The sequence below is a fragment of the Pectobacterium artocarpous genome, assembly GCF_046159765.1.
In the GTDB taxonomy this organism is placed as follows: Bacteria; Pseudomonadota; Gammaproteobacteria; order Enterobacterales; family Enterobacteriaceae; genus Pectobacterium.
Genome location: NZ_JBJXVK010000020.1, coordinates 57,672 through 102,987 on the forward strand (window position 1 = coordinate 57,672; position 45,316 = coordinate 102,987).

Here is a 45,316-nt window from a genome sequence, read left to right on the forward strand (position 1 = left end):
GTCTGGTGGCAGACGTGTCTGAATAAAGAAAATACCAGCGACGATGGCAAGGAGGCTGTGCGTAAACCCACGATGGCCAAAGAGGTGAGCAATAGGCGCGGAAAGCCACTTCAGGCGCTGCCCGAGGACGGATTTAGGGTGATCGATATCGGGCAGCAGTGCGGTAAGGAGTGCACCGGGAATAATGTGCCACCAGTCTCCAGAAGCCAGCGCTGGCGATAACTCAACTTTTTTAGCCAGAATTGCGCAGGCAACAGAAAACAGCAGGTGTCCTTCCGCAGTCATGAAATGTCTCAAATAAAACTGTTATTTTATACAGTGTAAAAGATTATTCCTGCCTGCGGAAGCGGTGACGTTGTAACGATTTATTTTGGCTGGGCTGTCGCGCCGCCTTCTATGGCGCGGTTTTCGACTGTTCGTTGCTTGCTTACCGGTAACACACGCAGCCAGTTATCCAGCAGTTGAGGCCAGGCTGCGGCAGGTAATCCTTTGGTGCCGCGTAGACCGAAACCATGTTTACCTTTCTCAAAGAGATGCATTTCGACCGGAATCTGTTTTGCTCGCAGTGCGCTAAACATCACCAGAGTGTTATCAATTGACACTGACGGATCGTCGACGGCATGCACCAAAAACGTGGGTGGTGTCTGCGCGGTAACCTGTTTCTCTGGGGAGTAACGTATCACCTGCGCTTCCGTCGGTTGCTCGCCGATTAGTTGTTTGCGCGAGCCTGCATGCGCAATATCCGCCTGCATCGAAATAACCGGGTACATCAGCACCATAAAATCAGGACGTGCGCTTACGCTATCAATGGCATCCGTCGCGGGATAAACGGACTGCGCAAATCGGGTTCCGAGACTGGCAGCAACGTGACCACCGGCGGAGAATCCCATAATACCGATGCGTTGTGGATTAATGTGCCATTTCTCAGCGTTGGCTCTCAACGTTCTGATGGCTCGCTGGGCATCGGCCAACGGGGCGTCAGCACCTTCTTTATGGCCTTCACCAGGCATACGGTAGGTCATCACGAAAAGCGTGTATCCCTGCTGATTAAAGAAAGGTGCCAGATCGCTGCCCTCCTTATCCAACACGACGCGTTGATAAGAACCGCCGGGCGTAATAAGCAATGCCATGCCATTGGGTTTCTCTGCCGGATAAACGGTAATTTCGGGGCTGCGAATACCGGTTACAGCCCGATCGGGAAGGGAAGGATCTTTACTCCGTTCGACCACTTGCGGCTGTGCTGTTGACGAAGAAGCTCCCGGCGCTTCACCGTGTGGCCAGACAGAAAAAACAGGTTGGGCGTAACTGAATTCATTTACAAACATCATCATAGCCCCGACAAACAGAGAACGAACAATCATGATAGATCACCTGACAAAGGGACAGAGGGGGAAATCGTTGGGTGGTGGTAAAAATAGGGTAGCCATCACATCGGAGAAAAAATGACCACCCTGAACCGAAAATTTTAATAAAGAAGTAACATTCATACACGAAGAGGGTAAATCAGAAACAGCAATTCCAACAGCTAAATCGCATTTAACGACACTACATGTAACAACGAAATGTAACTCACCAGCTAAGCCTACGATGGACATTATAATAAAGGGAATGTTAATGATAAAATTAAAACTGGGTGAATCAATTAACAATAACATCCCTTTTTCTAACTGATTACGCTTAGTTAAATAATAAAGTCGTTATTAGAAGCTGTATTGCACACCAACACGGAAACGAGTTTGACGATGGTCTGTTTTTCCATCTTGAGCCACGTTACCAACAGCAGTATATGGCTTCCAGTTTTTATCCCACTTATAGGAAAGTTTTACATCATGATCGAAGTTGTCATTGTCATTATCGTAAAGTGTTCTTCCTGCTTTGGTGGCTTTTTTATAATCTAACTCATAATCAACCTGGAAGTCTTTAAGGAATTTATAGCTGAATACTGTTGTTAAGTTGTAGCCTTTTTCAACAGAAGGGTCGCTGTTTGCTTTGCCAATATTAAGACCGCTGTTTCTTAAATAGTATGGACGATAGCGGAAAGAAACAGAAAGATCGTCGGTAACGGTTGCACGTCCGCGCAGATAAGGACGATAGTTGTTAGACGTAGAGCTTGAATCTAAAGAGAATCCCGGTTCAATCTGGAAAGTTTTATTAATTTTATATACATAGCTAGCAACGACTTCGGTGCCATTACTAACCGTTTCATGATAAGGTTTATTAGGCGTATTGTCGTTGCTTGCCTGACGCCATTTAGCTTCAGCTGAAATACCAAATCCATTATCAAAACGGTGAGATATTGATAAGCGATCTCGGTGATCATTATTAGGCGTATCTTTCATTTCATGTCGGTAATCAATTGTCACAGCCATTGCATTCACACAAAGTAATGACGTAACAGCCAGAGCTATTAATTTAAATTTCATTGTTATATTCCCTATTGGTTAGGATATTGCTTAATAAAAACGCATATTATGTTTTTTGGGACAAGTTCTATTCTATTTATTATAGAACTGCGTTCTGTGATCGAGATCGTCTTGGGTAACAAAAAGTAATATTGTATTTTAAATTGTGAGGAGTGTCGAGTTGGATATAGAGGTTGTTTTAATTTAAATGAAAAATCCCTGCCGTCAGTACGGCAGGGATGAATTACAGGGTAAATCGTGTACTACATTATTTCATCGCGCGTTTCAGAATACGCTCAGATTGACGCTGAAAGTATTTCGCCGCGTCTTCCACAGATTTCTGACCGTAATCGATAGACTGAATGGTATCACCAAACAGAGAGACGATTTGTGGATCGTCGAAATAAGGAGAAACGGCAACGTCATGTGGCAGAGACAGCGCCAGTTTTAACCCGGCAACCGCTGGAGCATCGTCTTTGATGACGCCATCAGCAGTCAGCTGAGTAACAGCCGCTTTACTCAACGGAACACCCCGTTCCAGGCCCAGAGCCTGAGCACCTTCTTTGCTGTTCAGCAGGAAGTTGATCAACTGAGCAGACTCTTTAGGATGCTTCGTCGATTTACCGATAGACAGCATCTGTGCAGGTTTGAAGAACAAGCCGGCATCTTTCGCATCTGGCAGCATTGGGTAGCTACCCAATTCCAGTTTCGCTGGTGGTTGCAGGTTGTCAGAGTATTTGGTAATGGTGGAGTTCCACATGTAAGTACCAGACCATTCGCCATTGATCCATGGCTTCATCTCATACATGTTGCTCTTGCCAAAAGAGGCATAGTATTTCGCATCAGGCATAACATGGCTGTCGATCAATTTCTTATACATACCAAAGAATTCAGCCCATTGCGCATCGCTGTAGGCGAATTTCTGACCTTTTACATCAATCGCTGGAATGTTGTATTTCTGAACCATATAAGAGTTCAGCAGTGCAAGAGAATCCTGGTGTTCCAACACGATAGGGTAGTATTGGTCGCCCAGCTTTTCTTTGAACACTTTACCGGCGTTCAGCAGTTCGTCCCATGTTTTAGGATATTCCAAACCGGCTTTTTTCCAGCTTTCGGTGTTGAAATAGAACACGCGAGCCGTAACGGAAATTGGAATACCATTCAGTTTGCCGTTAACTGTGGTGTTTTGCAGCTCTTTAGTTTCGAACTGGGTCAGATCCAGAGAATCTTTCACTTTATTTAGATCGTAAAAACCATCGCCGTTTTTAGAGAAAATCGGCAGCCAGTTCCAGTTGGTCTGCATCACATCTGGCTCGGTATTACCGGCGATCTGTGTTGTCAGACGAGACAGATGACCATCCCAGCCAGTGTATTCCGCTTTCACGGTGATGTTCGGGTGCTGTTTATGGAACTCTTCAATGGCCTTGAGCGTCTGTTGGTGACGGCTGTTGCCGCCCCACCAGGACATTCTCAATTCCACATTATCAGCGGCTAAAGAAGGCATTGCCACTAATGCCAGAGATGAAGCGATTAACGTGTGTAGGATCGTTTTTTTCATCGGTTACTACTCCTGTTAAAGAGAGATATTTTTTTCTGTTTTTGCATCAAAAATATGGCATTTTTCCATGTCGAAATGGAAATATATCGGACGATGCAGTCCCTTCTCGATAATCAGCCGAGCTTCGTCAGAAGGAATACGGCTGGTTAATTCAAAGCCATCAACTTTAATGTACATAAAGAATTCATGGCCCATGTTTTCTACGCGAACCAATTCACCCTGTGAATGGTTGCCTTCAAATGGCGTGTCTGACACGGAAACATATTCCGGGCGAACGCCGAAGAATACGTCTTGTCCTACATAGTTGCGGACTTTGTCTTGCTTCTCGCTGTTTAATACCAGCGCATCATTTCCCACGACAACACCAATCTGACCGTCTTTTTCGACCAGTTTGCACGGCTTGATGTTCATTTCTGGTGAACCAATGAAGCCAGCAACGAACATGTTGACGGGGAAGTGGTACAGATTGTCTGGCGTATCGACCTGCATGATGTGACCGAGTTTCATCACGCAGATACGGTCGCCCATGGTCATGGCTTCCGTCTGGTCGTGGGTAACATATACCGTCGTTGCCGCTTTACCGCTTTTCTTCAACTGTTTGTGCAGGTCGGAAATACGGATACGCATGGAAGCACGCAGTTTGGCATCAAGGTTTGACAACGGTTCGTCAAACAGGAACACATCCGGTTTTTTAACGATGGCGCGGCCTACGGCTACACGTTGTGCCTGACCACCAGACAGCTGGCGCGGCAGACGATCCATCAGTTCTTCCAGTTCCAGAATTTTGGAAGCTTCAGCTACCTGCGCTTCAATTTGCTCTTTAGGCATTTTGCTCAGCTTCAGACCAAACGCTAGGTTCTCTTTTACCGTCATATGAGGGTAGAGGGCATAGTTCTGGAACACCATCGCAATCCCACGCTCTTTTGGCGCCAGATTGTTAACCACGCGTTCACCGATGCGAACTTCACCGCCGCTGATGGTTTCCAGACCGGCCAGCATGCGCAGTGTGGTGGATTTCGCACAGCCTGACGGGCCGACGATAACCATGAACTCACCGTCTTTAATCGTCAGGTCGATGCCGTGAACGGCTTTGAAACCGTTGGTGTATACTTTTTCCAGTTTATTGAAAATAACTTCAGCCATGATAAATCCTCTATTAACCTTTAATTCCGCTGCTGGTCACGCCTTGTACGAAGTAACGCTGTGCCAGGAAGAAAACAATAATGGATGGCAGAATGGAGATGCTGGACATGGCCAGAATTTCATTCCACGGAGCGCCTTCAGTCACGTCGATAGACATTTTCAGCGCCAGCGCAATCGGATATTTATCTACGCTATACACATAAATCAGCGGACCGATGAAGTCGTTCATTGACCACATGAACTGGAACAGCGCAACAGAGATGATGGCTGGTTTCAAAATCGGAACGACCACATACCACAGAACCTGGAAGGAGTTACAGCCATCGATCTGCGCTGCTTCTTCCATATCACGTGGTACACCACGCAGGAACTGGATCAGCATGAACACAAAGAACCCTTGTGTCGCAAACGCCACCGGCAAGTACAGCGGCAGGTAGCTGTTCAGCATGCCCATTTCACGGAACATGAGGTACTGTGGAATCAACAGCACGGTGCTTGGCAACAGCATGGTGGCAATCAGCGTGGCAAACCAAAAATTCTTCCACGGAATGTCAAAGCGAGCGAAGCCATAAGCCACAATCACCGAGGAGATGACGGTCAGGACCACTTTCGGAATGACATACTGGAACGTGTTGATCATGTAGTGACCGAAATTGTATTCCGTACCAGTTTTCCAACCGTTAACGAAACCGTCCCAGGTGGCGTGAGCCGGCCACAGACCCAACGTAGTGAAAATCTCGTGGTTTGGTTTGAACGACGCCGAGAACATCCATGCCAGTGGATAAAGCATCAATAAACCGACGAACAGCAGTATCACGTAACGGATAGCGGCACTGAGTTTTTCTTTACGCAGTGTGCGGCGTACTTCTGCAGCAGCAACTTCTTGTGCTGTAGTCAGGTTTGAATGCATGTCAGCCATTTTTTCCTCCTTTATCCGCGGAGTAGAACACCCAGTATTTCGACGACTTAAAGGAAATAGACGCAAATACCGCAACAACCAGGAACAGAACCCATGCCAGTGCAGCACCGTAGCCCATATCGAAATACTTGAACGCCGTATCGTAGATGTAGAGCGAGAACAGGTAGGTGTAGTGTGTTGGACCGCCGCCAGTGATGACGTAAGGTGCCGTAAACTCCTGGAATGCCTGAGTGGTCTGCATGATAAAGTTAAAGAAAATAACCGGTGTAATCAGCGGTACCGTTACTTTCAGGAACATTTGCCATTTGGATGCACCATCGATCATTGCCGCTTCATACTGTGATTGCGGAACGTTCTGCAATGCAGCCAGGAAGATAACCATCGCGGAACCAAACTGCCATACGCGCAGCAGGGTTACCGACATCAGTGCCAGCGACGGTTCGCCCAGCCAGTTGATAGCGTCAAAGCCAAACACGCCGAGGAAGCTGTTTAACAAGCCATCAATTGCGAACAGTGCACGCCACAGAACGGCGATTGCCACGCTGCTGCCCAGAATAGAAGGCACATAGTAAGCAGTACGGAAGAAGCCGATACCACGTAATTTGAAATTAAGTACAAACGCAATTAATAGTGCGAAGATTAATTTCAATGGAATGGTCAGAAATACATAGGCAAAGGTAACGCCCATTGATTTCCAAAAAAGGTCATCCTCCATGAACATGCGGTGATAGTTTTCTAACCCCGTAAATTCAGGTGAATTTATCAAATCATACTCAGTAAAACTGAGGATAAATGACGAAACAAAGGGGAAAGCGGTAAAAACTATCAGCCCTATAATATAGGGGGAGATATAGGCTAACCCCAGCATTCTGTTTTCATTCATAATGCTTACCTATTGATTAATTGTGAACCATTAAAAAATATAAAATTAAGCTGTTAATAACTCTGGGTAAATTAATTCCACGTCATAAACAATTCTATTTTCCCCATTAACGAGAAAATCACCGTGAACATATCCACCTTGTGTCAGATACGGCGGGATATCGTTTAATTTGTTGCGACAGGCGGCAACGAAAGTCAGTAAAGCCAGCGGATAGTTATCATCCAGACGAACATAACGATGCTGTGAAGAGCGAACAAACAAACCACGGTGGAAATGTTGTTCAAACAGAACGCCAGCCAGTTGCGCGGCATAATCTGCCCAGGATTTTGATTGCTCGTGATCGGCCAGTTCGATGACGGTCAACAGTAATAGCGGGCTGGCGATGGATTGAATATCTTCTTTATTCAGTCGCGTCAGCATGGTGTTAACCAGTTCGTGCAGGTCTTCATCACCGCTCAGACGATAGGCTCGAACCAGCGGTAATAAATAATCACCTTCTAACGCAAACACTTTTAATTCCGTTCCTGCTTTGCCGTAATAACCATCGCGTTTAAAACGATAGCCTGTCATATCCTGACCGTTATTCCACATCGGGCGCAGCGTATTGCTGGTGACATCGTAGGCGTACTGGTAGTAATTTTTTAACCCTGAGATAACCCAATCCAGCATTTCGGTGTCAGGCTGTGTGCGCAGGATATCCAGCATTGCCAGAGGATTATCAATCAGCAGCGGGCGCATATCGCGGAATAGCACATTAGCTTCGCGAGCAATTTCACCGAATTCCGGGCCAAGCTGGCGTTGAGCGCGATCGCCAAACCAGGACTGCGTTTGATTATCGTCTTCTGGTACTGGCTGGCGCTGCTGTGGTGAACTGAATTGATACACCGGCATGCCCGTTTCTGGGTTGCGGGCTAAAACGTATTGACGATAGAGGTGCTTGCCCCAGGCGGCGGCATTGCTGTCGCCTGTGAACTCAGCGTATTTGAATGCGGCGTAAATCAGGTCCGTACCCGCATTAACAAATGTCAGTCCTTTTGTTAATGGCAGAACAGGCCACTGTGTCGGAACGACGATATCATGGCGTGCATGTTGGAAGACATTAGGGTCGCGTTTTTTGCTGTAATCACCATGGCGACCCAGATCCAGAGCATTCCAGTCTTCAACGTGTGCATTCCAGAAACCCTGAAAGAAGTTCAGTGTTTTTTCCGCATTAACACGGTGCAATAGCGCGTAATAGGGCAGGTGGTGCTTTAATTCATGCACCAGAGCTTTGGATTCTGGCCCTTCGCCTTCCAGCGTATCCAGATTAATAAAACGGTGACCGCCCCAGTAAAACAGGCCGCTGTTATCATCAACGAAGTGATCCAGGAAATATTCGCTTTGTGCGATAGCGTGCTGCTGATAACTATCATTACCGGTAACCACACTCATAGCGCACAGCGTTCTTAACCAATTTTGCTGGCTGGCAAAATTAGAAATAGGGGCGCTATGTCCATCCGGAAATTGCCACGTCACAGGCGCATAATTTTCTACATCAAAACCGTCAGCCAATAATAACGTCGGCTTGGTTTGGCTGCGGCCTTTATCCTGAACGCAGGCAATATGGTTATCAAGTGCAGCAACCCATTCGTCGAGCTGCGATTTCCTGCTGGTGTATAAGTTTTCAAAAATACTCATGGAGTACCTTCTTATGGAACCGTGGAACAGTTCCTTATAAATAGAAACACTGTTTTGATTGATTATATTGCGCTATTAACCTTGCCGTCATGCACGCAATATCGAAAGTGTGATCAAAGTCGGAACGTTGTTTTGATTTTTTTTAAGAAAGGATTTTGGTCGTGGAGCAAATCGTAGGGAGAAAAATAACAAATTGAAAAATAAATAAAAAGCACAACTGAAATTGTGCTTTTTATCGCAAATTGGCGAAATGCCGCTAAGAAAAACTGCGCTTAGCGAGCCAGCCAGCCACCATCAACAGCAATCGTGTAACCGTTGATGTAGTCAGATGCGCTGGAAGCCAGGAATACAGCTGGGCCCATCAGGTCCTGCGGTAAACCCCAACGGCCTGCCGGGATACGATCCAGGATTTCTTTACTGCGTTCTTCATCGGCGCGCAACTGCTGGGTATTGTTGGTCGCCATATATCCTGGAGCAATTGCGTTGACGTTAATACCGTGTTTTGCCCACTCGTTTGCCATCAAGCGAGTGACGCCCATAACGGCGCTTTTTGACGCAGTATAAGAAGGTACGCGGATGCCACCCTGGAAGGACAGCATAGACGCGATGTTGATGATCTTGCCGCCTTTACCTTGCTTGATGAACTGGCGTGCAACGGTCTGAGACATAAAGAAAACGCTCTTAATGTTCAGGTTCATTACGTCGTCCCAGTTTTTCTCGCTGAAATCGATCGCATCTTCACGACGGATGATACCAGCGTTGTTGACCAGAATGTCAACGTGGCCAAATTCGGCAACGGCTTTCTCTACCAGCTCTGCATGACCAGAGACATTGCTCATGTCGGCGGTCAGGCTCAGGAAACGGCGTCCCAATGCAGTGACTTTATCGATGGTGTCTTTCGGCTCAACGATGTTGACGCCGACGATATCACAACCTGCCTGTGCCAGACCGATAGCCATACCCTGACCCAAACCCGTATCACAACCTGTGATAAGAGCGACTTTACCTTGCAAATCAAAAGAATTTAAAATCATATCTGTAATCTCTCTATAAGCGACAATACTTAGTCGTTAGCTGTTACTGTAGGGAACACCAGTAATTCCAGTTGAAAGCGATTAACGTAACTCGCTAACCTTGACGTGATTCATGTCACCGAAAACCTGATTCTCACCAACCATGCCCCAGATGAAGGTGTAGCGTCTGGGGCCAAGACCGGAATGAATCGACCAACTCGGTGAGATCACTGCCTGCTCGTTTTATAACCATTTCATTTGTATCACTCTGTGATGGGTTTCCTGAGGTTACCCATCATGTTCCTGATAAAAGAAATTGTTTCTGGCGAAAGCGCCGGGCGAAATAGATGATGTTGCGTGGCAGTGACAACGTCATCTATTCCTCAGCATGCCCGGTTCTTTCGTGTTATGCGGGATAATAGTTTGGATGAGATATGAATTCAATAAAAATGAAATAATGTTTTATTTATTTCTTGAGGGCCGTCATGATTTTGCTTATTTTATGTTTCTTCTGGTACTGATGTGGCTAAGATGTCGCAATCCATAGTCATACACTCGTTGTCGTGCACGGTTTGTTGGCGCAATAGAAGGTATGGGCAATACAAGCGTTAGAGGAGAGATAATGATGAGAAGATACTTTATTGATGATGAAACGCCGTGGGAAGAGTTGGGCGGTGGCATTAAACGTAAGATCATGACCTGGAGCGATGAGCTGATGATGGTCTACGTGCACTTTGATAAAGGTGCGATTGGTACGCCGCACTTCCATGAAATTCACGATCAGATTGCTTATGTTGCCGCTGGCAGCTTTGAAGTCGTGATCGACGGTGAGAAACGTATCCTGAAAACTGGCGACGCCTATCTGGCGGTGAAAAACGAGATGCATGGTGTCGTCTCGCTGGAAGATGGCAGTGTCCTGATCGATGCGTTTTCGCCTAAGCGCGCTGACTTCCTGTAATACCCCACGCGTGACCCGTTGTTGGCTGGTCACGCTTTCGTACTCTCTTACAACGCCGCTTTTCTATTTTCCTGCTTCTTTATTCCTGCATTAAATGCGTTGCGGTCAGTTGATTTAGCGAGTCCAGCTTATGATCTGCCAGTACCCAACGAGCGTCAGCACGGAACGCTGCCTGCGGAACAACGATGGAACGCATGCGTGCTGCCTTGGTGGCGATCATGCCGTTCACTGAATCTTCCAGCGTAACGCATTGTGTGGGGGAAACGCCAAGCGCATCAGCGGCATTCAAATACACTTCGGGATGAGGTTTGCTATACGGCAATGTTTCGGCTGACATTAAGACATCAAAGTAGTGTTCCAAATTAAACATACGCAGCACTTGCTGCTGCATGTGGAGCGGTGAAGCGGAAGCCAGTCCAATCTTGAGATTCTGTTCATGGCACAATTGCAGTGCATGTTCGACGCCGGGCAGAAGCGGGCGTTGTTCGGCAACAAGTTCGATGGCTCGCGCGATAATACGGCGGACAACCTCGTCTCGGCTGGGGGTTGCCCAGGGTGAATGTTGATACCAGAGTTCAACAACCATATCGATGCGCAGGCCCAGCGTATCTTTCATTGCGTGGCGTAGCGAAATATCTACGCCTAGTGAGGCGATAACCTCGAGTTCTGCCTTATCCCACAGCGGCTCTGAATCAATCAACAGCCCATCCATATCGAAGATTGCCGCGCGTAGAGAAGAATCAAAGGACATACCACTGGCTCCGTCAGCAAAGAAAAAGAAAGTTTAGTGGTAAACTATACCCTAGAAGGTGGCTTATCAGACGGTACAGGAGATAAAGAGTTGACTGCGCGTAAACTTACAGTAGGCTACCCGTCGTACTAAAACGATATATCACCAATGTTGCGTCGCTAAGAAGGGGTTCTCATGACGTATCAACAGGCTGGCCGTATTGCCGTCGTTAAACGCATTGCCGGATGGATCCTTTTTATTCCCGCGCTGCTTTCAACTTTCGTTTCGCTGGCTAACTATCTCTACGCGTATACCCAGAAAAGACAGGGAATTGATGCTGTTCTTCTGGATTTTTTGCACCTGATGGTCGACATGGTGCGTTTCAATACGCCGTTCATGAATATTTTTTGGTACAACTCGCCCGTCCCGGATTTTACGCGTTTCTTCAGTGGTGCGACGCTGATGTTTTGGCTGATCTACATCCTGATTTTTATTGGTCTGTCATTACAAGTTTCGGGAGCAAGGATGTCTCGCCAGGCGAAAACCATTAAGGAAGGTATTGAAGATCAACTGATTTTGGAAAAGATGAAAGGCGATGGCGGGAACACGCGTGAGACGCTGGAGTCGCGAGTGGTCGTACCTAGGCACACGATTTTTTTGCAATTTTTTCCGCTTTATATCCTGCCGGTGATCATTGCTGGCGTTGGCTACCTGGTACTGCGTTTATTAGGGTTGTTTGCCTAAGTAACCGTCTGGCGCAAAGTCTGCGTCAGACGCTGAAACATCCTTCCTACCGTAGATCAAACTGCCTGCATTAACTCAAGAGTTGCTGCTCGATGAGCTGTTGCGCCTCAACGATGTGTTTACCGCCGAAAAGATTGGCACGGTTAAGCAGATAATAAATTTGGTAAATGGGTTGGCGATCAATAAAGCCTTTATCCAATGGCCACACGCTCTGGTAACCATCATAAATCTGTGCGGGCAGCGCTGGGTAGCGCGGCAGCATCGCTAAATCGCATTCTCTGTCCCCCCAATAACAGGCTGGATCGAACAAGTAAGCGCCATCCTGACTGTTTGCGCAATTATCCGGCCACAGGTCACCGTGTAAGAGTGACGGCTGGGGGTGATGTCCGCTCAGACGTTCATCGACGCGTGCGATCAGCGTTTCAATGTGACCAAAATGCATCCCTTTCTCCGCCGCTAACTGTAATTGCCATCCAATTCTCTGTTCGGCAAAAAAGGTCGCCCAGCGCCGCTGCCAGCTATTTGGCTGAGGTGTGGTCGACAGGTCGTTATCGAAATCCAGACCAAATTGCGGCTGGTCGCTCCACTGGTGCAGGCGGGCTAGCTGTTCACCCAGGCACCAGGCACTGTGGGCATCCAACGGTTTGACGGGCTGGTATTGTAGAAGAAGGAAGCTGTGATCGCGTGAACTACCGACACCATAGACGGCTGGCACTCGCACGGTATTACTGCGGCTCAGCAGGTGAAGCTGATCGGCTTCAGCGGTGAATTTGGCCAACATTTCACGACTATCACATTTCACGAAGACGTCGTGCTCGCCATAACGGACGTACCAGGCTGGATGTATTTCACCGCCGGACAATTCGCGGTGCTCCTGAATTTCTGCAGTACCGTGATGCTCTTCCAAAAGTCGGCTGATAGCTTGCCACATAAGGTCATCCTCCCGTTGATATTGCCCGATACCCTGCTATTCACTGGGGTGATTCACTTACAATAACCCATTGAGCGCAATAAAAATGGAATCTATAGCACAGTGATAACCGATAGACGGAAATAGCGAGAGACAAGTATAGCTGCAATTAAAAAGGACGGAGTTAGGATGACACTCAATCCGTCGGGTGAAAAAATAAATCGGATGAATGACGTAACCGGTAACTATTTTCCGGTTACGCCATATTTAAGCAGCAGAAAACGGAAGGGTGATTACCGCGCGTCAGTGACAACCTGAGATGTCGCCTGACGACTCAGCTTAAGCTGGTGGAACGTCAGCGCCAGCGTAAAGAACAGTGCCTGAACGATAACGATGCAAGGGCCTGTGGCACCATCGATATAGAAACTGATCATGGTGCCGGCAATACAGGAAATGACGGAAACCACGGTGGCGACGAGAACCATGCGCTCGAAACGTTTACAGACCATGAAGGCAATAATGCCCGGCGCAATCAGCATTGCGATCACCAGAATAACGCCGACGGCCTGCAATGATGCGACGATAGTCATCGCCAGCAGGCTCAATAACCCGTAGTGTAGCAGCTTAACGGGCAGGCCAATGACACGGGCGTGATTGGGATCGAAGCAGTACAGCATGAAATCTCGCCGTTTTAACACGATGATGGCTAACGTCACCCCGGCAATCAGTAAGATTTGCGTCAGCTCTTGTTGAGTGATGCCCAACACATTACCAAATAGGATATGGTTCAGGTGCTGATCGGTATCGATGCGCGCAAACATGACGAGACCCAGCGCAAACATACCGGAAAAGATGATTCCCATTACCGTGTCTTCTTTGACCCGGCTGTGTTCTTTCACATATCCCGTCGCTACCGCACAAAAAATACCGGAAACAAAAGCCCCGATAACTAACGGGATCCCCAGTAAAAAGGCGGCAACGATACCGGGCAACACGGCGTGGGAAATGGCATCACCCATGAGCGACCAGCCTTTCAGCACCAGATAGCATGACAAGACCGCGCAAACCGTACCGGTGACGACGGCGGCGAGTAGCGCCCGCTGCATGAACGGATAGGACAGGGGATCGATTAGCCAGCTCATTAGCGTCATAACGCATCTCCTGATTGTTCGCGTAGCCGCAGACGGCGCGAGGCCAGTAACCCATGTTTGGGAGCAAAAACAAACGCCAGCAAGAAGACAATAGTTTGCAACGTGACAACCACACCGCCGGTTGCGCCATCAAGAAAAAAGCTCAGGTACGCGCCCACGGCACTGGTGATCGCCCCAAGCGCAATGGAAATCACTACCAGACGCCCAAACCGATCGGTGAGCAGGTAAGCGGTGGCACCCGGTGTAATCACCATTGCGATCACCAAAATTGCGCCGACGGTTTGCAACGCCGCGACAGTACAAGCGCTCAGCAGCGTAAAGAACAAAATTTTCAGTTTCAGCGGAGAAAGGCCAATCGAACGGGCGTGGTTCTCATCAAAGAATACGGCCAGCAGATCTTTCCACAGCAGACAGAGAATCACGAACGTCACGCCGATGATGATTTCAACTTGCAGGATATCTCCGTCGGCAATGCCCAAAATATTGCCGAAAATGATGGATTGCACGTTAACCGATGTCGGGTTGAGCGAAATAATCAGCAGGCCGACGGCGAAAAACGTTGAGAAAATAAAACCGATAATCGCATCTTCGCGCAAACGGGTTATGTGACGGATCAGGGTCATCGCCAGTGCGGCGAGCATTCCGGTAAAAAATGCACCCGCTGCGTAGGGCAGGCCTAATGCATAGGCACCGGCGACACCCGGTACGACGGAGTGGGAGAGTGCATCGCCCATCAGCGACCAGCCTTTCAGCATTAGATATGCTGAAAGAAAAGCGCATACGCCGCCGACAATGGCGCTGACCCAGATCGCTTTGACCATGTAGTTATAGCTAAATGGCTGCAACAGGATATCGATCATCAGGGATTTTTCTCCTCCGGTATCGTGCGTGATGCAGGAGGGTCGCTCTTGGTCGAACCATAAAATACGGCCGGACGTTCATCATCTGTCAACACCGTTACTGAGCGGACGTCATCGTCATCATGCAGATGAGAGCCTCCGAGGTTGATGTGTCGCAGAACACCGCCAAACGTTTTCTCCAAATTGCTTTGGGTAAAGGTGCTGTGCGTGGGGCCTGCGGCTAAAACGGTGCGATTGACTAAAATAACGTTATCGCAAAATTCCGGCACGCTACCGAGGTTATGGGTTGCCACCAGAATCAAGTGGCCTTCATCACGCAAGGTGCGTAGCAGATCAATAATGGCATTCTCTGTTTTAACGTCGACGCCGGTGAAAGGCTCATCCAGCAGCAACACGCTGCCTTGCTGAGCCAGCGCCCGCGCCAGAAATACGCGCTTTTTCTGGCCGCCGGAAAGTTCGCCGATCTGGCGATGTTGCAGTGTCGATAGTCCGACGCGTTCCAGCGATTCCGCCACAATGGCGCGGTCTTGCTTACTCGGGATGCGCAGAAAATTCATCCGTCCGTAGCGCCCCATCATGACGACGTCGGAAACCAGAACGGGAAAATTCCAGTCCACATCTTCTGTTTGTGGAACATAAGCAACCAGATTCTGTTTCAGCGCCTGATAGATCGGTTGCTGGTTGAGCAGTACCTGCCCAGAGGTTGGTTTGACCAACCCCATGATGCTTTTGAACAACGTTGATTTTCCACTGCCGTTGACGCCAACCAAGGCGCAAATCGTACCGCCGGTCAGGGAAAATGAGGCGTGGCGAATAGCCTGATGCCCGTTGCTGTAAGTAACCGAAACATCATTGACTTCTAATGACTGTACTGCTCGATCACTACTCATTGATTAAATCCTTTCGCGATGGTTTCCACCGTCACTTGTAACAGGTCGATATAGGTTGGCACAGGACCTTTTTCTGTAGACAGCGAATCAACATACAGCACGCCGCCATATTTCGCGCCCGTTTCTTTACTCACCTGTTTTGCTGGTTTATCGGAAACGGTGCTTTCGCTGAAGACCACAGGGATAGCCTTCTCTCGCACGGTATCGATAACCCGACGTACCTGCTGCGGCGACCCTTGCTCGTCGGCATTGATTGGCCAGAGATAGACTTCATTGAACTGATAATCCTTCGCCAGATAGCTGAATGCGCCTTCACTGGTGACTAACCAGCGCTGCTGCTCTGGGATGCGGGAGAGACGCTCACGTAGCGGTGCGTCGAGAGCCTTAATTTTTTCTGCATAGGCTTTGGCGTTACGGTTATACGTCTCTGTATTGGCGGGATCGGCTTGCACCAGGCCTTTGCGGATATTTTCAATATAGATTAATGCATTGGAGGGAGACATCCAGGCATGTGGGTTTGGGTTGCCATTATAAGCACCTTCGCGGATCGGAAGTGGCGTGATGCCTTCTGTTACCACGACGGCGGGCACATTTTTTACGTTTTCGAAAAAGCGTGTAAACCAGCGCTCAAGATTCATTCCATTCCACAGTACCAACTGCGCAGACTGTGTTTTAACAATATCGCGCGGTGTTGGTTGATAATCATGAATTTCTGCACCGGGCTTGGTGATGGACTCAACCGTGGCGGCATCACCAGCAATATTCTGTGCGATATCCTGAATGATGGTAAAGGTGGTGATGACTTTAAGCTTTTCAGCCGCCTGAGCGGAGGTACTGGCTAAAAGCAGTAAAGCGCATGGGAGCACAATACGACGGAACAGGGCAGGTAAACGGGAGTGAAAACCAATCATGCGGATATCCTTACAAACCGTGAAAGTGTTACTTGAGAATAATTATCAATATCATTTAAGTCAAGGGGCAGAGCAGAGCGGGGAATCAATATTGGAGGATGTCTCATGACACGAAAAATCACTGTTCGCAGGCCTGTAGCACGTGCTTGCGCGGGTAAGGAACGCATCATGCTCCTTGAATTTAACGAATCGTACTTAAGGTTACAACAAAAGTCTAACGATAACAGTAGTGAACTGTCGAGCGATTATACATAGTTACACACATGGCGAAATTTACGCCAAAAAAGAGAAATCTGATACACCCTCAAGAAAACATCAATAGCTGCCGATAAACCATAAACAATGTGAGAAATGTCTCTGTTTTATAAGAAAGGATCGAAGTGATATGAGCACAAAATCAGAACGACGCTGGAAGCTGGCAAGTTTAGTATTATTAACCTTCTTGGTGGCACTATTAGTGTTACTGGTTAAAACAAGTTAATTTTTGGTGTAACGAAAGGTTAGGCTATAAATAATTTCTATTACAGAATGTATTAATGTAAAAGTTATAGATAGCATAAAAATGACAATCGATTTTAAACATTGATATAAGCGTGCTCGCTCTTGGGTAGGCCTGTCGTTTATGTTCAATAACTCTTCATAATAGCACTCGAATTATAGCTTTTTGTTATGATTTCCGGTGCTTTTGTGTCAGAAATGCGACAGTTGTCGCGTATTTTTTACATAATAGAATCCGCCGTGCCCTTATTGTGCGGTCTCAGAAGCTTCCTGTGAATATACGCGTCAACGAACACTTCATGTATTAATGAATCAGGGATGACGTGAATTTGTGCGGCATGTCCACGACTGATAAAAAAGGTCTTGCCATCGATTACATAGTGTGTAATAACCCTTCTGGGTAAAACGAGGTACAGTTCTGTATATGAATGGCATTTTCAGTAAAGAAGACTTAAGTTCAACCTTTAGCGTTGCATGCTGCTTCTCTGCCGATCCTTATCTTAGTGCCTCAAGCAGTAACGACTTTGGTTTGTCTGTATAACGCCTTTTGGGCGGTTTAAACAATTAAAGGAAATATTTGAAATGGCAAAGATTAAAGGTCAGGTTAAGTGGTTCAACGAGTCTAAAGGCTTTGGTTTCATCACTCCCGCTGACGGCAGCAAAGATGTATTCGTACACTTCTCTGCAATTCAAGGCAACGGCTTCAAAACTCTGGCTGAAGGCCAGAACGTAGAATTTGAAATTCAGGATGGCCAGAAAGGTCCTTCCGCAGTAAACGTCACTGCGCTGTAATTTTACAGCACTGTTGCAAAACCCGCCATGGTGCGGGTTTTTTGTTGCCTGCGTTTTATCTCTATCTGTAACGCAATGAAGATGTTTTTAATGAGGAAAATGTGCCGATGAGTTATCAGTGTCCGCTATGCCAGTTACCTCTGGAGCGACACCCGCGGCAATGGACGTGTGGTAAACATAGCTTTGACTGTGCGAAAGAAGGGTACGTCAACCTGTTGCCAGTACAGTATAAGCGTTCAAAGCAGCCAGGCGATAGTGCCGAAATGATGCAGGCACGGCGCAGCTTCCTGGAAGCCGGTCATTATCAACCGCTACGCGACGCTGTGGTGCAACACGTTGATACTATTATGGCTGATGACGCGGCTGCGCTGTTGGATATCGGTTGTGGTGAAGGATATTACACTGCGGAGCTGGCACAGCGTCTTACATCGCACAGAACGATGACGATTTACGGACTGGATGTGTCCAAAGCGGCGATTCAGCGCGCGGCAAAACGGTGTGAAAACGTTGGGTTTTGCGTCGCATCCAGCCAGAGACTGCCTTTTCGCGATGAATCCCTTGATGCTGTGGTAAAAATTTATGCGCCGTGTAATGACGTGGAGCTACAGCGCACCATTAAGGTTGGTGGCTGGGTGGTAACGGTATCTCCAGGGCCTCGGCATCTCTATCAACTGAAAGCGGAAGTCTACGATGAGGTGTTATTACACCCGGGTAAAGATGAAGTGCTCGCCGGTTTTCAGCTTATAGATCAGCAAACGCTTGCGTATCCGATGCAGCTATCTGGGAACGAAGCGGCGGCGCTATTGCAGATGACGCCCTTTGCCTGGCGGGCAACGCCAGACGTTGTTGAACGATTGCGGGCGGCGGAGGGATTTGGTTGTGAAACGGATTTTATTATCCGTTTGCATCAACGTATTGATAGTGACGCGATCGCTTAATCGACAAGCATAAAAACGGGCAGCGCGATAGTCGGGCTGCCCGTTGAAGTAGTATGACGGGTATATCAGGCTGCGTAGCCAAGGTGTTCGTACAGGATATTACAGCCGATACCAATCAGAACCAACCCGCCCATAACTTCCGCTTTTTTACCGAGAATAGGGCCGATATAGCGGCCAATCATCATACCGAGTGTAACCATAATCATGGTGGCGCAGCCAATCACCATCGCGGTATGGAAAATATTCACCTGAAGAAACGCCAGACCGACGCCGATTGCCATGGCATCCAGGCTGGTGGCAACAGCAGTGCAGATTAATAGTGCCAGACTATGATTTTTGACTTTTTCGCAGCGGCAGTCTGAAGAGCCTTTGAGTCCCTCCACGACCATGCGGCCGCCGAGAATCACTAGCAACGTAAACGCAACCCAATGATCCCATTCGAGAATATATTGACTGGCAAAAAAGCCCAGCGCCCAACCGATGAGAGGAGCGACCGCCTCAATGAGGCCAAAAATGAGCCCGGTACGGATGGCATCGCGGAAACGAGGATTATGCAGGACGGCACCTTTACCGATTGACGCAGCGAAGGCATCCATTGACATACCAAATGCTAGGATAAGTGTTGCTGACATATTCATTGTAAATAGCCTCGGCTGGACGATTAACCATATACACGCAGATCATCCCCAACCTGAATGACGATCTTGCGTGTCTATGGTCTCGCCTGCCAATCACGCTTGGCCGCCCGCACCACGTCTGCACTCCGATAAGCGGAGATAAACGAGTATGTTGATACGAACATATCTGATGAGTTATCGTGACATTAATTAATCAGAAACCGGCTACTCCCCAATGACGGCGCAACCTTACCATATTATTTATGCGGTAAACAACACTAAAAGTTTTACGTGTTAACAATGCAATTGATAATTATTTTCATTTAAGTGAAGGGACTGACAAATCGTATAAAATAACGTCAAGATTGTTGGGGGTTAAAATGCCACCCAAAAATAAGGTGTATATTTTCTGTTATTTTAAATAATTCGCCTTAAGGGTTTATCTTATTGATTGTCAATCATAAATTTATATATCTTCTCTAAATCATCAAGCTGTGTAACCTGTATCAATAAACGACGATTCTCAAGATCGATGACTAATATGCCATCCTCAGATAAATTCATATTTTTAATTTTGGTATAAGAAATGAATATATTCGCATAAAAGAATCCGGTTGATTTAAAAACCAGTTTAGGGCGTCGAATATAAGCCAGATAACATGCCATGAAGGCCAGAGAGATTAAAAGATAGGTGGTGAGAATAGCACCATTACTCATCACATTTTGATAAATAAGAATCCCCACTAAACCGATAAAAATCAGCGTGTCGAGACGATTCGCCCGTTTCAGAGGGACGAGGAGTTGGGTTTTCCCTTTGAGTTTATCCATGATGAACTCATCATAGATGGCGTACATCAGCGCTAACACAATCAACACGACCAGCGTGATATCTGTCATTGTCATCCGTCTTACCTTTGCCCGTTAAGCATCCATATCCGTTAAAAAAATGGCCGGACGTATTGGCGCCCGGCCATTGGCTATTACACGCCGAGTAGGCCGATCCAGTACCCGAAGATACCAATGGCGAAGAAGCCCATAATCAGCCACAGTGCATTTACTTTGCGTCGTAACAGCCACATACAGCCGAACGTCAGCAGCAGGGGGACGAGTCCTGGCATTAGCTGATCGAGGATGGATTGAACGGTGGTCACCGTGGTTTCACCGTTCTGATTCGTCACCGTCGACACCACCATCGGAATGTTGACGTGGGTCCATTTATTGACCAATGCCCCCATGACGAATAGACCAAGAATAGAAGCTGCCTCGGTCATTTTTTGCAGGAAACCACCGCCCATATCGCTGACAATATCGATCCCTTTACGGTAGCCATAGGCGACGCCGTAGTAGCGCACTAGCAGACGAACCAGATTAAACAGGACAAAGAAGAGGATGGGGCCTAACAGACTGCCGCTCATCGCAATTCCTGCACCCAGCGCGGCGAATACCGGACGGGCTGTGCCCCAGAATATCGGGTCGCCGACGCCAGCCAGTGGCCCCATTAGCCCGACTTTCAGGCCGTTTATCGCCGCGTCGTCAATGGGTGCGCCGTTAGCCCGTTGCTCTTCCATTGCCATCGTTACGCCAAGTACCGGCGCAGCAACAAAGGGCTGTGTATTGAAGAACTCCAAATGGCGTTTGATTGCCTGTTTGCGATCTTCCGAATTTTCGGGATAAAGACGGCGAATCACCGGCACCATGGAAAAACAGAAGCCGAGTGCCTGCATACGTTCAAAGTTCCAGGAGCCTTGAAATAGGTTGGAACGGATAAATACCGCGCGGATGTCGCTGTCAGTGAGCTTTTTGACATTCGTGTTTTCGACCATTTTTCTCACTCCTGTTAATCCAGTTCGTTATCAAGGTCGTTATTGCCTGATGAAATCGGCTGGCCTTGAACCTTGTTATATTTCGGGCTGAGCTGGATATACAGCACGGCCATCACAATACCGATTACCCCCAGCGCCACCAGATTGAATTCGGTGAACGCGGCAGTAACGAAGCCAAGATAGAAGAACGGCATCAGGTAGCCTGCACGCATCATGTTGATGACCATTGCATAACCTACGACGACAATCATGCCACCAGCGATATTCAGGCCGTTGGTGACGACTTCCGGGATAGAGTTCAACATGGCGTGAACGGCATCGGTGCCGACGGAAATCGCGACAATGACCGCAGGGATCGCAATACGCATAGCCTGTAGCAATAGGGCAGAGACGTGAATCCAACTGATGGCCGTCAGGTTACCTCGCTCTGCCGCACTATCTGCCGCATGCTGGAATGCGACCGTAATGGTACGAACAATAATGGTTAATACTTGCCCGGCCGCAGCGAGCGGAATCGCCAGCGCAATCCCGGCACCGATCCCCTGGCCACCGGCGATAACCAGAATGGTTGATATAATGGAGGCCAGCGCCGCATCTGGTGCGACAGCCGCACCGATGTTCATCCAGCCTAACGCGATCATCTCCAGTGTACCGCCAATAATGATCCCGGTTTTTAAATCACCTAATACTGCGCCAATCAGCGTACAGGCAACGAGTGGACGGTGGAACTGGAATTCATCAAGAATCGAACCCATCCCCGAAACACACGCGACGAGAAATATCAGCACAATTTGAAGTGTGGTAATCTCCATCGTATTTCTCCTATAAAACGTGTCTGAGTAAAAATAAACCGCTATCCCCATCGCTTTTCTATGTCGACATAACGCTTTTCAAATTGACATAAATACCTATCTTGAAAATCGTCAGGTCTACAAAGCTATTATTGATGGTGACATTTGCGTTAATCACAATCGCATTGCGATAGGTATCAGCGCGGCATTTTGTTAATTAAATCCATCATTTTAATCCGGGAATCGGTTGATACTTTGCGAACCTCCAACTCAATTCCACGTTTGTCTAATTCTCGGAATGCAGCGATATCCTTCTCATCGATAGAGACGGCATTGTTGACCTGCGTTTTCCCCTGTTTAAATGCCATGCCGCCAATATTGACCGAGGTAATATTTACGCCATTTTCGATCAGCGTTAATACATCCGTCGGATTGGTGAATAGCAGCATCACCCGATCGGCGGCATATTTGGGGTTGTCGTAAACGCGGACGGCTTTTGCGACATCCACCACGTGAGCGGTAACGCCCGGCGGCGCAACCTGAGTCAGCAGCGTTTTACGCACGTTGTCGGCGGCGACTTCATCGCTGACAACAATAATGCGCGAGACATTGGTTTCTTTTGTCCAACGGGTGGCGACCTGACCATGAATCAGACGGTCATCGATGCGTGCCAATCCGATCTTCATGTGTTCACCGGGGCCTGCTGGTGTGGGGACGGCGCTGGCCTTTGGGGGCGGCGGCGGAGAAGAGGGCGCGGCTTTAGGCGTCTCCTGATATTTCAGTGCTTTCACGCCATCTCTGCCGGCTTCCAGAGCGATAGAAACCAAATCGGAAAAGGACGGATTATCATCCCGAGCCATAAAGGTTTCCGCTAGCATGGGGATATTTACGCCGGCGATAACGTCATGGTTTTCTTTGTCGGTGACGAAGCGACTGGCCGCGTTGAATGGGCTACCGCCCCAGGTATCAACGAGAAATAGCACGCCCTGCGATGTGTCTAACTGCGTGAGTTTTTCCTGATATTTTTCTATCAATGTTTCGGCGTTTTCTCCAGGAACGAAATCGATCCAGGCGACATTACTCTGTTCACCAAGGATCATTTCTGCTGTCTTTAACAGCGGTCCCGCAGTGGCGCCGTGAGTGCATAACATGATTGCAATACTCACTTGCTACCTCCTCACGTTTACGATCAAAAAAGGTCAATGTGTCAGAAACAGGGTTAGCGCTCAGCTACTGAACGTTAACCGTCGCGGTATTCGTATGGCTGCAAGAAAAAATTTACCGTGGATTCATGACATTCACTGTGTTCCTCCTGGTTGTCAGGCGAGAAATCGTGACTGACAGATTTATTTTAGTTATCGAAAAAATAAATAGTGTGATGACGCTCTAATGCTGACCAGTTAAGCAAGTGGCGAAAAGGGGAAAGAAGCGGAAAATTTGAGCGTGTTATCAATACGAAGCCGATCGACGAAATTCTTTGTGAAAGTTGGTAACAACCTGTTAGAGTAAATATCCCTTAAATTGCTTAGGAGCACTGGGCATCAGCCCTTCCCATGGACTGTCACCGACAAAACGTTCTCTGTTTTTCCGCTAATGCTGGCGGTTTTCTGTACTCAGTTGGTCATTCTGACCACATTCAGAATCTCTCTGATTCACATCAACTCTTTTTATTACCATTCAATGCGGTTCATGCATTGATGTCATCTGCTCGTTCATTTTCTGGAGTCTGACATGGAATTTTTGCTAGATCCTTCAATTTGGGCAGGCTTATTGACGCTGGTGGTACTTGAAATTGTTCTGGGTATCGACAATTTGGTGTTTATCGCCATTTTGGCGGATAAATTACCCCCCAAACAGCGAGATAAAGCCCGCATTATCGGTTTAAGCCTGGCGTTGTTAATGCGTCTGGGCCTGTTGTCTTTGATTTCCTGGATGGTCACACTGACGCGTCCACTGTTTAGCCTTGGTGATTTCAGCTTCTCGGGTCGCGACCTGATTTTGCTGTTCGGCGGTATGTTTCTCTTGTTCAAGGCCACGATGGAGTTGCATGAGCGGCTAGAGAACAAAACGCATGATGGTAACGGCAATCGTGCCCACGCCAGTTTCTGGGCCGTGGTGGCACAGATCGTCGTGCTGGACGCTGTGTTCTCGCTGGATGCCGTGATTACTGCGGTGGGAATGGTCGATCACTTGGGCGTGATGATGACGGCGGTGACCATTGCGATGGGCGTTATGCTGCTTGCTTCTAAGCCGCTGACCCGATTCGTCAACGAGCATCCAACGGTGGTAGTCCTGTGTCTCAGTTTCTTACTGATGATTGGTCTGAGCCTGATGGCGGAAGGCCTTGGCTTCCACATTCCGAAAGGCTATCTGTACGCCGCGATTGGTTTCTCTATCCTGATCGAGCTATTTAACCAGATTGCCCGTCATAACTTTATGAAGCACCAGTCACACCGACCTTTGCGTGAGCGTACCGCAGAGGCCATTCTGCGTCTGATGGGCTCACAGAAAAACACGGATGATCTGGATGCGGATGAACCCCAGAAGAAGCTCACGGCAGAAGAGTTTGCGGAAGAAGAACGTAATATGATCAGCGGCGTGCTGACATTAGCGTCGCGTTCGCTGCGCAGTGTGATGACGCCACGTACTGAAATTTCTTGGGTTGATAGTGAAAGTTCCGTCGAACAGATCCGCATGCAATTGCTGGACACGCCTCACAGCCTGTTCCCAATATGCCGCGGTTCTCTGGATGAACTTATCGGCGTCGTCCGTGCTAAGGATCTGCTGGTAGCGCTGGAAACGCCGACGGATGTCGAAAGCTTCGCTGCGGCGAATCCGCCAATCGTTGTGCCGGAAACGCTGGACGTGATTAACCTGCTGCCTGTTCTGCGTCGTGCGAAAGGCAGCTTGGTCATCATCACCAACGAGTTTGGTGTGGTGCAAGGGTTGGTCACGCCGCTGGACGTGCTGGAAGCGATTGCGGGTGAGTTCCCGGATGAAGATGAAACGCTGGATATTATCCCTGACGGCGAAGGCTGGTTGGTGAAAGGCGGAACAGACCTGCATGCCTTGCAGCAGGTCGTGGATAGCAGCGATCTGGTTGACCCGAAGGAAGAGTATGCTTCACTGGCTGGCCTGTTGCTGGCGCACAGTGATGAGTTCCCGAAAGTCGGCGATGTCATCGAATTGCACCACCTGCGCTTTCATATTGTCGAGGTTTCCGAATACCGTATCGATCTGGTGCGTGTGGAGCGCATTGTGGATGCGGAAGACGCTGAAGAATCGTAATATGATTCGAGTAAGTCCGTTGCAAAAAGAAGCCCCGCCAATTGGCGGGGCTTCTTTGTCGAAAAGGAATTGGGCAGATACTCAGTTATATTACTTCACTACTTTAAAAGGATCAGGAACGGTATGCTGGTTAGCATTGTTCCAATAGTTCTGTAATACCCAACCATATTCTGGTAACCCGTTGATAAACGGTGGCAGCATCGCGTCAGCGGTTGGATTTTTCCAGTCTGCTTGTAATTCTGCACCAAGCGCAAATACACTTTCAAGCTCAGCTCCAGCAGCCGTCATTCTCTGCATTGCCGCATCCGCCTCGTATTTGCTCCACGCGCCAGAGGCATCAACAACAGGATAGACTTGATATCCATCATTGATCATTGCCAATGTCGGTAAGGTTACGCAGGTTCCTAATGTAACGCCGGAAATGATAATGTGCCGACGACCTGTTTTGGCAACTAAATCCTCCAAAGCTTTACGGAACGTCGGATCCTCATAAGCGTTGATAATACCCGTACGACGGTAAATGGGTTGATCTTTGAATATTTCTTTTAGTTCTGGCAGCGTATCACCATTCTGCCATTGAGCATTGGAACTGGTAATTAATACCGGAATATTTAATGCTTTAGCCATCTGCGCTAAGGCTATAACATTGTTTTTATAGCCTGATGCCTGTTGAAAATCTCGAACGCTTGCCATCAGGCCCACTTGATGATCGACAAAGAGCATAATGCTATTTTCAGGCGTCGGTTTGTCATAAGCTGCGCGGCCCGCTTTACGTGCTTCTTCTGGCGTCACTTTATATGGCTGCACTTTGTTTGTAATAGGGCTAACAATATCTGTTGATTTCTGCTCTGCAAAAGAAGAAGAGGAAAAACAAAAGATTGTTAACGCGATAGAGAGTTGAGTCAATTTCATATAAGACATAAATGATCCTAATAAAGAAGAATAAAGAGTGAATTAAATACGGCTAATCCAGGTTGGCGCAATCTGCGTGCCTTTACCTGCCCCGTAACCAAAATAAATATTGAGTCCGCCGAGAGGTTCCAGATAACGAGAGTTTTTTAGCCCACCAGCATCTACCGGAGAGAATCCGATACTTTCGATTAATTCACGGACAGCTTCTTTTGCTGATTCGCTATCAGTAGCATAAAAAACCGGGACAGTGGCACTCTGGGCAAATTTCGCTCCTTCAGACAAAACTTGAGCAAAAATCGTGTTAAAGGCTTTAACAACAATTGCGCCAGTGGCCATTTTCGCGATTTCCTCGCCCGCAGAGGTATCGTGGCCAAGGGTTAGTCCCATGTAGTCGGCTGTGAGTGGGTTGGTTATATCAATAATCACTTTCCCATTTAGATCGCCAAGAGACTGTAAGGCGGAGTGTGTATCATTGTAGCCAACCGCTAAAATCGCGATGTCTGAATCCTGTAATGCCTCATTTGATTCCACTGCTATAGCCCCGGGATATTGAACGGCAAGCGCTCTGGCTTTCGTGAGGTCACGAGCAGCGACACGTACTTCATGCCCAGCTAACGTGAGTTGCTTGACGAACCCCTGCCCCATATTTCCAGCACCTATGACGGCAATTTTCATTGTGTAATCTCTAGTGAAGTAAAAGTATCAACAATATTCTATTGGTAATGATATTAATGATAAATAATGAATAGTTAGATATATTGTCTCTCAGGAGGAGATAATGGATAAATTGCAAGCGATGGCTACCTTTGTCGCGGTAGTGAAAGCAGGAAGCTTTGTCAAAGCGGTGGAAAGTACCGGGTTTTCAAAACCGGCTGTGTCACGGCAAGTTATTGAGTTAGAAAAATTTTTGGGCGTAAGGTTGCTCCATCGCACCACGCGGCGTATTTCTTTGACGAATGAAGGGCAAATTTATTACCTGCGTTGTATAGAGGTGTTATCAGTTATCGCAGAGGCTGAGAATCAAGTTTGCACACGAGCCAATCAGGCGCATGGTCGCTTGCGGATTGGTGTGCCGCAGGATTTCGGTGTACTTCAGTTGGCTCCACTGTGGGGACAGTTTATGGATAAAAACCCGAAAGTTGAGCTTGATATTGTTCTTGCTGATCGTATCGTCGATCCGGTAGAAGAAGGATACGATTTAGTCGTCCGCATCGGTAATCTGCCTGATTCCACGTTGATATCTTCGTTGTTGGCAACAACTCGCCTAATATTGTGTGCTTCACCTGAATATCTTCGCGTATGGGGGACACCGACACACCCTGTAGATTTAGATAAACATGTCGTGATTGCTTATAGCTATAACGCCGGTGGCAACGAATGGTTGTTTTGTAAGGAAAAAAGAGAGCAGGTAAAAGTTAGCATTCACCCACGACTCAATGTTAATAATGGTGCAACATGCCGATTTCTTGCTATTGAAGGCCAGGGGATAATCTTGCAACCGGATTTTCTGGTATATAGCGATATTATCAAGGGGAGGTTGGTGGAAATTATGTCAGACTGGCAAGCGCAAACACTCGGAATACACGCGCTTTATCCTACACGCACGCTATTGCCACTCAAAGTTCAGCTTTTACGTGATTTTCTATCTGATGCCTTACGGCCTAAAACATGGCTATCGTCCGCTTATGACCCATGGGAAAAATTATTAACAGGAAAGTGAACGCGCAATCGTGGAAGGTGTATGCGATTGTAATGAATCCCCCTTCGCCGAATAGGGGCAGGTACGCATGATGGCTTGATGGATCTTTCGATGGCATACACGATAGCGGGGTAAATTCCGCCATCGTGTATGGTTGCTTATCCGTTCAGGAACACGTCTTGTGGACGAAAATGAACGATATTACGCCGAAGTAGTAGACGATTCGTGGGTGAAAAGATGGCAAAACGGCGTTAGCACATCAATCACACTGCACTTTGATCGCCAACCCGCCTCGTGACGTTTCGCGGTATTTGGCGTTCATGTCTTTACCCGTTTCGTACATGGTTTCAATCACCTTATCCAACGACACGCGTGGTTCGCTGGTGCGACGGGTTGCCATGCGGGCGGCGTTAATCGCTTTAACGGAGGCAATTGCGTTGCGTTCGATGCACGGAACTTGCACCTGTCCCGCAACGGGATCGCAGGTTAAGCCCAAATTGTGTTCCATACCGATCTCCGCGGCCACACAAACCTGCTCTGGGCTGGCCCCCATCAACTCTGCCAGTCCAGCCGCCGCCATGGAACACGCGACGCCGACTTCCCCCTGACAGCCAACTTCGGCACCGGAGATGGAAGCATTCATTTTATACAAAATGCCGACCGCGCCTGCCGCGAGGAAATAGCGGATATAAATGGCCGGGCTAACCGGTTCGATAAAGTGGTCGTAATAAGCAAGGACGGCTGGAACGATGCCGCACGCGCCGTTGGTCGGTGCGGTAACCACACGGCCACCGGCGGCGTTTTCTTCATTCACCGCCAGTGCGAACATATTAACCCAGTCCACCACGTTCATCGGGTCGTTGGACAGTTTATCGGAAGACACCAGCATACGACGCAGCGCAGAGGCGCGACGTGGTACGCGTAATGGGCCCGGCAACACGCCTTCGGTGTTCATGCCGCGATCGATACAGGCGCGCATCGTCTGCCAGATATCGGCAAAGTAGGCGTCAATGTCCTGACGACTGTGCAGCGCCAACTCGTTGCGCATCACCATCCCGGAAAGTGACAGGCCACTCTGCTTACAGTGTTCCAACATTTCTTTGGCGGAATGGAATGTGTAAGGAACGGCGACATCAGTGGTGGTGTCTTTGCCAAAATGCGCTTCATCAACGATAAAGCCACCGCCAATGGAGTAATAGGTTTTGCTATAAATTTCTTTATTGCTGTCAAAGGCGGTGATGGTCATGCCGTTTTCGTGCAATGGCAGATTTTCACTGCGGAAAACCATGCCGCCTTCACGTGGGAAATCGACGTCATGCTGCCCATTAGCCAGTAGCAGGCGCTCGCGTTGCTCGACATCGCGGATAAAGCCAGGGATGGCATCAATATCAACCGTATCTGGCATGTTGCCCGCCAGACCCATGATGATGGCGATATCCGTGTGGTGACCTTTGCCCGTTAGCGACAGTGAACCGTATACATCGACGGCAATACGTGTTGTCGCGGCTAGTAAATCCAGGTTGACCAATTCATCGACAAATTGCTTACCGGCTTTCATCGGTCCAACCGTATGAGAGCTAGAGGGGCCAATACCGATCTTAAACATGTCGAAAACGCTTATCACGCCAAACTCCTCAAAGACTCTAGGCCATATTCATCCTTCATTTTCCGATCGTCTGCATCCGGTTTCTTCACCACAATCAGCTTCTTATGCTGCTAATTATCTCGTGTTTTTGGTTCCGATGAGACATGACCTGAATTTTAGTGGATATATCCCCAAAGATTAGAATAAAACTCGTTAAATCGCGCTATTGTAGTGTGGAATATGTTGTATGGCTTTGTTTTTCGCATGAAATAAACTTATGACACCGCACAATTTAACTTATCCCAATCGTGCGCTAAGTCATTGTAAATGGTATCGGTGGGGCTTTTTAAGCGAAGAGTCCACTTTCAAGTCAGGGATATTTGTTGAAGGAAAGGAAGTGATAAGACAAAAGCCGCTGAGCGCGGCCTTATGCGTAAGGCCTGTCGGAAATCTGTAGGGCGAGTTGGTGGATGATGGCTGCCGTCAGCCCCCAGACAAACTGCTGCTGATACCAGGAGAGGTAAACCCGGTGGCGCTGCTGTTTGCGTTCGATATCTAGCGGGTAATAGCGCGTGAGCGCGAATGCCTTGTCCAACGGCATTTCAAACAGCTCGGCGACTTCATCTTCATTGGGATGGAAGCGGGTCTGCGCCGCGATGAGTCCGACAACTGGCGTGACCTGAAAGCCGCTGACGCTGTCCAACGGCGGTAAGACGCCCAATACCTGAACGTTTTCTGGTGGGATAGCCACTTCTTCCTGCGCTTCACGCAGCGCCGTTTCGATGAGCGAACGATCCGCTTTATCTGCCGCTCCGCCAGGGAACGCCACTTGTCCGGCGTGTTTACGCAGGTCCGCAGAACGTCGGGTCAATAACAGCGTGGGGGTAGGATGGCAAATAATTGGCACCAGCACCGCTGCCTGACGCTGCTGGTGCACAGGCCGCAACGATGGCGGAAGCTGTAACTGAAAGCGCGTAATAAAGTCGTTCAGCGCAAAAGCCGTTGGCGGCAAAGCAATCTCACTCATTTATTCAGTACCTGAATTGTCTGGGAGCTATCCAACAGGGGAAGAATACGGCCCACTTTATCAAATGTTTCCTGATATTCAGCCTGTGCCTGACTGTCGGCAACGATGCCGCCGCCCGCCCAGCAGTAAATCCTACCGCGTTCGGTTAATAACGTCCTGATGGTGATATTGGTGTCCATGGTGCCGCACAGGCTGATATAGCCGACGCTGCCGCAGTAAGCATTACGGCGATGAGGTTCCAGCTCTTCAATGATCTGCATGGCACGGATTTTGGGGGCGCCGGTAATTGAGCCACCGGGGAAACAGGCGCGCAGCAGTGTGGTGGCGGGGCAATCTTCTGGTAGCTGTGCTTCAATCGTACTGACCAGATGGTGCACCGCGGGAAAAGGTTCGACGGCAAACAGTTCCGGCACGCGGACGCTGCCCGGAACCGCAACGCGGCCGATGTCGTTACGCAGGAGATCGACAATCATTAGGTTTTCCGAACGATCTTTCTCTGAGCCACCAAGCTTTGTCGCCTGTTGTTTATCGCTCTCTGGGTCAGAGAGACGCGGCAATGTCCCTTTAATCGGACGCGTTTGAATGCGGCGATCTTCCAGCCAAAGGAAACGTTCCGGTGATACGCTGATAACGGTATTTTCTGGCAGGCGCAGGAAAGCGGAAAAGGGCGCTTTATTTCCTGCGGACAGCTGTAAAAATGCCTGCCATTCATTGCCCGCGTAAGTCGCGGAAAAACGCTGCGCCAGATTGACCTGATAACAATCTCCTGCCAGAAGGTAGTCCTGTATTTTGCGGAATTTATCACCGTACTCTGCGCGCGACATATTCGGCAGCCAACTGCCGATGAGCCTGAAGTCGGCTTGCGGGGCACTAACAGGCGGAGTGGCTAACCAGTCGAGCCGCGCTTGCAGGGAATGATGGACGATCAGCGTTAACGTCTGTCGCTGGTGATCGGCGACGAGCGCCCAATCGTATAAACCTACTGCCATATCCGGCAGGTCGATGTCTCGTTCAGCCTGAGCGGGCAGCGTTTCAATCTGACGTCCCAAATCATAGCCGAACAACCCCAGAGCGCCACCCTGAAAGGGGCAATCAGGATTTAAGTCGGTGGGCAACGCCAGAGTATCAAGCTGTTGCTGCAGCAGGGTAAAGGGATCGCCTTCTACAGTATTCGTTACGCCGTCACGTGTGATTTCTGTCCTGTTTCCCCGAGTACTCAGGGTTACCCGCGGGTCAGCGACCATGATATCGAAGCGATTATGCGGATGCTCGGCAAACCCGGAGTGCAGCAACATTGCCCACGGCTGTTGGGAAAAAGGCGCAAAGCGATCGAGCAGCACATTCGGATAATAAGGCAGCGAGTGATAAATAGCGGCGGAGCCAGAATCGCTTGTATGAGTTACGTGGGTCGTATTGGCGGCAGTCATGGTTGTGTGTCTATTCTATGATGTTGCGTCGATTTTACTGGCTACAGCGTACCACAAAGCAGAAATGCTGGTGTATGCCGAAGCGGGCATGCGATGATACGTGTGAGTTTATCAACCAGGAAATTATCATGATTACAGGTATGCCCGCGCTGACGCACCAACAACAGCAAGCTGCCGTAGAGCGTATTCAGGAACTGATGTCTGAGGGCATGAGCAGCGGCCAGGCGATAGCGCAGGTTGCAGCCGAAATCCGTCAGGGCCATAAAGGTGACGCTGTCACGGCCATGTTTGACGAAGATGATGATGCCGTTAATGACAGCGACGATGAACACCATTTTGATGATGGTGAAGAAGAGGACGAGCAGTAACCGCGCCTCCTCTATACCCGTCATACTTCATGTTGCATGAGCGTTAGCTGCGCTCGTTACTCGGCTCATCCATGAGCCTCGCCCTAAAGGGCTAACGCTTCGCGTTGTTCAAAACGTTGACGTTTTGTCCTGAAACTCGAATTATTTAGGGTATAGGATTGGGTATATAAAGTGGTGATGGTTTATATCGCCGCAATTGCTTTTATTTCGACTTTAAATTTCGGATGCATCAGCTTAGCCTGCACGGTACAGCGTACGGGCGCGCTGCCTGCCACGACCCAGGCATCCCACGCGGTGTTCATCGCGGCAAAATCATCCGCATCGGCGAGAAAAATCGTCACGTCCAACAGCTTACTCTTATCCGTTCCCGCCTGTTGCAGGATCGCATCCAGCGCGCCCAGCGCGTTTTCCGTCTGCGCCTGTGCGCCATCATCCAGATTCTCCGGCACGCTGGTGTAATACAACGTATTGTTGTGGATGACCGCGTCTGACCAGCGAGCTTCAGGGTTAATACGTGTGATCGCCATGAGATGAATTTTCTCCATTGTGAGAATAATAAAAATGGTGGGGATAATAACATAGGGATAGCAATCCCTCTCGAAGCGCCAAGCCTAACATAGCGGGGCGCGGCACGCTTTCCAGATTTAGAGTGGTAGCGTTGGGTGACTCTTGGCATAATCAGCGCGATATTTTTGCCACGGCCTGAAACGGCCAGGGACTGACAGATTTACTCTACATAATTCCTTTGATAAAGAGAGCTGGCGTGACGAACGATCGGGTAATCGATGATTTTGCGAATGACGGCGCGCTGGCGAAAGCGATCACGGGCTTCAAGCCGCGTGAACCACAGCGGAAGATGGCGCAGGCGGTAATGCAGGCTATCGACGGTAAAACGGCGTTGGTGGTGGAAGCGGGAACCGGAACCGGTAAAACCTATGCCTACCTTGCACCAGCCTTGCGTGCCGATAAAAAAGTCATTATCTCGACCGGTTCGAAAGCGCTACAGGATCAGCTCTATAGTCGCGACTTACCGACGATCGCACAGGCGTTGAAGTACAAAGGTAAACTCGCACTGCTGAAAGGCCGCTCGAACTATCTTTGTCTGGAACGGCTCGAACAGCAGTCGCTGGGTGGCGGCGATTTACCCGCCGAAACGCTGAGCGAACTGGTCAGGCTGCGCGGTTGGTCGTCGGAAACGACAGAGGGCGACGTCACGACCTGTTCCGGCGTTGCGGAAGACAGCGCGATCTGGCCATTAGTGACGAGTACCAACGATAACTGCCTGGGCAGCGACTGCCCGCACTATAAAGAGTGCTTCGTGGTGAAGGCGCGGCGTAAAGCGATGGATGCTGATATCGTGGTCGTTAACCACCATCTTTATCTGGCGGATATGGTGGTGAAAGAGACCGGTTTTGCTGAGTTGATCCCGGAAAGTGACGTCGTGATTTTCGATGAAGCCCACCAGATTCCCGACATCGCCAGTCAGTACTTCGGTCAGCAGTTGTCCAGTCGCCAACTGATGGATCTGGCAAAAGACATCATCGTGGCTTACCGCACCGAAGTGCGAGACGCCTCTCAATTGCAAAAAAGTGCCGATCGCCTGACGCAAAGCACGCAGGATTTCCGGCTGGCGCTGGGCGATCCAGGGTTTCGCGGTAACCTGCGCGATGTGCTCGAACAGCCGTCGCTTCAGCGCGCGCTCGTGCTGCTGGATGATGCACTGGAGCTGTGTTACGACGTCGCGAAACTGTCGCTTGGCCGCTCTGCGCTATTGGATGCTGCCTTTGAGCGTGCCACGCTCTATCGCAACCGCCTGAAGCGGCTGAAAGAAGTTCAGCAACCGGGCTATAGCTACTGGTATGAATGTAATTCTCGCCATTTCGTGTTAGCGCTGACGCCGCTGTCCGTCGCCGATCGTTTTCGCGAATTGATGAAGGACAAGCCTGCTGCCTGGGTATTTACCTCCGCGACCCTGTCTGTGAACGATCAACTCTTCCACTTCACCGATAGGCTGGGGTTGGATAACGCGAACACGCTCCTGTTGCCCAGCCCGTTTGATTATGCCAATCAGGCGCTGCTCTGCGTGCCTCGTCATTTGCCGGAAACCAATCGTCCCGGTGCGGCGAAAAGGCTGGCGACGATGCTACAGCCGTTGATTGAAGCGAATCAGGGACGCTGCTTTATGCTGTGTACCTCGCATCAGATGATGCGTGATTTGGCCGCCGAGTTTCGCGCCATGCTGACGCTACCGGTGCTGCTCCAGGGGGAGACCGGCAAGGCGCAACTGCTGTCGCAGTTTGTGTCGGCGGGTAATGCCTTGCTGGTGGCGACCAGCAGCTTCTGGGAAGGTGTGGATGTGCGCGGCGATACGCTCTCCTGCGTCATTATCGATAAACTGCCGTTTACCTCACCGGACGACCCGCTGCTGAAGGCACGTATAGAAGATTGTCGGCTGCGCGGCGGCGAACCTTTCGACGATGTGCAGGTTCCCGATGCGGTAATTACCCTGAAGCAAGGCGTGGGTCGTCTCATCCGTGACGTTGAGGATCGCGGTGTCATTGTGATTTGCGATAATCGATTGGTGATGCGTCCGTATGGCGCCGTGTTCCTTAACAGCCTGCCGCCGACGCCGCGGACCCGCGATATTGGGCAGGCGATTAATTTCCTGACCCGTAACACATAATCTCCCGCTGGCGGTTACCGCCTGTTCTGACCAACGGTGGGAAGGGCTGCGGCACGATAGGGGGTTGTGCTATGATGCGGGTTGTTAAGATTTATTTATCCTGCCTGAGGTTGGCATGTCTACGCGAATTCTAGCGCTTGATACCGCAACGGAAGCCTGTTCCGTCGCACTCTGGAATGAAGGTGAAATTCATTCTCTGTTCGAAATTTGTCCCCGTGAGCACACCCAACGTATTCTGCCGATGGTTCAGCAGGTGCTGGCCGACAGCGGCCTGAGGCTTAACGATCTTGATGCGCTGGCTTTTGGTCAGGGGCCCGGCAGTTTTACCGGTGTGCGGATTGGTATTGGCATTGCGCAAGGGCTGGCGTTGGGGGCGGATTTACCGATGATCGGCGTATCGTCTCTGGCGACAATGGCACAAGGCGCTTTCCGTCTGACACAGGCGACACAAGTGCTGGCGGCTATTGATGCGCGAATGGGCGAAGTGTACTGGGGCTGTTATCAGCGGGCTGCTGGCGGTGGCTGGCAGGGGGAATCCGAGGAAGCCGTATTGAAACCTGAACAAGTGCAAGCCTTAACGGCTGCGCTGTCAGGCGAATGGGCCACGGTAGGAACCGGATGGGAAACCTATCCTGAACTGGTCAGCCATGCCTCGTTGGTATTAACGAAGGGCGATGTGCTGCTGCCGCAGGCTCAGGACATGTTGCCACTGGCCTGTCAGCTTTGGCAGGCAGGAAAAGCGGTCAGGGTCGAGAAGGCACAACCGCGCTATCTGCGCAATGAAGTGACCTGGAAAAAACTTCCCGGTCGCGAATAAACGGCATACTGATATGGCGTGGAGCATAACTTCTATAACAGCAACTTATTCGATGCCGAGCAGTCTAACTATCAGATATCTGAAGAAGGGGTTGTGCCATGTTTGTACCAATGAAGAGCGCACAGATGAAAAGTATGCGGATAAAACGTCTGCATCTGAATCAGAAAAAAGCACGCCTCTGTCTGGTGGCGGCGACGGTACTGCTGCTTTCCGGCTGTGTCACGATACCGGATGCCATTAAAGGCTCGTCGCCCACGCCGCAGGACGATCTGGTGCGCGTCATGAATGCGCCGCAGATTTATGTCGGTCAGGAGTCGCGCTTTGGCGGGCGAGTGGTCAGCATCCGCAATGAGACAAATAAAACCCGTCTGGAAATTGCCAGCATGCCGCTGGATAGCGGCGCAAAACCGCTGCTGGATATGCCATCAGAAGGGCGTTTTATTGCCTATGTGAATCGCTTTCTGGAACCTGTCGATTTTAAAGATCAACTGGTCACCGTTGTCGGGCCTATTGTCGGCACCGAACAGGGTGCCATCGGTGATAAACCTTATCGCTACGTCGTGATCGACGCACAAGGCTACAAGCGCTGGAATGTTGTGCAGCGGCTGATGATGCCACCCGGCGGCTATGGTTATGGTCCGTGGGGATGGCGTGCGGGCTACGGTTATGGATGGGGATTTGACGGTGGTTGGACTGGTCCGGCTTGGATTGATAATGTCGTGACTGAATAAAATTATTTCGTTCGACGTGAAGAGATCAGGCGACGCAGGTTGCCTGATTTTTTTTGAATAAAGAATAAATTAGTGATCGTTCTCGCAACCTTAACATTGTTTGTTAGTTAACTGGTAGGCTGAGTTAAAATAATGTTAATAACAACAGGCCTCTGAGGGCGACGACGATGCCACTAAAAAAATATCTCGGGAGTGACGTCTTGGAAAAAATTTGGTTATCACGCTATCCGGCGGACGTGCCGGCGGAAATCGATCCGGATCGCTATTCGTCGTTAATTGAAATGTTTGAAAATAGCGTGAGGTGTTATGCCGATCGAGCTGCATTCGTCAACATGGGTGAAGTGATGACGTTTCGTAAGCTGGAAGAGCGGAGCCGGGCGTTTGCTGCCTATCTGCAAAACCAGCTTAAATTGCAAAAAGGCGATCGGGTGGCGTTGATGATGCCCAATCTACTGCAATATCCCGTTGCACTGTTTGGGGTGCTGCGCGCGGGGATGGTGGTGGTTAACGTTAACCCGCTGTATACGCCGCGTGAGCTGGAGCATCAGCTAAAAGACAGCGGGGCAAGTACGATTGTCATCGTGTCTAACTTCGCGCATACGTTGGAAAAAGTTGTCCATAACACGGCGGTGAAGCATGTTATCCTGACCCGCATGGGAGACCAGCTTTCTACGGCAAAAGGCACGCTGGTCAACTTCGTGGTGAAATACATTAAGCGGCTGGTGCCTAAATACCATCTGCCGGATGCGATATCGTTTCGTCGTGTTTTGCAGGAAGGGAGGCGTCAGCAGTATATCCGTCCCGATATTATCAATTCTGATTTGGCATTTCTGCAATATACCGGCGGCACCACGGGCGTCGCTAAAGGCGCGATGCTCACGCACCGCAATATGCTGGCGAATCTTGAGCAGTGCAAAGGAGCATACGGCGCCCTTCTGCAAGAAGGCAATGAGCTGGTGGTGACGGCGTTGCCCCTCTACCATATTTTCGCCCTTACGGTGAACGGCCTCCTGTTTCTTGAGTTGGGGGGGAAGAATCTGCTGATCACCAATCCTCGTGATATCCCGACGGTCGTGAAGGAACTGAAACAATACCCGTTTACGGCCATCACCGGCGTCAATACGTTATTTAACGCACTGCTCAACAATAAAGACTTTCACGAACTGGATTTCTCCACGCTGCGCTTATCGGTCGGCGGTGGCGCATCGGTGCAGCAGGCGGTGGCAGAACGTTGGGAGAAAACTACGGGTAAACACCTGCTGGAAGGGTATGGACTGACCGAGAGTTCACCGCTGGTGTCGGGAAATCCGTACGACCTTAAGCACTACAGCGGCAGTATCGGGTTACCCGTGCCGTCAACGGATGTCCGCATCATCGACGATAATGGCAACGATGCGGGACCGGGTGAATCCGGTGAGCTATGGGTGCGTGGGCCGCAGGTGATGTTAGGGTATTGGCAGCAGCTTGCCGCCACGGATGAAGTATTAAAAGACGGCTGGCTGGCAACGGGTGACATTGTCACCTCTGATGATGAAGGGTTCCTGCGGGTCATCGATCGTAAGAAAGACATGATTCTGGTGTCAGGCTTTAACGTTTATCCGACGGAAATTGAAGATGTCATCAGCCGTCATCCCAAAGTGTCTGAGTCGGCGGTGGTTGGGGTGGCGAATGAGGTATCCGGTGAGGCAGTTAAAGCCTTTGTCGTCCGGCGCGATAACTCGTTAACCAAAGAGGAACTTATTACCCACTGTCGCCGCAATCTTACCGGCTATAAAGTGCCGAAAGAGATCGAATTCTGTGACGATTTGCCGAAGTCTAACGTGGGGAAAATCCTGCGCCGCGAATTGCGCGACGATAAGAAGGCGAAGAAAGACGCTGCTGCCTGACGATTTTCCATGAAAGCGACTGCCAGAGAGCGGCAGGACGCGATATGATGTTTTCACGCTGGTTTATCCGGCGTTCTTTTTTATGGCGATACGGATTTGACCTAGAACCGTAAAGTAAAAACAACCAAGAGAATGACGTTTTGAATTATCAGTTGATCACTTCCGACATCGGGTTACAACAGGTTTGCTCTCAGGCACAACGCTTTCCGCAGGTGGCATTGGACACGGAGTTCGTCAGAACCCGCACGTATTACCCGCAATTAGGGTTGATTCAATTGTATGACGGCGAGCAGCTTTCACTTATCGACCCGTTAACGATTACCGACTGGGCGCCGTTTCAGGCGTTGCTGCGTAACGAACAGGTCACTAAATTCTTGCATGCGGGTAGTGAAGATCTGGAGGTGTTTCTCAATGCATTTGGAACACTGCCGACGCCTTTCATCGATACACAGATTCTGGCCGCATTTTTAGGCAAGCCGCTTTCCTATGGTTTCGCTGCGCTGGTGGCCAATTATATGGGTGTGGCGCTGGATAAAAGCGAGTCGAGAACTGACTGGCTTGCTCGCCCGCTGAGTGAAAAACAGTGCGATTACGCAGCCGCCGATGTGTTCTACCTGTTACCGATGGCAGTCCAACTGGTGGCGGATACGCAAGCCGCAGGGTGGACGAACGCCGCGTTGGATGAATGTCTTCTGCTTTGTCAGCGTAAACAGGATATTTTGGCGCCCGCACTGGCCTATCGCGAATTTGGCAATGCCTGGCAACTGCGTGGTCGACATCTGGCTTGCCTTCAGCGTCTGGCTGAGTGGCGTTTGCGTAAAGCGCGTGAGCGAGACAGCGCGGTGAATTTTGTCGTACGTGAAGAGAACCTGTTGCAGGTGGCTCGTTGCCTGCCGACGTCACTGGGGGAACTGAGTTCGCTGGGGCTGAGCGGCCCGGAAATTCGCTATCACGGGAAAACGCTGCTGGACTGTGTTGCGCAGACGGACGGCATCGCTGACGCGGATTGCCCGTCGCCAGTCATTAATTTGATCGACTATCCAGGCTATAAAAAAGTGTTTAAAGAGATCAAAGCGCTGATACAGAGCGTGAGCGAACAGAGTGGATTATCCGCCGAGTTATTAGCGTCACGTCGTCAAATTAATCGCCTGCTCAATTGGCATTGGAAATTAAGTGGACAAGATGCGGGGACGCCGGAAATGTTATCTGGCTGGCGTGGTCAGTTATATGGCGATGGACTGCGTGACATTGTGCAGCGCTATTAATCTCCTCAACGAGTCGTAGCAGCTTTATTTACCGTCACGTTCTCAATAAAGAATAACGGTAAATAGGGTGAGATGAATATGGCAGAACACGCAATCAGAAATAAAAGGGCGTGTCTCCCATTGTTAGCGGGGAACGTAGCTGGCAAATTTTGCTACTGGCTACCAGCCAACCGGTCTCCCACAGTCAGTACTGTTATCTACACACCCCTGACTTCTCACTCGCTCCATACGTTTATCGATTACTAACGTTCTTTTGGCACCGTTTGAATAGATAGACGGGGGAGGCGTTAGTGTTGATTTTATCTCTTGTCGATCGTCGTAATTATATTCAGCACATGATGTAAAACTGACAGAGATCAATACGGGTAGTAGAAACTGTATATGTCTCATTTTTACTCCACATAAAAATTAGCTTGGTTATTAACCACATAAGGATAATATATTGCCAGCATGATGACACTGAAAGTAAAAGCTGTTGAATATCTGGTGAGAGTGGAGGAAGGATAAACCAGGGAGTTAACGAGGAAACCGACGGAATATATCCCCTGCGTAAAAGCAGGGGATATCACAGCAGAAAAATCATTTAGACGTTTCTTCCGCTTCCGGTAATGTAACGTTCAACTCAAGTACCGAAATATCATCTCCTTTTTGTTCAAGCTGAACAGTCACCATCTCAGGATCAATCTGTACATATTTACAGATGACCTCAAGAATATCCCGCTTTAATTGCGGCAGATAATGGGGTTCACTATCTCCCCGGCGTCGCTCCGCGACAATAATTTGCAGCCGTTCCTTGGCAATATTGGCTGTCGTTTTTTTGCGGGACAGAAAGAAGTCCAGTAAAGCCATAATTTATCCCCCAAAAAGTCGTTTAAGGAAACCCTTCTTCTCTTCTTCAACAAAACGGAAAGGACGCTCTTCGCCAAGCAGGCGTTCAACGGTGTCCGTGTAGGCTTTACCGGCATCGGCTTCAGTATCCAGAATGACTGGTTCGCCCTGGTTAGAGGCGCGGAGTACAGACTGGTCTTCAGGGATCACGCCAACCAACGGAATCCGGAGGATTTCAAGGACGTCTTCCATGCTTAGCATGTCGCCACGGCTCACCCGGCCTGGGTTGTAGCGCGTCAGCAGCAGGTGTTCTTTGATCGGATCTTCAGAACGCTCAGCACGGCGCGATTTTGAGGACAGAATGCCCAGAATACGGTCGGAGTCGCGTACGGAAGAGACTTCTGGGTTGGTGGTGATAATGGCTTCGTCGGCAAAATAGAGCGCCATCAACGCACCGGTTTCAATCCCAGCAGGCGAATCACACACGATAAAATCGAATTCCATGTTGCCCAGATCGTTGAGCACTTTCTCTACGCCTTCATGCGTTAAGGCATCTTTATCACGCGTTTGCGATGCTGGCAGAATGTAGAGATTGTCCGTTCTCTTATCTTTGATCAGCGCCTGATTAAGCGTAGCATCCCCCTGAATAACGTTCACGAAGTCATACACCACGCGACGCTCACATCCCATGATCAGGTCGAGGTTACGCAGGCCGATGTCAAAATCGATGACAACGGTCTTTTTTCCTTTCTGGGCTAAACCGGTAGCAATGGCCGCGCTTGATGTGGTCTTGCCAACGCCCCCTTTACCCGATGTAACAACAATGATGCGTGCCATAAATGTTTCCTTGGGAGATTCTAGTCTAGAGGTTTTATCGTTAAAACATTGTCCAACTGGTTCAGGTTGATCCGCGCTGGCTGCCCAAAATACGGTTCAGGAATCTGATCGCTCAGCCAGTAACGGCCAGCGATAGAGACCAGTTCTGCGGCCAGATGCGTACAGAATATCTGGCTCTGAACATCGCCAGAAACGCCTGCGAGGGCTCGGCCGCGCATCATGCCGTAAATATGAATATTGCCATCGGCAATCACCTCAGCCCCTGCGCTGACGCTGCTTGTGACAATCAAGTCACAGTTCCGGGCATAAATCTGTTGGCCGGAGCGTACGGGGGTGTTGATGACTTTCGTTTTCACCGCAGTAGGAACGGCGGCGACGGGTTCGACTACCCGGCGTTGTGCTTTACCTTCGCTCAGAAGGGGAAGCCCCGCCTGTGCAATAGTTTTCTTTAATGCATCGTCGGTGCATCCACTGACGCCAACGACATGCAGGCCGGTTGACGAAATGGCCTGCTGTAATTTTATCCAGTCAATCTCCGCAGTTAATGCGGCAACGTTAATGACAACGGGGGCATTTTTCAGGAAAGCGGGCGCTTGCTCTATTTTTTCCTGTAGTGCCTGGTAAATTACCTCGGGTTGGGAATCATACAAATGAACAACCGATAAGGTAAAGCTGCTGCCTTTTAACTCTATTGGCGTTTGTGACATCTATCCTGACTCAGTTTCAGCATCTTTTAATCCCTAGAGTAACATTTAAGGCATGATATTCCAGAGCGCTGTAAGCATGTTATAGTCACAATTATATACAGGCAAGATGGCATTCCCATCAAATAGAGTAAAAAAAATGTTTTGTGTGATCTATCGAAGTGCTAAACGCGATCAGACCTATCTTTATGTTGAAAAAAAAGACGATTTCTCTCGCGTGCCGGAAGAATTAATGAAAAGTTTTGGCACGCCGCAGTTAGCCATGGTCTTATCGTTGGATGGTCGTAAAAAATTGGCGAATGCCGATATAGAAAAAGTGAAACTTGCGCTACAGGAACAGGGTTTTTATCTGCAAGTTCCACCTCCGGTCGAGAGCTTATTAAACACGCCGATGTAAGTGTAAAAAAATAATACCAGCGCGTACTTTCAGATAAAGCCGCAAACATAATTTGGCGTGGAATATCTCGACCATTTACATGGTATTCCGCGCGATAAATATTCATCTTCCACGCTTTACTCCGTCATCATTTAATTGTTTCCCTTTTTGATGTGTGATGACGACGTCTCCAGACCACGCGATCGCCAGCCTTGCTCTCCTGAAATCTGTTGGGGTAACCCCGTTGCGATGATATAACGATGGTTTTGCACCATCGTGTTCTTATAGAGCTGTTTGACTTTGGGCGTGTTCTGCGCCATGAAGGCAGCGATGATTCAACAGACAGGGCAGGAGAATACCCATGTATCAACACAGAGACTGGCAGGGCGCGCTGCTTGATTTCCCGGTAAATAAAGTCGTTTGCGTCGGAAGCAACTACTCAGAACACATCAAAGAAATGGGTAGTGCGACTCCGGCTGAGCCAGTGTTATTCATCAAACCTGAAACCGCACTGTGTGATTTACGCCAGCCCGTTGCCATTCCTAAAAACCTGGGCTCGGTTCACCACGAAGTGGAACTGGCAGTGCTGATTGGTACGCCGTTAAAGCAGGCGAATGAAGAGCGCGTCGCTCGGGCGATTGCGGGTTACGGTGTGGCGCTGGATTTGACGCTGCGTGATTTGCAGTCCGAATTCAAAAAAGCGGGTCAGCCGTGGGAAAAAGCGAAAGCGTTTGACGGTTCCTGCCCGATCTCCGGTTTTATTCCGGTTGCCGAGTTTGGCGATCCGCAGCAAACCGAATTGGGTGTAAAAGTGAATGATGAAGTGCGCCAGCAGGGCAATACGCGTGATATGATTACGCCGATTCTGCCGCTGATTGCCTACATGAGCCGTTTCTTTACACTGCGCGCGGGCGATATTATTTTGACGGGTACGCCAAAAGGGGTCGGGCCGATCCTGTCTGGCGATATGTTGACGATTACGGTGAATGACCGGACGTTGAGCACGCGTATTATCTAACGCCCCGACTGCCCGTGTTGAACGACGGGCAGTAAAACCTCCTCGCCGCGCCTGCCAGAATTACGTGTCTTTATTTACAACGCAACATAAGTTAATTGGAAGAAACATGACTGAAGGCCCTTTTTGGCAGCAAAAAACGTTGTCTGAGATGTCTGACGATGAATGGGAATCGCTGTGCGATGGATGCGGTCAGTGCTGTTTGCATAAACTGATTGATGAGGATACAGAAGAGATCTACTTTACCAACGTCGCTTGCAATCAACTGAATATTAAAAACTGCCAGTGCCGTAACTATGAAAAACGCTTCGAGTACGAACCGGACTGCATCAAGCTGACGCGCGAAAATCTGCTGACGTTTAACTGGTTACCGGCAACCTGTGCGTATCGCCTGATTCATGAACGTGAAGATTTACCGCAGTGGCATCCGCTGGTCAGCGGCACTAAGACGGCAATGCACCGTGAGCGCATCTCCGTGCGCCATATCGCTGTACGTGAGAGTGAGGTAGTGGACTGGCAGGATCACATTTTAAATAAACCCGAGTGGGCTAGATAGTTTCTGTTTGGCGTGGGTGATTGCCTGATTAAACTGTTTGCTGGTTAAAACAAGCAGCCCCTTAGTCTGAATCACTCAGAGGAGGGGCTTTTTATCGGGGAGAGTCAGTGCTCATTAGTCATCCCATTTGGGGCTTAGGTACGCCGTCAGGAAGCTGAGAAAAAGAATGCTGCCCAATATGGCGATGAAGAGATTGATATTGCCTAACATGATTGTTTCTCCTGAATAAATTAATTGCGATAGAAATACCTCATAGGGTGAAACGTCATCGTTGACCTGCGGTAGGGACTATGGGCATAAGGGGCGTGTTAATGAAGAAAAAACGCTCAAAAAGGGGATTATGGTTTACATCTCGTTGAGGTAACAAACACCGTGCTTCACTGCCGAGACCGGAACGCTCATCTGCTTTTTGCTTGTCACTTCACATTTTTCTTGTGCGAATCATGCGGTCATCCCCGGCATAAATCGTGACGTGTTGTATAATTTTAGAGCAGTATAACCAGCAGAGGGGGAGAGCATGTGATTAACTTTGAGAAAATCATTCTTGAATACAGCGATCAGTACACCGATTTTGCTGCCTCCACGATTGCTTTCATGGAAAGTCAGGAAAAAAAGATCGACGCAGATGAAATATCCCGGAGAATTCCGCAGGATAAAAGGCCTTTTTTCAACGAGCGATTAGGCCATTATCGCGATATCTACAGGCCACAGCAGTGAGCGTTAGCGCAAGCCTGTGAGGCGTAGAAACGGTTACCAGAAGCCCGACAACAGTGTCGGGCTTTTCGGTTTATACCCGTCATACTTCAAGTTGCATGTGCGTTGGCTGCGCTACTCGGCACACTTACGTGTACCTCGCCCTATTGGGGGCGCTGCAAGCAGCGTTCAAACCTCTCTCTGACAGGTTTGTCAGTCACCCGAATCACTTACTCGAGTAAGCTCACCGGGATGAAATGAGAGATATATTGTCTCTCACCGAAGGCCAGCCTTCGGCGGGACAAATTCGTTCCCGACGAATTTGTCCTTCGCTTGCTGCGTTACGATGCTCATCGCTGAGCATCGCCCTAAAGGGCTGAGGGATCCCCACAAACCCAGTGCTAATAAACC

Annotated in this window: 47 protein-coding genes and 2 pseudogenes (1 of these 49 running past the window's edge); 17 read left to right on the forward strand and 32 right to left on the reverse strand. The window is 49.2% G+C overall.

Going from position 1 to position 45,316, the window contains the following annotated elements; genetic code table 11:
• From ACKQAD_RS13915 to ACKQAD_RS13960, 10 genes and pseudogenes are all read right to left on the reverse strand, one after another.
• Nucleotides 1-285 (reverse strand): annotated as a pseudogene (locus ACKQAD_RS13915) (metal-dependent hydrolase); its annotated part reaches 222 nt to the left of the window's first position; the annotation flags it as partial.
• 80 nt (nt 286-365) lie between these two features.
• Nucleotides 366-1,361 carry a pectin acetylesterase PaeX gene (gene paeX / locus ACKQAD_RS13920; protein WP_409160706.1) on the reverse strand — a complete coding sequence of 332 codons (996 nt, stop codon included), beginning with the start codon at nt 1,359-1,361 and terminating at the stop codon, nt 366-368.
• A gap of 339 nt (nt 1,362-1,700) precedes the next feature.
• The gene (locus ACKQAD_RS13925; protein ID WP_409160707.1) at nt 1,701-2,423 is read right to left on the reverse strand and encodes an oligogalacturonate-specific porin KdgM family protein; all 723 of its coding nucleotides are present in this window, start codon (nt 2,421-2,423) and stop codon (nt 1,701-1,703) included.
• 247 nt (nt 2,424-2,670) lie between these two features.
• Complete coding sequence (locus tag ACKQAD_RS13930; protein ID WP_409160708.1) at nt 2,671-3,960, reverse strand: ABC transporter substrate-binding protein; 1,290 nt, start codon at nt 3,958-3,960, stop codon at nt 2,671-2,673.
• A 15-nt stretch (nt 3,961-3,975) separates the two neighbouring features.
• Entirely contained in the window at nt 3,976-5,103 is a 1,128-nt protein-coding gene (locus ACKQAD_RS13935) for an ABC transporter ATP-binding protein (protein WP_409160709.1), read from the reverse strand.
• A 13-nt stretch (nt 5,104-5,116) separates the two neighbouring features.
• Nucleotides 5,117-6,022: a carbohydrate ABC transporter permease gene (locus tag ACKQAD_RS13940; protein ID WP_010299968.1), complete on the reverse strand. Its 906-nt coding sequence runs from the start codon at nt 6,020-6,022 to the stop codon at nt 5,117-5,119.
• Nucleotides 6,015-6,905 (reverse strand): carbohydrate ABC transporter permease, encoded by an 891-nt coding sequence (locus tag ACKQAD_RS13945; RefSeq protein WP_409160710.1) that lies wholly within the window; start codon nt 6,903-6,905, stop codon nt 6,015-6,017. Before ACKQAD_RS13945 ends, ACKQAD_RS13940 begins: the two co-directional genes overlap by 8 nt.
• A 45-nt stretch (nt 6,906-6,950) precedes the next feature.
• Nucleotides 6,951-8,582, reverse strand: a complete 1,632-nt coding sequence (gene pelW, locus ACKQAD_RS13950; RefSeq protein ID WP_409160711.1) for a pectate disaccharide-lyase PelW — start codon at nt 8,580-8,582, stop codon at nt 6,951-6,953.
• A 272-nt stretch (nt 8,583-8,854) separates the two neighbouring features.
• Nucleotides 8,855-9,616 carry a 2-dehydro-3-deoxy-D-gluconate 5-dehydrogenase KduD gene (kduD, locus tag ACKQAD_RS13955; protein ID WP_409160712.1) on the reverse strand — a complete coding sequence of 254 codons (762 nt, stop codon included), beginning with the start codon at nt 9,614-9,616 and terminating at the stop codon, nt 8,855-8,857.
• A gap of 81 nt (nt 9,617-9,697) precedes the next feature.
• Nucleotides 9,698-9,838 (reverse strand): annotated as a pseudogene (locus ACKQAD_RS13960) (5-dehydro-4-deoxy-D-glucuronate isomerase); the annotation flags it as partial.
• A 382-nt stretch (nt 9,839-10,220) separates the two neighbouring features.
• Here ACKQAD_RS13960 and ACKQAD_RS13965 point away from each other — a divergent pair.
• On the forward strand, nt 10,221-10,553 hold the full coding sequence (locus ACKQAD_RS13965; RefSeq protein WP_409160747.1) for a cupin domain-containing protein: 333 nt from the start codon (nt 10,221-10,223) through the stop codon (nt 10,551-10,553).
• Nucleotides 10,554-10,632: 79 nt separating this feature from the next.
• Here the strand turns inward: ACKQAD_RS13965 and hxpB are convergent, their stop codons facing one another.
• A complete protein-coding gene (gene hxpB / locus ACKQAD_RS13970) occupies nt 10,633-11,304 on the reverse strand; it encodes a hexitol phosphatase HxpB (protein ID WP_409160713.1) in 672 nt (223 codons plus the stop codon).
• Nucleotides 11,305-11,478: 174 nt separating this feature from the next.
• Between hxpB and ACKQAD_RS13975 the strand changes: the two genes are divergently transcribed.
• On the forward strand, nt 11,479-12,027 hold the full coding sequence (locus tag ACKQAD_RS13975) for a YniB family protein (protein ID WP_409160714.1): 549 nt from the start codon (nt 11,479-11,481) through the stop codon (nt 12,025-12,027).
• A 70-nt stretch (nt 12,028-12,097) separates the two neighbouring features.
• Here ACKQAD_RS13975 and ACKQAD_RS13980 read toward each other — a convergent pair whose 3' ends face one another.
• From ACKQAD_RS13980 to ACKQAD_RS14000, 5 genes are all read right to left on the reverse strand, one after another.
• Complete coding sequence (locus ACKQAD_RS13980; protein ID WP_409160715.1) at nt 12,098-12,958, reverse strand: fructosamine kinase family protein; 861 nt, start codon at nt 12,956-12,958, stop codon at nt 12,098-12,100.
• A gap of 272 nt (nt 12,959-13,230) precedes the next feature.
• Nucleotides 13,231-14,088 carry a metal ABC transporter permease gene (locus ACKQAD_RS13985; RefSeq protein WP_409160716.1) on the reverse strand — a complete coding sequence of 286 codons (858 nt, stop codon included), beginning with the start codon at nt 14,086-14,088 and terminating at the stop codon, nt 13,231-13,233.
• The gene (locus ACKQAD_RS13990) at nt 14,085-14,948 is read right to left on the reverse strand and encodes a metal ABC transporter permease (RefSeq protein ID WP_409160717.1); all 864 of its coding nucleotides are present in this window, start codon (nt 14,946-14,948) and stop codon (nt 14,085-14,087) included. The genes ACKQAD_RS13985 and ACKQAD_RS13990 overlap by 4 nt, the downstream gene beginning before the upstream one ends.
• Nucleotides 14,948-15,838, reverse strand: a complete 891-nt coding sequence (locus tag ACKQAD_RS13995) for a manganese/iron ABC transporter ATP-binding protein (protein WP_409160718.1) — start codon at nt 15,836-15,838, stop codon at nt 14,948-14,950. Before ACKQAD_RS13995 ends, ACKQAD_RS13990 begins: the two co-directional genes overlap by 1 nt.
• Nucleotides 15,835-16,749 (reverse strand): metal ABC transporter substrate-binding protein, encoded by a 915-nt coding sequence (locus tag ACKQAD_RS14000; protein ID WP_409160719.1) that lies wholly within the window; start codon nt 16,747-16,749, stop codon nt 15,835-15,837. The genes ACKQAD_RS13995 and ACKQAD_RS14000 overlap by 4 nt, the downstream gene beginning before the upstream one ends.
• 922 nt (nt 16,750-17,671) lie before the next feature.
• On the opposite strand from ACKQAD_RS14000, the gene ACKQAD_RS14005 reads away from it, so the two are divergent.
• The 3 genes from ACKQAD_RS14005 to rlmA all read left to right on the forward strand — a co-directional run bounded on the left by ACKQAD_RS14005 (nt 17,672) and on the right by rlmA (nt 18,977).
• Nucleotides 17,672-17,788, forward strand: coding sequence for a DUF2627 domain-containing protein (locus ACKQAD_RS14005; protein WP_102117673.1), 117 nt, complete (start codon nt 17,672-17,674; stop codon nt 17,786-17,788).
• 41 nt (nt 17,789-17,829) lie between these two features.
• The gene (cspE, locus tag ACKQAD_RS14010; RefSeq protein ID WP_005968829.1) at nt 17,830-18,039 is read left to right on the forward strand and encodes a transcription antiterminator/RNA stability regulator CspE; all 210 of its coding nucleotides are present in this window, start codon (nt 17,830-17,832) and stop codon (nt 18,037-18,039) included.
• 107 nt (nt 18,040-18,146) lie between these two features.
• A complete protein-coding gene (gene rlmA / locus ACKQAD_RS14015; protein ID WP_409160720.1) occupies nt 18,147-18,977 on the forward strand; it encodes a 23S rRNA (guanine(745)-N(1))-methyltransferase in 831 nt (276 codons plus the stop codon).
• A gap of 65 nt (nt 18,978-19,042) precedes the next feature.
• Here rlmA and mntP read toward each other — a convergent pair whose 3' ends face one another.
• The 5 genes from mntP to manX all read right to left on the reverse strand — a co-directional run bounded on the left by mntP (nt 19,043) and on the right by manX (nt 23,374).
• Nucleotides 19,043-19,615 (reverse strand): manganese efflux pump MntP, encoded by a 573-nt coding sequence (mntP, locus tag ACKQAD_RS14020; RefSeq protein WP_409160721.1) that lies wholly within the window; start codon nt 19,613-19,615, stop codon nt 19,043-19,045.
• A 423-nt stretch (nt 19,616-20,038) separates the two neighbouring features.
• Nucleotides 20,039-20,497 carry a DUF986 family protein gene (locus ACKQAD_RS14025; protein WP_409160722.1) on the reverse strand — a complete coding sequence of 153 codons (459 nt, stop codon included), beginning with the start codon at nt 20,495-20,497 and terminating at the stop codon, nt 20,039-20,041.
• Nucleotides 20,498-20,574: 77 nt separating this feature from the next.
• Nucleotides 20,575-21,417: a PTS mannose transporter subunit IID gene (locus tag ACKQAD_RS14030; protein ID WP_409160723.1), complete on the reverse strand. Its 843-nt coding sequence runs from the start codon at nt 21,415-21,417 to the stop codon at nt 20,575-20,577.
• A gap of 14 nt (nt 21,418-21,431) precedes the next feature.
• The gene (locus ACKQAD_RS14035) at nt 21,432-22,229 is read right to left on the reverse strand and encodes a PTS mannose/fructose/sorbose transporter subunit IIC (protein ID WP_349922707.1); all 798 of its coding nucleotides are present in this window, start codon (nt 22,227-22,229) and stop codon (nt 21,432-21,434) included.
• A gap of 176 nt (nt 22,230-22,405) precedes the next feature.
• On the reverse strand, nt 22,406-23,374 hold the full coding sequence (gene manX, locus ACKQAD_RS14040; protein ID WP_409160724.1) for a PTS mannose transporter subunit IIAB: 969 nt from the start codon (nt 23,372-23,374) through the stop codon (nt 22,406-22,408).
• A gap of 565 nt (nt 23,375-23,939) precedes the next feature.
• Between manX and ACKQAD_RS14045 the strand changes: the two genes are divergently transcribed.
• Entirely contained in the window at nt 23,940-25,496 is a 1,557-nt protein-coding gene (locus ACKQAD_RS14045; protein ID WP_409160725.1) for a TerC family protein, read from the forward strand.
• A gap of 90 nt (nt 25,497-25,586) precedes the next feature.
• On the opposite strand, the gene ACKQAD_RS14050 is transcribed toward ACKQAD_RS14045, so the two are convergent.
• Together ACKQAD_RS14050 and ACKQAD_RS14055 are read right to left on the reverse strand one after the other, a co-directional pair.
• Nucleotides 25,587-26,417, reverse strand: coding sequence for an isochorismatase family protein (locus ACKQAD_RS14050; protein WP_409160726.1), 831 nt, complete (start codon nt 26,415-26,417; stop codon nt 25,587-25,589).
• 33 nt (nt 26,418-26,450) lie between these two features.
• Nucleotides 26,451-27,083 (reverse strand): NADPH-dependent F420 reductase, encoded by a 633-nt coding sequence (locus tag ACKQAD_RS14055; protein ID WP_409160727.1) that lies wholly within the window; start codon nt 27,081-27,083, stop codon nt 26,451-26,453.
• A gap of 103 nt (nt 27,084-27,186) precedes the next feature.
• On the opposite strand from ACKQAD_RS14055, the gene ACKQAD_RS14060 reads away from it, so the two are divergent.
• Entirely contained in the window at nt 27,187-28,128 is a 942-nt protein-coding gene (locus tag ACKQAD_RS14060) for a LysR family transcriptional regulator (protein ID WP_409160728.1), read from the forward strand.
• Between the two features lie 238 nt (nt 28,129-28,366).
• On the opposite strand, the gene sdaA is transcribed toward ACKQAD_RS14060, so the two are convergent.
• The 3 genes from sdaA to pabB all read right to left on the reverse strand — a co-directional run bounded on the left by sdaA (nt 28,367) and on the right by pabB (nt 32,146).
• Nucleotides 28,367-29,731, reverse strand: coding sequence for an L-serine ammonia-lyase (sdaA, locus tag ACKQAD_RS14065; protein ID WP_409160729.1), 1,365 nt, complete (start codon nt 29,729-29,731; stop codon nt 28,367-28,369).
• A 388-nt stretch (nt 29,732-30,119) separates the two neighbouring features.
• Nucleotides 30,120-30,719: a CoA pyrophosphatase gene (locus tag ACKQAD_RS14070; protein ID WP_409160730.1), complete on the reverse strand. Its 600-nt coding sequence runs from the start codon at nt 30,717-30,719 to the stop codon at nt 30,120-30,122.
• Entirely contained in the window at nt 30,716-32,146 is a 1,431-nt protein-coding gene (pabB, locus tag ACKQAD_RS14075) for an aminodeoxychorismate synthase component 1 (protein ID WP_409160731.1), read from the reverse strand. Before pabB ends, ACKQAD_RS14070 begins: the two co-directional genes overlap by 4 nt.
• A 128-nt stretch (nt 32,147-32,274) precedes the next feature.
• On the opposite strand from pabB, the gene ACKQAD_RS14080 reads away from it, so the two are divergent.
• On the forward strand, nt 32,275-32,514 hold the full coding sequence (locus ACKQAD_RS14080) for a YoaH family protein (RefSeq protein ID WP_409160732.1): 240 nt from the start codon (nt 32,275-32,277) through the stop codon (nt 32,512-32,514).
• A gap of 182 nt (nt 32,515-32,696) precedes the next feature.
• On the opposite strand, the gene ACKQAD_RS14085 is transcribed toward ACKQAD_RS14080, so the two are convergent.
• Nucleotides 32,697-33,041 (reverse strand): RidA family protein, encoded by a 345-nt coding sequence (locus ACKQAD_RS14085; RefSeq protein ID WP_409160733.1) that lies wholly within the window; start codon nt 33,039-33,041, stop codon nt 32,697-32,699.
• A 236-nt stretch (nt 33,042-33,277) separates the two neighbouring features.
• Between ACKQAD_RS14085 and yoaA the strand changes: the two genes are divergently transcribed.
• The 5 genes from yoaA to rnd all read left to right on the forward strand — a co-directional run bounded on the left by yoaA (nt 33,278) and on the right by rnd (nt 39,896).
• Nucleotides 33,278-35,197, forward strand: a complete 1,920-nt coding sequence (yoaA, locus tag ACKQAD_RS14090; RefSeq protein WP_409160734.1) for a DNA repair helicase YoaA — start codon at nt 33,278-33,280, stop codon at nt 35,195-35,197.
• Between the two features lie 115 nt (nt 35,198-35,312).
• Entirely contained in the window at nt 35,313-36,014 is a 702-nt protein-coding gene (tsaB, locus tag ACKQAD_RS14095) for a tRNA (adenosine(37)-N6)-threonylcarbamoyltransferase complex dimerization subunit type 1 TsaB (protein WP_409160735.1), read from the forward strand.
• Between the two features lie 98 nt (nt 36,015-36,112).
• Complete coding sequence (locus ACKQAD_RS14100; RefSeq protein WP_409160736.1) at nt 36,113-36,745, forward strand: Slp family lipoprotein; 633 nt, start codon at nt 36,113-36,115, stop codon at nt 36,743-36,745.
• Between the two features lie 200 nt (nt 36,746-36,945).
• Nucleotides 36,946-38,631: a long-chain-fatty-acid--CoA ligase FadD gene (fadD, locus tag ACKQAD_RS14105; RefSeq protein WP_409160737.1), complete on the forward strand. Its 1,686-nt coding sequence runs from the start codon at nt 36,946-36,948 to the stop codon at nt 38,629-38,631.
• 140 nt (nt 38,632-38,771) lie between these two features.
• Nucleotides 38,772-39,896: a ribonuclease D gene (gene rnd, locus ACKQAD_RS14110; protein ID WP_409160738.1), complete on the forward strand. Its 1,125-nt coding sequence runs from the start codon at nt 38,772-38,774 to the stop codon at nt 39,894-39,896.
• Nucleotides 39,897-40,475: 579 nt separating this feature from the next.
• Here rnd and minE read toward each other — a convergent pair.
• Genes minE through minC form a run of 3 tightly spaced genes read right to left on the reverse strand, consistent with a single transcriptional unit; the run spans nt 40,476 to nt 42,268 of the window.
• Nucleotides 40,476-40,745: a cell division topological specificity factor MinE gene (minE, locus tag ACKQAD_RS14115; RefSeq protein WP_409160739.1), complete on the reverse strand. Its 270-nt coding sequence runs from the start codon at nt 40,743-40,745 to the stop codon at nt 40,476-40,478.
• 3 nt (nt 40,746-40,748) lie between these two features.
• Nucleotides 40,749-41,561: a septum site-determining protein MinD gene (gene minD / locus ACKQAD_RS14120; RefSeq protein WP_409160740.1), complete on the reverse strand. Its 813-nt coding sequence runs from the start codon at nt 41,559-41,561 to the stop codon at nt 40,749-40,751.
• 20 nt (nt 41,562-41,581) lie between these two features.
• A complete protein-coding gene (gene minC / locus ACKQAD_RS14125; protein ID WP_409160741.1) occupies nt 41,582-42,268 on the reverse strand; it encodes a septum site-determining protein MinC in 687 nt (228 codons plus the stop codon).
• Nucleotides 42,269-42,404: 136 nt separating this feature from the next.
• On the opposite strand from minC, the gene ACKQAD_RS14130 reads away from it, so the two are divergent.
• Nucleotides 42,405-42,662 carry a YcgL domain-containing protein gene (locus tag ACKQAD_RS14130; RefSeq protein WP_409160748.1) on the forward strand — a complete coding sequence of 86 codons (258 nt, stop codon included), beginning with the start codon at nt 42,405-42,407 and terminating at the stop codon, nt 42,660-42,662.
• 131 nt (nt 42,663-42,793) lie between these two features.
• On the opposite strand, the gene ACKQAD_RS14135 is transcribed toward ACKQAD_RS14130, so the two are convergent.
• Complete coding sequence (locus tag ACKQAD_RS14135) at nt 42,794-42,961, reverse strand: hypothetical protein (protein WP_409160742.1); 168 nt, start codon at nt 42,959-42,961, stop codon at nt 42,794-42,796.
• A 41-nt stretch (nt 42,962-43,002) separates the two neighbouring features.
• Here ACKQAD_RS14135 and ACKQAD_RS14140 point away from each other — a divergent pair, with 41 nt between their 5' ends.
• Nucleotides 43,003-43,659, forward strand: a complete 657-nt coding sequence (locus tag ACKQAD_RS14140; protein WP_180741087.1) for a fumarylacetoacetate hydrolase family protein — start codon at nt 43,003-43,005, stop codon at nt 43,657-43,659.
• Nucleotides 43,660-43,765: 106 nt separating this feature from the next.
• Nucleotides 43,766-44,212, forward strand: coding sequence for a cysteine cluster protein YcgN (gene ycgN / locus ACKQAD_RS14145; protein WP_409160743.1), 447 nt, complete (start codon nt 43,766-43,768; stop codon nt 44,210-44,212).
• Nucleotides 44,213-44,326: 114 nt separating this feature from the next.
• Here the strand turns inward: ycgN and mgtS are convergent, their stop codons facing one another.
• The gene (mgtS, locus tag ACKQAD_RS14150) at nt 44,327-44,422 is read right to left on the reverse strand and encodes a protein MgtS (RefSeq protein WP_409160744.1); all 96 of its coding nucleotides are present in this window, start codon (nt 44,420-44,422) and stop codon (nt 44,327-44,329) included.
• Between the two features lie 309 nt (nt 44,423-44,731).
• Here mgtS and ACKQAD_RS14155 point away from each other — a divergent pair, with 309 nt between their 5' ends.
• A complete protein-coding gene (locus tag ACKQAD_RS14155) occupies nt 44,732-44,929 on the forward strand; it encodes a DNA polymerase III subunit theta (protein ID WP_409160745.1) in 198 nt (65 codons plus the stop codon).
• Nucleotides 44,930-45,316 lie beyond the last annotated feature (387 nt).

Bases quoted from the DNA above. Each gene is read 5' to 3' on its own strand.
- ACKQAD_RS14070 (WP_409160730.1), bottom strand. From the start codon at position 30,719: ATGAGTGAGATTGCTTTGCCGCCAACGGCTTTTGCGCTGAACGACTTT.
- ACKQAD_RS14060 (WP_409160728.1), top strand. From the start codon at position 27,187: ATGGATAAATTGCAAGCGATGGCTACCTTTGTCGCGGTAGTGAAAGCA.
- ACKQAD_RS13930 (WP_409160708.1), bottom strand. From the start codon at position 3,960: ATGAAAAAAACGATCCTACACACGTTAATCGCTTCATCTCTGGCATTA.
- ycgN (WP_409160743.1), top strand. From the start codon at position 43,766: ATGACTGAAGGCCCTTTTTGGCAGCAAAAAACGTTGTCTGAGATGTCT.
- ACKQAD_RS14085 (WP_409160733.1), bottom strand. From the start codon at position 33,041: ATGGCGATCACACGTATTAACCCTGAAGCTCGCTGGTCAGACGCGGTC.
- ACKQAD_RS14135 (WP_409160742.1), bottom strand. From the start codon at position 42,961: ATGGCGCAGAACACGCCCAAAGTCAAACAGCTCTATAAGAACACGATG.
- cspE (WP_005968829.1), top strand. From the start codon at position 17,830: ATGGCAAAGATTAAAGGTCAGGTTAAGTGGTTCAACGAGTCTAAAGGC.
- ACKQAD_RS13990 (WP_409160717.1), bottom strand. From the start codon at position 14,948: ATGATCGATATCCTGTTGCAGCCATTTAGCTATAACTACATGGTCAAA.
- hxpB (WP_409160713.1), bottom strand. From the start codon at position 11,304: ATGTCCTTTGATTCTTCTCTACGCGCGGCAATCTTCGATATGGATGGG.
- ACKQAD_RS13980 (WP_409160715.1), bottom strand. From the start codon at position 12,958: ATGTGGCAAGCTATCAGCCGACTTTTGGAAGAGCATCACGGTACTGCA.
- ACKQAD_RS13925 (WP_409160707.1), bottom strand. From the start codon at position 2,423: ATGAAATTTAAATTAATAGCTCTGGCTGTTACGTCATTACTTTGTGTG.
- tsaB (WP_409160735.1), top strand. From the start codon at position 35,313: ATGTCTACGCGAATTCTAGCGCTTGATACCGCAACGGAAGCCTGTTCC.
- ACKQAD_RS13965 (WP_409160747.1), top strand. From the start codon at position 10,221: ATGAGAAGATACTTTATTGATGATGAAACGCCGTGGGAAGAGTTGGGC.
- rlmA (WP_409160720.1), top strand. From the start codon at position 18,147: ATGAGTTATCAGTGTCCGCTATGCCAGTTACCTCTGGAGCGACACCCG.
- ACKQAD_RS13935 (WP_409160709.1), bottom strand. From the start codon at position 5,103: ATGGCTGAAGTTATTTTCAATAAACTGGAAAAAGTATACACCAACGGT.
- minD (WP_409160740.1), bottom strand. From the start codon at position 41,561: ATGGCACGCATCATTGTTGTTACATCGGGTAAAGGGGGCGTTGGCAAG.
- ACKQAD_RS14140 (WP_180741087.1), top strand. From the start codon at position 43,003: ATGTATCAACACAGAGACTGGCAGGGCGCGCTGCTTGATTTCCCGGTA.
- mgtS (WP_409160744.1), bottom strand. From the start codon at position 44,422: ATGTTAGGCAATATCAATCTCTTCATCGCCATATTGGGCAGCATTCTT.
- ACKQAD_RS13985 (WP_409160716.1), bottom strand. From the start codon at position 14,088: ATGACGCTAATGAGCTGGCTAATCGATCCCCTGTCCTATCCGTTCATG.
- ACKQAD_RS13975 (WP_409160714.1), top strand. From the start codon at position 11,479: ATGACGTATCAACAGGCTGGCCGTATTGCCGTCGTTAAACGCATTGCC.
- paeX (WP_409160706.1), bottom strand. From the start codon at position 1,361: ATGATTGTTCGTTCTCTGTTTGTCGGGGCTATGATGATGTTTGTAAAT.
- ACKQAD_RS14055 (WP_409160727.1), bottom strand. From the start codon at position 27,083: ATGAAAATTGCCGTCATAGGTGCTGGAAATATGGGGCAGGGGTTCGTC.
- mntP (WP_409160721.1), bottom strand. From the start codon at position 19,615: ATGAATATGTCAGCAACACTTATCCTAGCATTTGGTATGTCAATGGAT.
- ACKQAD_RS14025 (WP_409160722.1), bottom strand. From the start codon at position 20,497: ATGACAATGACAGATATCACGCTGGTCGTGTTGATTGTGTTAGCGCTG.
- ACKQAD_RS14045 (WP_409160725.1), top strand. From the start codon at position 23,940: ATGGAATTTTTGCTAGATCCTTCAATTTGGGCAGGCTTATTGACGCTG.
- minE (WP_409160739.1), bottom strand. From the start codon at position 40,745: ATGGCTTTACTGGACTTCTTTCTGTCCCGCAAAAAAACGACAGCCAAT.
- ACKQAD_RS13940 (WP_010299968.1), bottom strand. From the start codon at position 6,022: ATGGCTGACATGCATTCAAACCTGACTACAGCACAAGAAGTTGCTGCT.
- ACKQAD_RS14080 (WP_409160732.1), top strand. From the start codon at position 32,275: ATGATTACAGGTATGCCCGCGCTGACGCACCAACAACAGCAAGCTGCC.
- ACKQAD_RS13945 (WP_409160710.1), bottom strand. From the start codon at position 6,905: ATGAATGAAAACAGAATGCTGGGGTTAGCCTATATCTCCCCCTATATT.
- ACKQAD_RS14030 (WP_409160723.1), bottom strand. From the start codon at position 21,417: ATGGTCGAAAACACGAATGTCAAAAAGCTCACTGACAGCGACATCCGC.
- ACKQAD_RS14005 (WP_102117673.1), top strand. From the start codon at position 17,672: ATGAATGGCATTTTCAGTAAAGAAGACTTAAGTTCAACCTTTAGCGTT.
- kduD (WP_409160712.1), bottom strand. From the start codon at position 9,616: ATGATTTTAAATTCTTTTGATTTGCAAGGTAAAGTCGCTCTTATCACA.
- ACKQAD_RS13995 (WP_409160718.1), bottom strand. From the start codon at position 15,838: ATGAGTAGTGATCGAGCAGTACAGTCATTAGAAGTCAATGATGTTTCG.
- ACKQAD_RS14130 (WP_409160748.1), top strand. From the start codon at position 42,405: ATGTTTTGTGTGATCTATCGAAGTGCTAAACGCGATCAGACCTATCTT.
- ACKQAD_RS14035 (WP_349922707.1), bottom strand. From the start codon at position 22,229: ATGGAGATTACCACACTTCAAATTGTGCTGATATTTCTCGTCGCGTGT.
- ACKQAD_RS14000 (WP_409160719.1), bottom strand. From the start codon at position 16,749: ATGATTGGTTTTCACTCCCGTTTACCTGCCCTGTTCCGTCGTATTGTG.
- pelW (WP_409160711.1), bottom strand. From the start codon at position 8,582: ATGAGTATTTTTGAAAACTTATACACCAGCAGGAAATCGCAGCTCGAC.
- ACKQAD_RS14100 (WP_409160736.1), top strand. From the start codon at position 36,113: ATGTTTGTACCAATGAAGAGCGCACAGATGAAAAGTATGCGGATAAAA.
- ACKQAD_RS14050 (WP_409160726.1), bottom strand. From the start codon at position 26,417: ATGTCTTATATGAAATTGACTCAACTCTCTATCGCGTTAACAATCTTT.
- pabB (WP_409160731.1), bottom strand. From the start codon at position 32,146: ATGACTGCCGCCAATACGACCCACGTAACTCATACAAGCGATTCTGGC.
- minC (WP_409160741.1), bottom strand. From the start codon at position 42,268: ATGTCACAAACGCCAATAGAGTTAAAAGGCAGCAGCTTTACCTTATCG.